General features: G+C 63.4%; 49 protein-coding genes. 19 read left to right on the top strand and 30 right to left on the bottom strand.

Going from position 1 to position 49,843, the window contains the following annotated elements; all coding sequences use genetic code 11:
* Window positions 1–80 precede the first annotated feature (80 nt).
* The 4 genes from NKI06_RS24830 to gcvA form a co-directional block, all read right to left on the bottom strand.
* A complete protein-coding gene (locus tag NKI06_RS24830) occupies window positions 81–1,385 on the bottom strand; it encodes an ABC transporter substrate-binding protein (RefSeq protein ID WP_023689191.1) in 1,305 nt (434 codons plus the stop codon).
* A 152-nt stretch (window positions 1,386–1,537) separates the two neighbouring features.
* The gene (locus NKI06_RS24835) at window positions 1,538–2,980 is read right to left on the bottom strand and encodes a hypothetical protein (protein ID WP_352987500.1); all 1,443 of its coding nucleotides are present in this window, start codon (window positions 2,978–2,980) and stop codon (window positions 1,538–1,540) included.
* Between the two features lie 191 nt (window positions 2,981–3,171).
* Entirely contained in the window at window positions 3,172–4,476 is a 1,305-nt protein-coding gene (gene pncB / locus NKI06_RS24840; protein WP_023683568.1) for a nicotinate phosphoribosyltransferase, read from the bottom strand.
* Between the two features lie 169 nt (window positions 4,477–4,645).
* Window positions 4,646–5,614, bottom strand: a complete 969-nt coding sequence (gene gcvA / locus NKI06_RS24845) for a transcriptional regulator GcvA (RefSeq protein ID WP_023671280.1) — start codon at window positions 5,612–5,614, stop codon at window positions 4,646–4,648.
* A gap of 213 nt (window positions 5,615–5,827) precedes the next feature.
* Between gcvA and speB the strand changes: the two genes are divergently transcribed.
* From speB to NKI06_RS24885, 8 genes are all read left to right on the top strand, one after another.
* Complete coding sequence (speB, locus tag NKI06_RS24850) at window positions 5,828–6,889, top strand: agmatinase (protein WP_023700439.1); 1,062 nt, start codon at window positions 5,828–5,830, stop codon at window positions 6,887–6,889.
* A gap of 83 nt (window positions 6,890–6,972) precedes the next feature.
* A complete protein-coding gene (locus NKI06_RS24855) occupies window positions 6,973–7,767 on the top strand; it encodes a transporter substrate-binding domain-containing protein (RefSeq protein WP_352987501.1) in 795 nt (264 codons plus the stop codon).
* 6 nt (window positions 7,768–7,773) lie between these two features.
* Window positions 7,774–8,430, top strand: a complete 657-nt coding sequence (locus NKI06_RS24860) for an amino acid ABC transporter permease (RefSeq protein WP_023683571.1) — start codon at window positions 7,774–7,776, stop codon at window positions 8,428–8,430.
* Window positions 8,427–9,074 carry an amino acid ABC transporter permease gene (locus NKI06_RS24865; protein WP_023683572.1) on the top strand — a complete coding sequence of 216 codons (648 nt, stop codon included), beginning with the start codon at window positions 8,427–8,429 and terminating at the stop codon, window positions 9,072–9,074. Before NKI06_RS24860 ends, NKI06_RS24865 begins: the two co-directional genes overlap by 4 nt.
* 68 nt (window positions 9,075–9,142) lie before the next feature.
* On the top strand, window positions 9,143–10,231 hold the full coding sequence (locus NKI06_RS24870) for an ABC transporter substrate-binding protein (RefSeq protein WP_023671275.1): 1,089 nt from the start codon (window positions 9,143–9,145) through the stop codon (window positions 10,229–10,231).
* Between the two features lie 77 nt (window positions 10,232–10,308).
* Window positions 10,309–11,346 (top strand): ABC transporter ATP-binding protein, encoded by a 1,038-nt coding sequence (locus NKI06_RS24875; RefSeq protein ID WP_023671274.1) that lies wholly within the window; start codon window positions 10,309–10,311, stop codon window positions 11,344–11,346.
* Window positions 11,343–12,197 (top strand): ABC transporter permease, encoded by an 855-nt coding sequence (locus tag NKI06_RS24880; protein ID WP_023683573.1) that lies wholly within the window; start codon window positions 11,343–11,345, stop codon window positions 12,195–12,197. The genes NKI06_RS24875 and NKI06_RS24880 overlap by 4 nt, the downstream gene beginning before the upstream one ends.
* Window positions 12,194–12,997, top strand: coding sequence for an ABC transporter permease (locus tag NKI06_RS24885; protein WP_352987503.1), 804 nt, complete (start codon window positions 12,194–12,196; stop codon window positions 12,995–12,997). Before NKI06_RS24880 ends, NKI06_RS24885 begins: the two co-directional genes overlap by 4 nt.
* Before the next feature lie 151 nt (window positions 12,998–13,148).
* On the opposite strand, the gene NKI06_RS24890 is transcribed toward NKI06_RS24885, so the two are convergent.
* Window positions 13,149–15,410: a heavy metal translocating P-type ATPase gene (locus NKI06_RS24890; RefSeq protein ID WP_023671271.1), complete on the bottom strand. Its 2,262-nt coding sequence runs from the start codon at window positions 15,408–15,410 to the stop codon at window positions 13,149–13,151.
* 69 nt (window positions 15,411–15,479) lie between these two features.
* Between NKI06_RS24890 and NKI06_RS24895 the strand changes: the two genes are divergently transcribed.
* Window positions 15,480–15,914, top strand: a complete 435-nt coding sequence (locus tag NKI06_RS24895; protein WP_155921645.1) for a MerR family transcriptional regulator — start codon at window positions 15,480–15,482, stop codon at window positions 15,912–15,914.
* Window positions 15,915–16,146: 232 nt separating this feature from the next.
* Here NKI06_RS24895 and NKI06_RS24900 read toward each other — a convergent pair whose 3' ends face one another.
* The 6 genes from NKI06_RS24900 to NKI06_RS24925 form a co-directional block, all read right to left on the bottom strand.
* Window positions 16,147–17,550: an MATE family efflux transporter gene (locus NKI06_RS24900; RefSeq protein WP_023693102.1), complete on the bottom strand. Its 1,404-nt coding sequence runs from the start codon at window positions 17,548–17,550 to the stop codon at window positions 16,147–16,149.
* A gap of 187 nt (window positions 17,551–17,737) precedes the next feature.
* Window positions 17,738–18,499, bottom strand: coding sequence for an SDR family NAD(P)-dependent oxidoreductase (locus NKI06_RS24905; protein WP_023736909.1), 762 nt, complete (start codon window positions 18,497–18,499; stop codon window positions 17,738–17,740).
* Window positions 18,500–18,527: 28 nt separating this feature from the next.
* Entirely contained in the window at window positions 18,528–19,340 is an 813-nt protein-coding gene (locus NKI06_RS24910; RefSeq protein WP_023683576.1) for an ABC transporter permease, read from the bottom strand.
* Complete coding sequence (locus NKI06_RS24915; protein WP_352987504.1) at window positions 19,340–20,203, bottom strand: ABC transporter permease; 864 nt, start codon at window positions 20,201–20,203, stop codon at window positions 19,340–19,342. The genes NKI06_RS24910 and NKI06_RS24915 overlap by 1 nt, the downstream gene beginning before the upstream one ends.
* Before the next feature lie 61 nt (window positions 20,204–20,264).
* On the bottom strand, window positions 20,265–21,428 hold the full coding sequence (locus NKI06_RS24920; RefSeq protein ID WP_352987505.1) for an ABC transporter substrate-binding protein: 1,164 nt from the start codon (window positions 21,426–21,428) through the stop codon (window positions 20,265–20,267).
* Window positions 21,409–22,545 carry an ABC transporter ATP-binding protein gene (locus NKI06_RS24925; protein ID WP_023700452.1) on the bottom strand — a complete coding sequence of 379 codons (1,137 nt, stop codon included), beginning with the start codon at window positions 22,543–22,545 and terminating at the stop codon, window positions 21,409–21,411. Before NKI06_RS24925 ends, NKI06_RS24920 begins: the two co-directional genes overlap by 20 nt.
* A gap of 113 nt (window positions 22,546–22,658) precedes the next feature.
* On the opposite strand from NKI06_RS24925, the gene NKI06_RS24930 reads away from it, so the two are divergent.
* From NKI06_RS24930 to NKI06_RS24960, 7 genes are all read left to right on the top strand, one after another.
* Window positions 22,659–23,468 (top strand): helix-turn-helix transcriptional regulator, encoded by an 810-nt coding sequence (locus tag NKI06_RS24930; protein WP_023693096.1) that lies wholly within the window; start codon window positions 22,659–22,661, stop codon window positions 23,466–23,468.
* A gap of 94 nt (window positions 23,469–23,562) precedes the next feature.
* A complete protein-coding gene (locus NKI06_RS24935; protein WP_352987506.1) occupies window positions 23,563–24,480 on the top strand; it encodes an AraC family transcriptional regulator in 918 nt (305 codons plus the stop codon).
* A gap of 229 nt (window positions 24,481–24,709) precedes the next feature.
* On the top strand, window positions 24,710–25,981 hold the full coding sequence (locus tag NKI06_RS24940) for an ABC transporter substrate-binding protein (protein WP_352987507.1): 1,272 nt from the start codon (window positions 24,710–24,712) through the stop codon (window positions 25,979–25,981).
* A 97-nt stretch (window positions 25,982–26,078) separates the two neighbouring features.
* Window positions 26,079–26,945, top strand: a complete 867-nt coding sequence (locus NKI06_RS24945; RefSeq protein WP_352987508.1) for a carbohydrate ABC transporter permease — start codon at window positions 26,079–26,081, stop codon at window positions 26,943–26,945.
* Between the two features lie 11 nt (window positions 26,946–26,956).
* Window positions 26,957–27,769, top strand: a complete 813-nt coding sequence (locus tag NKI06_RS24950; protein ID WP_023671259.1) for a carbohydrate ABC transporter permease — start codon at window positions 26,957–26,959, stop codon at window positions 27,767–27,769.
* A gap of 15 nt (window positions 27,770–27,784) precedes the next feature.
* Window positions 27,785–28,831 (top strand): NAD(P)-dependent alcohol dehydrogenase, encoded by a 1,047-nt coding sequence (locus tag NKI06_RS24955; protein WP_023683584.1) that lies wholly within the window; start codon window positions 27,785–27,787, stop codon window positions 28,829–28,831.
* Between the two features lie 2 nt (window positions 28,832–28,833).
* Window positions 28,834–29,925 (top strand): ABC transporter ATP-binding protein, encoded by a 1,092-nt coding sequence (locus tag NKI06_RS24960; RefSeq protein WP_352987509.1) that lies wholly within the window; start codon window positions 28,834–28,836, stop codon window positions 29,923–29,925.
* 53 nt (window positions 29,926–29,978) lie between these two features.
* Here NKI06_RS24960 and NKI06_RS24965 read toward each other — a convergent pair whose 3' ends face one another.
* The 10 genes from NKI06_RS24965 to NKI06_RS25010 all read right to left on the bottom strand — a co-directional run bounded on the left by NKI06_RS24965 (window position 29,979) and on the right by NKI06_RS25010 (window position 40,462).
* Window positions 29,979–31,565, bottom strand: coding sequence for an FGGY-family carbohydrate kinase (locus tag NKI06_RS24965; RefSeq protein ID WP_352987510.1), 1,587 nt, complete (start codon window positions 31,563–31,565; stop codon window positions 29,979–29,981).
* A 134-nt stretch (window positions 31,566–31,699) separates the two neighbouring features.
* Window positions 31,700–32,359 (bottom strand): HAD family hydrolase, encoded by a 660-nt coding sequence (locus NKI06_RS24970; RefSeq protein WP_352538035.1) that lies wholly within the window; start codon window positions 32,357–32,359, stop codon window positions 31,700–31,702.
* A gap of 11 nt (window positions 32,360–32,370) precedes the next feature.
* The gene (locus NKI06_RS24975) at window positions 32,371–33,849 is read right to left on the bottom strand and encodes a mannitol dehydrogenase family protein (RefSeq protein WP_352987511.1); all 1,479 of its coding nucleotides are present in this window, start codon (window positions 33,847–33,849) and stop codon (window positions 32,371–32,373) included.
* A 46-nt stretch (window positions 33,850–33,895) separates the two neighbouring features.
* Window positions 33,896–34,666 carry an L-iditol 2-dehydrogenase gene (locus NKI06_RS24980; protein ID WP_352987512.1) on the bottom strand — a complete coding sequence of 257 codons (771 nt, stop codon included), beginning with the start codon at window positions 34,664–34,666 and terminating at the stop codon, window positions 33,896–33,898.
* Window positions 34,663–35,667 carry an ABC transporter ATP-binding protein gene (locus tag NKI06_RS24985; protein WP_023689168.1) on the bottom strand — a complete coding sequence of 335 codons (1,005 nt, stop codon included), beginning with the start codon at window positions 35,665–35,667 and terminating at the stop codon, window positions 34,663–34,665. The genes NKI06_RS24980 and NKI06_RS24985 overlap by 4 nt, the downstream gene beginning before the upstream one ends.
* A gap of 51 nt (window positions 35,668–35,718) precedes the next feature.
* Window positions 35,719–36,543 carry a carbohydrate ABC transporter permease gene (locus tag NKI06_RS24990; RefSeq protein ID WP_023671250.1) on the bottom strand — a complete coding sequence of 275 codons (825 nt, stop codon included), beginning with the start codon at window positions 36,541–36,543 and terminating at the stop codon, window positions 35,719–35,721.
* An 11-nt stretch (window positions 36,544–36,554) separates the two neighbouring features.
* Window positions 36,555–37,427: a carbohydrate ABC transporter permease gene (locus NKI06_RS24995; protein ID WP_023826626.1), complete on the bottom strand. Its 873-nt coding sequence runs from the start codon at window positions 37,425–37,427 to the stop codon at window positions 36,555–36,557.
* A gap of 119 nt (window positions 37,428–37,546) precedes the next feature.
* Window positions 37,547–38,857 (bottom strand): ABC transporter substrate-binding protein, encoded by a 1,311-nt coding sequence (locus NKI06_RS25000; RefSeq protein WP_352987515.1) that lies wholly within the window; start codon window positions 38,855–38,857, stop codon window positions 37,547–37,549.
* 242 nt (window positions 38,858–39,099) lie between these two features.
* On the bottom strand, window positions 39,100–39,381 hold the full coding sequence (locus tag NKI06_RS25005) for a hypothetical protein (protein WP_023683593.1): 282 nt from the start codon (window positions 39,379–39,381) through the stop codon (window positions 39,100–39,102).
* A gap of 172 nt (window positions 39,382–39,553) precedes the next feature.
* Window positions 39,554–40,462: a LysR substrate-binding domain-containing protein gene (locus NKI06_RS25010; RefSeq protein WP_023671245.1), complete on the bottom strand. Its 909-nt coding sequence runs from the start codon at window positions 40,460–40,462 to the stop codon at window positions 39,554–39,556.
* Window positions 40,463–40,572: 110 nt separating this feature from the next.
* Here NKI06_RS25010 and NKI06_RS25015 point away from each other — a divergent pair, with 110 nt between their 5' ends.
* Window positions 40,573–40,758, top strand: coding sequence for a hypothetical protein (locus tag NKI06_RS25015; RefSeq protein WP_023671244.1), 186 nt, complete (start codon window positions 40,573–40,575; stop codon window positions 40,756–40,758).
* Between the two features lie 35 nt (window positions 40,759–40,793).
* On the opposite strand, the gene NKI06_RS25020 is transcribed toward NKI06_RS25015, so the two are convergent.
* Window positions 40,794–41,753 (bottom strand): sugar-binding transcriptional regulator, encoded by a 960-nt coding sequence (locus NKI06_RS25020; RefSeq protein WP_023671243.1) that lies wholly within the window; start codon window positions 41,751–41,753, stop codon window positions 40,794–40,796.
* Between the two features lie 220 nt (window positions 41,754–41,973).
* Between NKI06_RS25020 and NKI06_RS25025 the strand changes: the two genes are divergently transcribed.
* Entirely contained in the window at window positions 41,974–42,606 is a 633-nt protein-coding gene (locus tag NKI06_RS25025) for an HAD family hydrolase (RefSeq protein WP_352987516.1), read from the top strand.
* 362 nt (window positions 42,607–42,968) lie between these two features.
* Here NKI06_RS25025 and NKI06_RS25030 read toward each other — a convergent pair whose 3' ends face one another.
* From NKI06_RS25030 to ureC, 8 genes are all read right to left on the bottom strand, one after another.
* Window positions 42,969–43,736 (bottom strand): class II aldolase and adducin N-terminal domain-containing protein, encoded by a 768-nt coding sequence (locus NKI06_RS25030; RefSeq protein WP_023689162.1) that lies wholly within the window; start codon window positions 43,734–43,736, stop codon window positions 42,969–42,971.
* Window positions 43,737–43,802: 66 nt separating this feature from the next.
* A complete protein-coding gene (gene ureG, locus NKI06_RS25035) occupies window positions 43,803–44,435 on the bottom strand; it encodes an urease accessory protein UreG (RefSeq protein WP_023689161.1) in 633 nt (210 codons plus the stop codon).
* Complete coding sequence (locus NKI06_RS25040) at window positions 44,432–44,890, bottom strand: DUF3995 domain-containing protein (protein ID WP_023689160.1); 459 nt, start codon at window positions 44,888–44,890, stop codon at window positions 44,432–44,434. The genes ureG and NKI06_RS25040 overlap by 4 nt, the downstream gene beginning before the upstream one ends.
* Window positions 44,887–45,558 (bottom strand): urease accessory protein UreF, encoded by a 672-nt coding sequence (locus tag NKI06_RS25045; RefSeq protein WP_352987519.1) that lies wholly within the window; start codon window positions 45,556–45,558, stop codon window positions 44,887–44,889. Before NKI06_RS25045 ends, NKI06_RS25040 begins: the two co-directional genes overlap by 4 nt.
* Entirely contained in the window at window positions 45,551–46,123 is a 573-nt protein-coding gene (locus NKI06_RS25050; RefSeq protein WP_352987517.1) for an urease accessory protein UreE, read from the bottom strand. Before NKI06_RS25050 ends, NKI06_RS25045 begins: the two co-directional genes overlap by 8 nt.
* Window positions 46,120–46,725 carry a glutathione S-transferase family protein gene (locus NKI06_RS25055; RefSeq protein ID WP_023683600.1) on the bottom strand — a complete coding sequence of 202 codons (606 nt, stop codon included), beginning with the start codon at window positions 46,723–46,725 and terminating at the stop codon, window positions 46,120–46,122. The genes NKI06_RS25050 and NKI06_RS25055 overlap by 4 nt, the downstream gene beginning before the upstream one ends.
* A gap of 42 nt (window positions 46,726–46,767) precedes the next feature.
* On the bottom strand, window positions 46,768–47,361 hold the full coding sequence (locus NKI06_RS25060; RefSeq protein WP_352987518.1) for a hypothetical protein: 594 nt from the start codon (window positions 47,359–47,361) through the stop codon (window positions 46,768–46,770).
* Between the two features lie 92 nt (window positions 47,362–47,453).
* Window positions 47,454–49,166 (bottom strand): urease subunit alpha, encoded by a 1,713-nt coding sequence (gene ureC, locus NKI06_RS25065; protein ID WP_502900616.1) that lies wholly within the window; start codon window positions 49,164–49,166, stop codon window positions 47,454–47,456.
* 180 nt (window positions 49,167–49,346) lie between these two features.
* Here ureC and NKI06_RS25070 point away from each other — a divergent pair, with 180 nt between their 5' ends.
* Window positions 49,347–49,709 carry a hypothetical protein gene (locus NKI06_RS25070; protein WP_023671233.1) on the top strand — a complete coding sequence of 121 codons (363 nt, stop codon included), beginning with the start codon at window positions 49,347–49,349 and terminating at the stop codon, window positions 49,707–49,709.
* Window positions 49,710–49,843: the final 134 nt, after the last annotated feature.

A 49,843-nucleotide genomic window follows, 5' to 3' on the forward strand; every position in this document is an offset into this window, starting at 1 on the left:
CCCCCACCCCGTCTCGCAAGCTTCGCAAAAGTGCGAAGCTTGCGTGCCGACCCTCCCCACAAGGGGGAGGGTAAGGCGCCTCACAGCGCCTGCGTCGTATAATCCCCTTCGGCCTCGTAAAGCCCGTCCTCGATCTTGGTCTTGTGGACGACATTCAGCTTGCCACCTTCGACCTTGGAGATGTTCTGGATGCCAAAACACTGGTGGATCTTGCCGTTGAAGGTCTTCGGCCCCTGCGGATGCTCCGGCCCTTCGGCGAATTCGGTCAGCGCCTCGGTCGCCTCGACCAGCTTGGCGCGGTCTTCCGGGCCCTTGTAGCCGGCGTCTTCCATCGCCTTCTTGACGACATAGAGCGTCTCCCAGCAGCCGAACATGTGGGCGGCGGTGGAGACGTCCTTGGGGTCGCCAACGGCAGCGCCATTTTCGTCGATGCCAACGGCGGCGCGGTAGGCTTTCTGCGCGGCCGAGTCATTGGCCTGGGCATAGCGCGGCGAGCCTTCCCAGAAATGGCTGCCGTCCAGGAATTCGAGGCCGGGGCTGTTGATGTCGGTGGCTTCGAGCGAATCGATGAAGCCGAACAGCTGCGGCCGGTTGGAGCCGTAGAACTCGCCGAGTTCCTTGACGAAGGTGAGCACGGCCGGGCCGACCATCACGTGGTAGATGACTTCGGTCTCGGCGGGTATCTGCGGGAAGTATTTCGTGAAAGACGACTCTGTCGGCGGGATGGCGATCTGGGCGATGACCTCGGCGCCTTGCGCCTTCAGCGCCGGCGGCAGGTAGTCGCGATGGTCGTAGCCGAAGGCGAAATCCGGGAAGATCTGCGTCACCTTCTTGCCGGCATTGGCCGCGATCCACGGCGCCATCGACTGGATCTGGCTCTTCACATCGGTGATGCCAGGCTGGAAGACGTAGCGGTTGAGCTTGGTCGAAGCGACGTGGTGGCCTTCGCTGACGACGAAATACGGGATCTTGTTTTCGCCGGCGGCCGGCGCCGAGCCGATCACCACATGCGAGAACAGCGTGCCGAAGACGATGTCGGTCTTGTGCTGGGTGGCGAACTTGCCGACCACCTCGGCGCCACGGCCGGGATCGGTGCCGTCATCCTCGATCACCAGTTCGACAGGTCGGCCATTGATGCCGCCGGCGTCGTTGATCGCCTTGACCGCGGCGGCACTGGTCTTTTCATACCAGCGGCCATAGGCGGCGCCGATGCCGGTGCGGTGCGACTGGAAGCCGATCTTGATTGGCGCCGAACTCTGCGCCTGGCTGTAGCGGACGAAGCCGGGCGCGAGCGTCAGCCCGGCGCCGGCGGCGAGACCTTTCAGCGCGGTGCGGCGGCTAAGGGTGGATTTGGAGAGATCGAAAAACCCATTCTTGTCAGTCACGGCAGTTCCCCTGTTTTTGAGTTTTGACTGTCTGTAACGAGGCAAGGCCACTCCCTTGCAGGAGGGGCAGAAATTGCATGTGTACAAACTAAATCACCAAAGCACAGAGCTTGCAAGCGGGCTTTCCGCAAAGGCATGTTGATCAGCTTGTCTCATCCGGCCGTCGGCGTGGCAAGCAACCACAGGCCGAAGATCGTGTAGGCAATCATCAGCATGGTGAGCGGCAACTGGCTGAGGGCGGCGCGCGATGGCACCTGGTGCAGTCGCCAGGCCAGGCCATGGGCAACGAGCACCGCCAGCATATGGCCGGCGATGATGATGCCGGCCTGCAGGTTCCACAGCCACCAGGCGGAGTCGGCGCCGGCGACGATGCCGGCCTCGATCTGCATGTCGGCGGCGCCGAACAGGTTCCATCCCAGCGCGAACGGGTCGGACAGAGCGGCGATCGCATACTGGCCGTCGACCAGCAGCGCCGTCAGATAGTGCGCGACATGATAGGCAAGCGCGATCGGCACGATCGACCACACCAGCAGCCCGGCGGCCTCGCGGAGGGAATGTCGGCTGCCGGCGAGGCGCTGGCCGAGGATGACGGCCAGCAGGAATGCCGCCGCCAGCAGAACGAAGGTCAGCACTAGGCCGAAGCTGCTAACGCCGATGAGCGCCGTGCGGCCGGGATATTCCAGCGGGTTGATGCCGAACAGGCCGAGCCAGAAGAAGGTTTTCGACAGGCCGTCGAAGGACACCGATGACAGGCTGAGCAGCAGGAAAGCGATGCCGCTTGCCGGCAGGGGTGCCGCGCCGAGCAGTTTTGAGCCCGGCCAGCAGAGAGCGAGGCGACCGTGCTCATCGCGCTCGACGATGGCGAAACGAGCCACCATGGCGAAAAAGATCGTCAGGAATTCGCCGCGCCGGTTCCAATCGCGGTAGCCAAAGGCGAGCATGGCGATGAAGGTAAGCAACCAGTAGAGGCCGGCGGCATAGGCCAGCCGCGCCGGATCGTCGGGCGCCGGGTCGATCAGCTCGAACCAGGCGAAGGCGAAGAACAGGATAACGGCCGGCCAGCAGCCGAGCCATGAAGGCAAACGCGATTCCTGTCCCTCACCGCCACGAAGCTCGAACAGGCGGCTTACGATCCGCCACGGGCCATACCATGGGTTCAGCCACGACCAGAGATCGCCGAACAGGCCTTGGGCGATGGCAAGGCCGACCCAGAGCAGCGTCCAGATGGTTAGCGGCAGCGGATTGGAGAGCGGGTCGCGGCTGCCGAACAGGCCGGCGGCGATGAGGGTTGCGAAGCCGGCAAAGGAGATGAGGCCGATGATTATGCGGGCGGTGTCGGCGAATGGGAAGAGCGGCAGGCGGCGGCGCCAGAAGCGGTCGAGGGTTGCGGGTGGCAGCAGGGCGAGGACGAGGAAGCTGACGGCGACGGCGAGCGCGCCGCCGGCGATGTAGTAGCCCGTCGGGAGGAGGAGGACGTGGCCGCGGTCGGAGGCGTGGGCGAGGGCGGGGGTGGGGAGGAGTGTGAGGGTGGGGGAGCAGGCGACATATGTCAGCCTGACGCGATCCTTCACACCCCCCTCTGGCCTGCCGGCCATCTCCCCCGCAAGGGGGGAGATTGGATGTCGCCGGGGCTTTCGCCAACTTTCAAGGGTGAAGAAAGAGGCGCGGTACTCGACGCTGCCAATCTCCCCCCTTGCGGGGGAGATGTCCGGCAGGACAGAGGGGGGTGGGCGGGAACTCACGCTATCGCGATTTCCATTTCGTCCAGCAAGGCACCCGCCGACCCTCAAACCTTGACCAGCTGCTCCACGCGGTCCTTCGCCCCAAAAATCCGGAGATAGCGCTCGATCTCCTTCTTGTCGCCCGTCGCTTTCGCCGGATTGTCCGACAGCTTCACCGCCGGCCGGCCATTGGCCTCCGTTACCTTGCAGACCAGCGATATCGCATCCAGGCTGTTGGTTTCGGTCGGCGCGCAGCCTTCGAAATCGTTGGTGAGGTTGGTGCCCCAGCCGAAGGACATGCGCACCTTGCCCTTGAAGTGCCTGTAGGTCTCCTCGATGGTTTCGACCTCGAGACCGTCGGAGAAGATCAGCAGCTTCTGCCTGGGGTCCTTGCCCTTCTCGCGCCACCAGTCGATGATTTTTTCGCCGCCTTCGATCGGCGGCGCGCTGTCGGGGCGGAAGCCGGTCCAGTCGGCGACCCAGTCCGGGGCGTCGCGCAGGAAGGATGCGGTGCCGAAAGCGTCGGGCAGCACGATCAGCAGGTTGCCGCCGTAATAGCGCTGCCAGTCCTGCAGCACCTTGTAGGGCGATTCCTTCAATTCCTTTTCCGACTTGGCAAGGGCGGCAAAAACCATCGGCAATTCATGCGCGTTGGTGCCGAGCGCTTCGAGGTCGTTGTCCATCGCCAGCAGCACGTTCGAGGTGCCGGTGAAGGCTTCGCCAATGCCTTCCTTGAGCGCCTCGACGCACCAGCGCTGCCACAGGAAGGAATGGCGGCGGCGGGTGCCGAAATCGGAGATGCGGATGCCGGGCAGCGCCTTCAAGCGTTCGGTCTTGGCCCACATCTTCCCCTTGGCGCGTGCATAGAGCACGTCAAGCGCGAAGGGACCGAAGGCGCGCATGGCGGCGCGGGAACGAAGCTCATTGATGATCGCCAGCGCCGGGATTTCCCACAGCGTAGTGTACATCCAGGGGCCACTGAAGGAGAGCTCGTACTGTCCGTCGCGCTTGGAGAGCTCGTAGTCGGGCAGCCGAAAACCTTCCAGCCAGGCGAGGAATTCCGGCTCGAAGATCTGCTTGCGGCCATAGAAATTGTTACCGCCAAGCCAGATCATCTCCTTCTTGGAGAAGCGCAGCGTGCGGGCATGGTCGAGCTGGTCGCGCAATTCGCCTTCGTCGATGTCGTCGGCAAGCCGCACCGAGGTAGTGCGGTTGATCAGCGAAAAGGTGGCGTCGACCTTGGGGTACATGCCCCAGATCATCTGCAGCATCAGAAGCTTGTAGAAATCGGTGTCGAGCAGGCTGCGGACGATCGGGTCCAGCTTCCAGGTGTGGTTATAGACGCGCCGCGCTATATCGGTTCTTGCCATGTCCTGCCGTCGCCTTCGCTGCTCACGTCTTTCTTACGCAATTCCGGACGGGAAACCGCCGCACAGTTTTCCTGGAATTGCCCGGCAAGAGCTTATTAGCATTGAATTTTTGAAAGCGCCTCCCGCTTTCCGGGCTGGCCCGACAAAAAGCAGTCGCTCCGGTCCAGCCTCAACTCTTGGCGCCCACCACCCTCAGCGCCGGACGCTTCCGGCGGCTGCCGATGCGGCCGGCCACCGGCGCGTCGGCGCGGCTGTCGGCTTGTTCCTTTTCGGCGAACAGCCAGTCGACGAACAATTGCACGATCGGCGCCGAACGCATCTCGTTGCGGCAGACCACATAGAAATCGTCGACCGCCGGCACCGACAGGCTGAACGGCGCCACCAGCAGGCCCCTGGCGAGCAGCATGCTGGCGGTGACGGAATCGCCGAGCGCCACGCCATGTCCGTGCACCGCGGCTTCGATCGCCGTACGGGCGTCGCCGAGATGGTGGCGGCGGCCACGTTCGAGGTCGAGCCCATCGGCGGCGGCCAGCCAGGTGTGCCATTCGCGGCCATCATCGCCATGCAGGATGACATGGCCAGCAAGATCCCGGCAGATGCGGAGCGGCCGGTTGTTGATCAGCGTCGGGCTGACCACCGGGAACAGTTCGAGGCCCGACCATTTGCGCATCCAGCAATCGGTCCAGCTGCCGTCGCCATAGAGCACGCAGACATCGACCTGTGGGGCGCGGATGTCCTTGGGGTCGTTGGACGGGATCAGCGTCAACCTGATATCAGGATATTGCGCCATGAAGCTGCCGAGCCGCGGCGTCATCCACAGAAGCAGCAGCGCCGGCACGCAGGAGACCGACAGCGTACCGGCGCTGGCTGGCCTGGTCATGCGCTGGGTGGCGGCGGCGATGCCGTCGAAGGCGGTCGAGACCGCCGGCAGCAATTCGGCGCCGTGCGGGGTGAGCTTTACCCGCTGTCCGGTGCGTTCGAACAGTTTTACGCCGAGTGATTGCTCGAGCGCCTTGATCTGGTGGCTGATTGCGCCGTGGGTGACGTTGAGCTCACTCGCCGCCTTGGTCAGCGAGGCATGCCGCGCCGTCGCCTCGAAGGCGCGCAAGGGATTCAAGGGGGGCAGACGCTTGGCCATGAGCAACCGGATACTTTGTGAGATTTTCTCACAATCAGCACCGTAACAATATCAATTGATTTTTCAATGCGGCTGCCGGACACTTTGGCAGGTCAACAGCATCAATGATGTGAAATCTGCAGGCAGCCAGCGGGACAGCGACCCGGCCGGGTGACGGTCAGTTCGCAGATGTCGCCACGGCCGCATGCATCAGCCCGGCAGGAGGAGACCGACATGGGTTATGACAGAGGCAAGCTGGAAGCCTTGCGCCGCAAGTATGGCGAGAGCCATGGCGGCGAGATGTTCGACCCGAAGTTCCGCAAGGTCGCCGACAAGATCTTCTCCAAGAGCGGCACCCGACTCGCGCCCTATGCCGGCATCCCGACCTTCCTCGCCGCGCCCTATCGCGAAATCGCAGCCGACAATCCCGATTTCGGCGATTTGCAGGTGGCGATCATCGGCGTGCCGATGGATCTCGGCGTCACCAACCGGCCCGGCTCGCGCTTTGGACCCAGGGCGCTGCGCGCCATCGAGCGCATCGGACCCTACAACCACGTGCTGGAATGCGCCCCGACGCATGAGCTTCGCGTCGCCGACATCGGCGATACGCCGTTCCGCAGCCGCTACCGGCTGGAGATCAGCCACGAGGATATCGAGCGCCGCACCAACCAGATCGTCGATGCCGGCGTGCTGCCGCTCTCGGTCGGCGGCGACCACTCGATCAGCCATCCGATCCTGAAGGCGGTCGGCAAGAAGGCGCCGGTCGGCATGATCCATATCGATGCCCATTGCGACACAAGCGGGCTGTTCGACATGACCAAGTTCCACCATGGCGGCCCGTTCCGCAACGCGGTGCTGGACGGCGTCCTCGACCCCACCCGCACCATCCAGATCGGCATCCGCGGCTCGGCCGAATATCTGTGGGAGTTCACCTACGAATCCGGCATGACGGTCGTGCATGCCGAAGAGGTGACGGGTCTCGGCATTCCGGCCATCATCGAGAAGGCGCGCAGAATCGTCGGCGACGGCCCGACCTACATTTCCTTCGACGTCGACAGTGTCGATCCGGCCTTCGCGCCGGGTACCGGCACGCCGGAAATCGGCGGCCTGACGACGCGCGAGGTGCTCGAACTGCTGCGCGGCTTGAAAGGCCTCAACATTGTCGGCGGCGATGTCGTCGAGGTGGCGCCGCAATATGACGCGACCACCAACACCGCCCATGTCGGCGCCCAGGTCCTGTTCGAGATCCTGAGCCTGATGGTGTTCAGCCCGGCGATCACCGGCAAGGGGGCCTGACGGATTTCACATGCAAAGGCGGCCGCCGCGCTGGAGCCGGCGGCCGTTTCCAAAACAAACAAGCTTCCAGAAGGGGAATACCAATGACAATCCATATGAAATCAACCATCGCCGCTGCGCTGATGCTCGCCGGCCTCGGCTTCGCCTCCCTTGCCAATGCCGACGCCGTCGACGACATCACCAAGGCCGGCGCCATCAATGTCGGCATCTTCTCCGACTTTCCGCCCTTCTCCTCGGCCAGCGCCGATATGAGCATCAAGGGTTACGACGTCGACGTCGCGCAGGCGATCGCCGATTCACTTAAGGTGAAGCTCAATCTGGTCAGCGTCACCGGCCAGAACCGCATCCCGTATCTCACCGACAAGCGCGTCGATATCCTGATGAGCGTCGGCTATTCCAAGGAGCGCGAGGAGGTGATCGATTTCGCCGCCGCCTATGCGCCCTACTACATCGCCGTCATCGGTCCGGCGGCGCTTTCGGTCAAAGGCAAGGAAGATCTCGCCGACAAGTCGATCGCCGTCAATCGCGGCACGCTGGAGGATACGTCGCTGACCGAAGCGGCGCCGGCATCGGCCGACATCAAGCGCTTCGACAACTACAACTCCGTCATCCAGGCCTTCATCTCCGGCCAGACCCAGCTGATGGTGGTCGGCAATGATGTCGGCGCCCAGGTGCTGGCCAAGCAGGACGCGCTGAAGCCGGAGCAGAAGTTCCAGCTTTTGACCTCGCCTTCGCATATCGGCCTTAACAAGAAAGAGGACCGGCTGAAGACGGCGGTCAATGATGCGGTTGCCAAGATGCTGGCCGACGGCAAGCTCGATGAGAGCTCGAAGGCCTGGCTGAAGACGCCGCTCAATCCCGACAACCTCAAGGATTGAGTTCTCGTGGCCTTTGCCTGGCTCCCAGGTGCTGTGGGCGACATCGCGCGCGGCGCGGCCACGACGATCCTGTTGATCGTCGTGACCACGCTCGTGGGCACGCTGCTCAGCATCCTGGGCGCTGCCGGCCGGCGCAACGGCCCGGTATTCGTGAAGCGCGCCATCGCGGTCTATGTCGAGGTGATGCGCAACACGCCGTTCCTGGTGCAGCTGTTCTTCATCTTCTTCGGCCTGCCCAGCCTCGGCATAAGGCTCGATCCGATCCTGGCCGCCATGCTGGCAATGACGCTCAACATGGCGGCCTACACGATTGAAATCGTCGGCGCCGGTCTCGATGCCGTGCCCGGCGGACAGACGGAAGCCGCCTTGGCACTCGGGCTTCGGCCACGCCAGGTGTTTGTCAAGATCGTGCTGCCGCAGGCGCTCAAGGTGATCTATCCGGCGCTGACCAGCCAGATCGTCATCATGATGCTGGAATCGGCCGTGGTGTCGCAGATCGCCGTGCGCGAGCTGACCTATGAGGCCGACATGCTGCAAGCCCGCACCTTCCGGTCCTTCGAAACCTATTTCGTCGTGACCCTGGTCTACCTCGTCCTGTCCATGGCCTTGCGCCGGCTGCTGGTCACAGGCGGGCGCCGCGTGTTGGGGGCAGGTGTCACATGATCGAATTCACCTTCTGGGACATCGTTCGCAATCTGCTGCTCGCCGCCCGCTGGACGGTGCTGTTGTCGCTGGCGGCCTTTGTCGGCGGCGCGCTGGTCGGGCTGATCGTGCTGTTCTTCAGGATCGCAGAGAATAAATGGAGCCGGCGCATCGCTTCCGGCTACATCGCCCTGTTCCAGGGAACGCCGCTGTTGATGCAGCTGTTCCTGATGTTCTTCGGCCTGCCGATGCTCGGCCTGCGCATCGAACCATGGACGGCAGCGGTGCTCGGCCTGACCTTCTTCGCCAGCGCCTATCTGGCCGAGATCTGGCGCAGCGGCGTCGATGCGCTGCCGCGCGGGCAGTGGGACGCCGGTGCCAGCCTAGGCCTGCACCGTCTGCAGGAGCTCAGGCTGATCATCCTGCCGCAGGCGTTCTCGATCACTAGGGCGCCGATCGTCGGCTTCCTGGTGCAGTTGATCAAATCGACGGCGCTGACCTCGATCATCGGCTTCGAGGAGCTGGTCAGAACCTCCAACGCCATCAACAACGCCACCTTCGAACCGTTCAAGGTCTACGGGCTGGTGGCGCTGATCTTCTTCGTCATGTGCTTTCCACTGACGCAATACGCCCGTACGCTCGAACAACGAGCGGCGGCCCACTGACGCCAGGCGGCGACAGTGCGTGAAGGGAACCTGCCGGAATAGAACGGCATCAACTGAGGAGAAACCAGATGAACAGACTGATTGGAAAATCCCTGACACGGCGCGGCGTGCTTGGTGCGGGCCTCGCTACAGCCGGCGTGCTCGCCATGCCGTCGATCCTGCGCGCGCAGGACAAGTCGCTGAAGGTCGGCGTCTATGGCGGCTATTTCAAGAAATCCTTTGACGAGCACGTCTTCCCCGATTTTACCAAGGCCACCGGCATTGCAGTGGAATCGGTCGCCGAGCCGACCGGCGAAGCCTGGCTGGTGCAGCTCGAACAGGCGTCCAAGGCAGGCCAGGCGCCGGCCGACCTTTCGATGATGTCGCAGACCTCGACGCTGAAGGGCCAGTCGACCGAATTATGGACGCCGCTCGATACGTCGAAGTTCAAGCACTACAACGACCTCTTGCCGCGCTTCGTCAACAAATATCCGGATGGCCGGGTCGCCGGCATCGGCGCCGTCGCCTGGTGGATCACGCTGGTCTCCAACACCGACGTCTACAAGGATGCGCCGACCTCATGGGAGACGCTGTGGGACAAGGCCAATGAGGACAAGCTTGGCCTTCTGGCACTTGCCTCGAACTCGTTCCTGCTCGAAGTGACGGCAAAGACCTTCATGGGCGGCACCAATGCGCTCGACACCGAGGACGGACTGAACAAGGCATTCGAAAAGCTCGCCGAGCTCAAGCCGAATGTCCGGCTGTGGTATCGCGACGAGGCGCAGTTCGAGCAGGCGCTGAAGTCGGGCGAGATCCCGATGGGCCAGTATTATCACGACGTCACCGGCCTCGCGGTCGCCGACGGCTTCCATGTCCGCTCGACCTTCCCGAAGGAAGGCGGCATCCAGGATTCCGGCAATTGGGTGCTGTCGCGCGCCTCGACCAAGGTCGACGAGGCGCATGCATTCATCGACTATATGAGCCAGCCGTCGATGCAGGGTCTGATGTCGCGCAAGGTCGGCACCACGCCTACGCTGAAGAAGGAGGTGCTCGACCTCAAGCCGGAAGAGTTCGCCGCGGTGTCGTCGGATATCGATCCGATCATCCCGCGCTACGACCTCTATACATCGAAGGCCGACTGGATCAACCAGAAGTGGACCGAGCTGATCGTCGGCTGAGCCGTTCGATCCGTCTGAACCACAGCGGCCGCCGGCATAGTCCGGCGGCCCCTTAGCAAACCCTCCAAGGGATGAGCATGTCCGGACTAGACATCAACGCCGTCACCAAAAAATTCGGCAACTTCGCCGCCGTCGACAATGTCCAGCTCAACGTGCCGCATGGCACGTTCGTGTGTCTGCTCGGCCCGTCGGGCTGCGGCAAGACCACGCTGCTGCGCATGATTGCCGGACTGGAGGAGCCGACCAGCGGCGCCATCGTGCTCGACGGCGAGGACATCACGCCTTTGCCGACGCACAAGCGCAATCTCGGCATGGTGTTCCAGTCGCTGGCGCTGTTTCCGCATCTCTCCGTCGGCGACAACATCGCCTATGCGCTGCGCATTCGCGGCGCCTCGAAGGAGGAGCAGAAGAAACGCGTCGACGAGTTGCTGGGCCTCATCCATCTGACCGGCTTTGCCGACCGTCCGGTGGCCAAACTGTCGGGCGGTCAGCGCCAGCGCGTGGCAATTGCGCGGGCCTTGGCGCTGTCGCCGAAACTGTTCCTGCTCGACGAGCCGCTGTCGGCGCTCGACGCCAAATTGCGCGAGGCCATGCAGGTGGAACTGCGCCAGTTGCAGCAGCGGTTGGGCATCACCACCATCGTCGTCACCCACGACCAGCGCGAAGCCATGACCATGGCCGACCTGGTCGTCGTCATGGGCCACGGCAGAATCCTGCAGGCGGCGCCGCCGATCGAGATCTACCGCAAGCCGGCCGACGCCTTCGTCGCCGACTTCATCGGCATCACCAATCTGCTGCCGGCCGAGATCGACAGCACCGGGCGCACCACCATTCTGGGCACAGCCATTCCAGGTCTTGCCATGCCGGCGGGTCAGACCAAAGCGTCTGTTTCGGTCCGCCCGGAGGACGTGCATCTGGGCAGCCCCGGCGGCTCGGCCATTACCGGCGAGGTGAGTTTCGTTCGCGATCTCGGCGGCACCATCGAGACCTTCGTCGACGTCGGCGGCACCAGCATCATTGCGGTGACGACGCCGCGCGAGCGGCATGACGTGCCGGTCGGCGCCAAGGTCGGGGTCACGCTGCCACCGGCAAGCTGCGTGGTGCTCGGCGCATGAGACGCGAAGCCCCGAAGTCCATAGCCGACTACACGCCACTGTTCTTTCCGGCGCTGATGCTGATCGTCTTCTTCGTCGTGCCCTTCTCGACGATGATCGCGGTGAGCTTCTTCAAGCGCAACCCGTCCGGTTTCTACACGCCGGACTTCGTGTTCGACAATTACGCCCGCTTCCTGTCGGTGTTCTTCGGCGGCGTGCTCGGCTTTTCGCTGATGCTGGCGGTGCTGGTCGCCGTCTGCTGCGTGACCATCGCCTTCCCCTTCACCTACCTCCTGACCCGCCGGCCGCGCCGCGTGCAGACGCTGTGGCTGGTCGGCCTGTTGTCGGTGCTGTCGCTGTCGGAAGTCATTATCGGCTTTGCCTGGTCGACGCTGTTTTCGCGCACGGCGGGCATCACCAATCTGTTCGTGGCGATCGGGCTGATGGACAAGCCGGTGGCGCTGCTGCCGACCTTCGGCGCGGTGCTGACCGGCATGGTTTACCAGGCGCTGCCCTATACGATCCTGGTGCTTTACCCCGCTTTGGTCCGCCTCGATCCGACTCTGTTAGAGGCCGCGCGCACGCTCGGCGCCTCGCCTATCCGCGCCTTCTTCAACGTCGTCGCGCCGGCGCTGCGCAACACCATCGTGGCGACGCTGATCATGGTCTTCGTGTTTGCGCTCGGCTCCTACCTGCTGCCGCAGATTCTCGGACGGCCGCAACACTGGACGCTGTCCGTGCTGATCACCGACCAGGCGATCTACCAGTCCAACATGCCGTTCGCAGCCGCAATGGCGGTGTTCCTGGTGCTGATCTCGCTGGCGCTGGTCGGACTGACGCTGCTCGTCGGACGCCGCGAGAATGCACTATGACCGCGACCTTGCTGCGCCGTGTCTATTTCACCATCGTCGCTTTGTTCCTGGCGGCGCCGCTGATCGTGGTGGCCGGGGTTTCGGTCAACTCGCGGCAGGAACTCAGCTTCCCGCCGGTCGGTTTCTCGCTCGCCTGGTACGCCCAGATCTTCACCGATCCGGAATGGCGGCTGGCGCTGATCCATTCGGTGACGCTGGCCGTCTGTTCGGCGGCGATCGCTGTTGCGGTGGCGCTGCCGCTGGCCTGGTTCCTATGGCGGCGCATCGCGCCATGGGCAAACATCTTTCAGGTGCTGGGGCTTGCCCCCTTCATCCTGCCGCCGGTCATCACCGCGCTCGGCTTCCTCTCCTTCTGGGCGACGGTCGGGCTGTTCGGCCAGTTCTTCACCGCCATCATCAGCCACGCCATCTTCTTCGTGACGCTGCCGCTGGTGACGCTGTCGCTGGGCTTTGCCTCGATCGACCGCTCGCTGGTAGAGGCCGCCGCCACCATGGGCGCCGACGACCGCACGGTGCTGAAGGCCGTGGTGCTGCCGCTGATCCTGCCCTACCTCGTCTCGGGCTACGCCTTCGCCTTCGTCTTGTCGCTCAACGAATACATCGTCGCCTACATGACGATCGGCTTCACCACCGAGACGCTGCCCATCAAGATCTTCAACGCGCTGCGCTACGGCTACACGCCGACCATGGCTTCGGTCTCGGTGTTCTTCGTGGCGGTGGCGGCACTGGTGTTCGGCTCGATCGCCAGGTTCGGCGATATACGCCGGCTGCTCGGCGCGATGTCGTCGGACGGGAGCTGAGCGCAATCATTTGTAACAGCACCCCTCGATCGCGTCGCCTGTACGGGCCGTCCCGGCCCAGGCCTGCTTGATCTTCAGCGATATGGCTGGTGCGGCGAAGCCGGTGTGCACCAGCCATTTCGCAAGTCTAGCACATGGTGCGGCACCGCCGTCATGCTGCCCCTTTCCAACGCAGGAGGCGCATGGCATTGGCCGTCACCAGCACGGTCGCGCCGGTATCGGCCATGATCGCCGGCCACAGGCCGGTGATTCCCAAGACCGTGGTCACGAGGAAGACGGCCTTGAGGCCGAGGGCCATGGTTATGTTCTGTTTGATGTTGGCCATGGTCGCCTTCGACAGCGCAATCATCGCGGCAACGTCGCCGACACGGCCATGCAGCACCGCTGCATCAGCGGTTTCGAGAGCCACGTCAGTGCCGCCGCCCATCGCAATACCAACATCGGCGGCCGCAAGGGCTGGCGCGTCATTAATGCCATCGCCGACCTTGGCCACAATGAGGCCCTCTCCCTTCAGCTCTCCGACAATACGCTGCTTGTCTTCTGGCAGTAGCGCGGCGCGGACCTCGATGCCGAGTTGCTTGCCGATCGCGGCAGCTGTCCGCTTGTTGTCGCCCGTCAGCATGATGGTCTTAATGCCGGAATCCGTCAGCGCCTTGAGACCAGCGAAAGCGTCCGGGCGCGGTTCATCACGCATTGCAATGGCGCCCGCCACCTTGTTGTCGACGAGGACGACCGAAACGGTTTTGCCTTCGTCATTGAGCGCGGCGATTTGAGACTTTTGAACCTCAGTGAGCTTCGCCGTATCCTCGGCCGCCTGTGGCGATGCAAGGAAAACTTCGGTGCCTTCCACGTTCGCCTTGACCCCCTTGCCACCTAGAGCCTGCGCTTTGGACACGGCCGGAGCCTGAACCTTGTCTGCAGACGCCTTTGCGAGGATGGCGATGGCAAGCGGATGGCTTGAGCCGGTCTCCAAGGCGGCAGCAAGACGCAGCACTTCGGCCTCCGATTTTCCGAAAGAAACCACGTCGGTGACCTGGGGCTTGCCGAGCGTGAGCGTGCCGGTCTTGTCAAGCGCCACGGCGGTGACCTTGCCGAGAACCTCGAGGACCGCCCCGCCCTTCATCAGTAGGCCGCGCTTGGCGCCAGCCGAGAGCGACGCGGCGATTGCCGCCGGGACCGAGATGACCAGGGCACAGGGGCAGCCGATGAGCAACAGGGCGAGGCCTTTGTAGATCCATTCGTTCCAGTTGCCGCCGAAAACGAGAGGTGGAACCACGGCCACCATCGCGGCCACGCCGACCACAGCAGGCGTGTACCAGCGCGAGAAGCGGTCGACGAACCGCTCAGTTGGCGCCTTGCTCTCCTGGGCTTCCTCGACCAGCTTGACGACGCGCGCGATGGTGTTATCGGAGGCAACGGCGGTGACCTTGATGCGCAAAACAGCGTCGCCATTGATGGTGCCGGCGAAAACCTTGTCGCCGACGCATTTGCGCACCGGCACGCTCTCGCCTGACACCGGGGATTCGTCGATCGCGCTCTCACCCTCGGTGATCTCGCCATCGGCGGGAATCCGGTCACCCGGCCGCACCATGATCATGGCGCCTACTTCAAGGCTTTCGGCCGGCACCTCGCGCGTCTTGCCGCCCTTTTCAATGAAGGCCGTTTTCGGGACCAGCGTGGTCAGCGCTTGAATGCTCGAGCGCGCCTTTCCGGCGGCAACGCCCTCGAGAAGCTCACCGACAAGGAACAGGAAGACCACAGTGGCAGCTTCCTGGCCGGCGCCGATAATGACCGCACCGACGGCCGCTATGGTCATGAGCATTTCGATGGTGAAGGGAATGCCTGCGACGGCGGCCATGACGGCCCGTTTGGCGATAGGCACCAGGCCAACCAGCATGGCCGCGATAAAGACCCACACCCCGGACGCCGGCCACACATAGTGAATGGCAAACGCAAGGACCAGCGCGGCGCCGCTGGCGATCGTCAGGCGACCCTTGGGACTCTTCCACCACGGCCCCGAGGTTGGCGCGCGGTCGTGCCCGTGAAGGCCCTCTATTCCCTCCTCGCGGTCATCTTGACTTTCGCTGACCTGATCGTGGCTGGCGTGAGCATGGCCCGCATGGTAGTCGCCCGCATCGTCGTGGTCATTGTGATGGTGCTCTGCCCCGTCCAGCCCGACCTTTCCCTTTACCTTGAGTTCGGCAACCGTGTAGCCGAGGCCAGTCACCTTCTTTTCAAGTTCGGCGAGGTCACTCTCGGGCGTGTGCCTGACCGTCATGGTGCCGGCGGTGACGGACACGCTGACATCTTCGACGCCAGGGATGCGACGTACCGCCTTATCGATTTTGGTGGCGCAACCGGCACAATCCATGCCTTCGACGCGATAACGGGTTTGTGCTTGAAGCGCGGTCATAACATTCCTCTTGTATCGTTTGACTGCGACGCTACATCCTCTAGCGACTAGAGGAGCAAGCGAAATATGCTGAATGGAGTGACCATTGGCGAAGCCGCCCGCCAAAGCGGCGTGAAAGTACCGACCATTCGCTATTACGAGCAGATAGGGTTGCTTGCCGCGCCAGCGCGAAGTGACGGCAACCGCCGTCAATATGAAGGTGGCGACTTGCGCCGGTTAGCGTTTATTCGCCATTCCCGCGAACTGGGCTTCGATATCGAAGCGATCCGCACTCTACTTGATTTGCAGGATAACCCTTTACAGCCTTGTGCAACTGCTGACGCCATTGCCCAAGCACGGCTCGCCGACGTTGCGCAGCGTATCCGCAGCCTGAAAGCCTTGCAGGCCGAGCTCGAGCTGATGGTTGAAGGCTGCCGCCATGGTAGAGTCGGCGAATGCCGGGTGATCGAGGTTTTGGCCGACCATGATCAATGTCGACACGAGCACAAATGTTTGCGTATTTAAGTGCTCCATGTGGCCACCTTGGTCTCCATTTCCAACAATGGGAAGACCTCGATTGCGACTGACGCAATTTCAGGAGTTCCGCCGTTGAAGTACTCTGCCAGGGGCGTTTTCGCATGGTCCGCTATTTAACCTGCGCGTCGCAAGCCGACCGGCAGCTTTCGGCCCAAAGCGATACCAGACATCTGCTCTGCAGTGACTGCTTCGGGCAGTTGGCGGACCGCTTGGTTCGCCGTCAATGCCCAAAGACAAGCGGCGGTGCTATGCGGTCGCGCCGCAGCCAGCGCGCGAGGAGCAGCACCGCCACCACGGCCAGACCTGACGCCAGGCCGATCCAGATGCCGACGCCGTGCAGGCCGAAATGGAAGGCGAGCAGCACGCCGAGCGGCAGGCCGATGCCCCAATAGCCGATGGCGGCATAGATCATCGGCACCTTGGTGTCGTGCAGGCCGCGCAGCATGCCGGCGGCAACGGCCTGCGCGCCGTCGAAGATCTGGAACAGCGCCGCAAAGGCAAGGAACGACACGGCCAGCGCGATCACCCTGGCATTGGCCGGATCGGTCATGTCGATGAAGGCGCTGATCAACAGATGCGGCCACAGCACCATCACCAGCGCCATCAGCGCCATGGACGAGACGCCGATGACGAAGGCGGTCCAGCCGGCGCGCGAAACGCCTGCCGGATTGCCTGCGCCATGGGCCAGCCCGACGCGCACGGTGACGGCCTGGTTGAGGCCGAGCGGCACCATGAAGGAGATCGAGGCGATCTGGATTGCGATGGCGTGCGCGGCCAGCGAGTCCGCATCGATCAGGCCCATCAGCAGGGCTGCCGCGTTGAAGATCGTCACCTCGAAGGCGAGGATGCCGGCGATCGGCATGCCGAGCCGCAGCAGACCCTTGAAACGCGGCCAGTCGGAGCGCCAAAAGCGGCCGAACAGGCGGTAGCGGCGGAACTTCTTCTCCAGCATCACCACGGCTGCCAGGCCGCAGAACATCAGCGTGCTCGACAGCGTGGTCGCCAGCCCCGAACCGGCAATGCCCATCGAGGTGACGCCGAGATTGCCGAACATGAACACCCAGTTGAAGAAGGCGTTGCAGGCGACGGCGACGAAGACGATGATCAGCGCCCAGCCCGGCCGCTCCAGCGCCGAGATGAAGGAACGCAGCACGATATAGCCGTAGAAAGGCAGCACCGCCCATTCCAACCAGCGCAGATAGATGCCGGCCTGATGCGCCAATGCCGGCTCCTGGCCCATGGCAAGCAGAATGGCCTCGCCATGCCACAACACGACCCAGATCGGGATCGAGATCAGGATCGCCAGCCACAGGCCCTGGCGCACGGTGCGGCGCAAATCGCGCACCGAATAGCGCCGGCGGCCAAGCTCGGTGGCGATCATCGGCGAGGTCGCCAGCATCAGGCCGAGGCCGAAGATCAGCGGCATGAAATAGAGGTTGGCGCCGAGCGCGCCGCTGGCCAGCGTATCGGCGCCCAGACGACCCATCATCATGACGTCTGTGGCGGTCATCGCGGTCTGGCCGAGATTGGTGAGCACCATCGGCCAGGCCAGCGCCAGCGTCGCCCTGATTTCCTGACGCCAAAGATTTTCCGGCGCACGAGCGCCGGCTTCGATCGCAGACATTGTCCTGCTCTTTCCGGTTGCGGCGCGTCGGCAACGAGGCCGGAAGCCGCACTTCCAAACGGCAAAACCTTCGGTTTCGCGGCGTTTGCGTCGTTCTATTGGACGAAATGCGACATGAAGGCAAGGGACGACGGGCAGCCGGCGATTGAGCCAGAGGCGGGAACCATTCCTACCGACCGCCCTTGGATCAACCGATGCTTTCGCCGCCGTCGATCACCAGCGCCTGGCCGGTCATGAAGGATGAGCGGTCGGAGACGAGGAACAGGATCGCTTCGGCGATCTCTTCGGCGCTCGCCCAGCGCCCCATCGGGATCCTGGTGCGGACATAGGTCTCGATCGCCTCGCGGCCGCCCATTTGGGCGATGAACGGCTCGTTGAAGGGGGTGTCGACCCAGCCGGGGCAGAGCGCGTTGACGCGCACATTGTGCCGGGCATAGTCGAGCGACATCTGCCTGGTCATCGCCACCACGGCATGTTTGGACGTGGCATAGGCGATCATCTCGCGGTCGTAGAAGACGCCCGAATTCGAAGCCGTGTTGAGGATGACGCCGCCGCCTTGCGCGACCATTGCCGGCATGACCAGCCGCGCGGCCAGAAACTGCGCCCGTACATTGATGCGCCATGACGCATCCATACCATCGACCTCGACCTCGGTCAGCGTGCCGCCGACCTGGATGCCGGCGTGATTGTGCAGAATGTCGATGCGGCCATACTTGCCGAGAGTGCCTGTGATGAGCTGCCCTACCGCCGCGTCGTCAGAGACGTCGGTGACAATGGCCTCGGCCTGCCCGCCAGCCGCGCGGATACTCGCCGCTGTCGCCTCGCCGCTGGTCTTATCCCGGTCGGCGATGACCACCAGCGCGCCTTCCCTGGCCATGATCATGGCGCCGGCGCGGCCGATGCCGGAACCGGCGCCCGTCACCACGGCGATGCGGTCTTTGAGGAGCATGAATTTGTCTTTCAGCTGGATGGCTTGTTCAGTTTGACGGCTGGCGCTGGCGCAGCTGCCATTGGGCAAGCACCACCAGAAGAACCGAGGCGACGAGCACGATGGTGGCGATGGCGTTGATTTCCGGCGTCACGCCGCGCCGGATCGAGGCGAAGACATAGATCGGCAGCGTCGTCTGCGCGCCGGCGACGAAGAAGGCGACGATGAAATCGTCGAAGGAGAAGGTGAAGGCGAGCAGGAAGCCGGCGATCACCGCCGGCATGATCTGCGGCAGCACGATCGAGCGGAACGTCGTCAGCGGCGTGGCGTAGAGATCGCTCGAGGCCTCGACCAGGTTGCGGTCGAGGCTGGCGAGACGCGTGCCGACGATTATCGTCACCAACGCCATCGAAAACAGGCCGTGGGCGGCGATGATCGATCCATAGCCGAGCGACAGGCGCGGCGGCTGGTCGTTTGGCCAGATCGAGGCGAGGAACGGGTTGAGCACGCCAAACAACTGGACCAGCGCGACGAGCGTCGAGATGCCGATGACGACGCCGGGAACGACGATCGCGGCACCCATCAGCGCGTCGAAGACGGCGCGGGTTCTGAGCCCGACCCGCGCCAGGCCGAGTGCGGCTGCCGTGCCGCACACCGCCGCCAGAAGCGCGCTGGTGGTGGCGATGAACAGGCTGTTCTTCAATGCCTCGACCAGGAACGGGTTCGACAGCGCCGTGCCGTACCACTGCACCGAAAAGCCGGTGAACTCGCTGGCATGGCGGCCGGCGTTGAAGGAAAACAGCACGACCAACGCAATCGGCAGATAGAGGAAGGCGAAGACGGCTGTGACGAAGGCGCGCATCAGATCAGATCCACCCTGCGGGCGCCCGACACCCGCGTCGAGATGCGGTTGGCGGCAATCAGCACCACCACCGAAACCGCCACCAAGGTGATGGCGATGGCCGATCCGAACGGCCAGTTGCGCGACTGCAGGAACAGGTCGACCAGCGCGTTGCCGATGAAGAACACCTTGCCACCGCCAAGCAGCGTCGGGATCAGGTATTCGCCAAGCAGCAGGATCATGACCAGCGAGAAGCCGGTCATGACGCCCGGCAGCGACAGCTTCAGCGTCACGCCTAGGAAGGTCGAGAGCGGCGTCGCGCCGAGATCGGCAGAGGCTTCCAGCAGCCGTCGGTCGAGCCGCTCGAGACTGACATAGATCGGCAGGATCATCAGCGGCAAATAGCCATAGACGATGCCGAGCAGCACGGCGCCCGGCGTGTTGATCAGCCTGACATCCTCGATGCCGACAAAGGCCAGCAATGCGGGAATGCCGCGTCCGCCCAGAATGTACATCCAGGCATAGGTGCGCATCAAAAGGCTGGTCCAAAAGGGAATGACGACGAGCGCAAGCAGGATCAGTCGCCAGCGTTGCGGCGCCTTCAGGGCGAGGTAGTAGGCAACCGGGTAGGCGACGAGCAGGCAGGCAAGCGCGCCCACCGGCGCCAGCATCATCGTGTTCCAGAAAGCAGTCGCCCGCGCCGGAAGATTGGCATACTGCGCCAGCGTGAAGGCGGTCTGATAGCCGCCCTCCGGCGCCCGCTCGCCGACGCTGAACACGGCAATGGCGATGAACGGCAGCACAAGGAACACCACCAGCCACGCCGTGGCCGGTGCGAGCAGCAGCGCCGTCAGAAAATTGTGCCGAAATCTGTTGCCGTGCATTGAACCGCCCCGAGGCCGGCGGACCTAGGCCCGCCGGTTTTCCGTTTGCGTCAGGTCGGCATCAGGCCGACTTGAAGCGCGCCATCAGCTCGGCGCGGCCGGGATCGGTCAGCGTCGCCGCCGCACCGAATTCCAGCGGTGTCAACAGGTCGGCCGCCGGGTAAAGGATCGGATTGTCGAGCACTTCCTTGGGCAGCAGTTTGTTGACCCGCGCGTCGGTCGAGGGCGCGCCATTGGCGAGATGCTCCTTCACAGCAACCTCCGGGGTCATCAGATAATTGAGCAAGGCATAGCCGGCCGGCTTGTTCGGCGCGTCCTTCGGGATGGCGTAGAAATCGGTCCAGATTTCGCCGCCCTCCTTGCCCAAGACATAGGCGATCTCTGGAATATCGCGATGCAGCTGTGCGCCATCATTCGTCCAGCACATGGTCATCCAGGCGTCGCCCGCCCGCATGCCCGGCTGGTAGTCCGAAGAGACCGCGAACAGATGCGGCTTGACCTTGAGCAGCAGTTCCTCGGCCTTGGCGAGTTCGTCCTGCTTCAGCGAGTTGAAGGAATAGCCGTAATATTTCAGCGCGTTGCCGATGGTGGTCAGCTGGTAGTCATGCACCATGGTGCGGCCATCGCCCTCAGCCATGGCGACGTCCCAGAATTCCTTCCAGCTCGTCATCGGCTTGGCCAGCTTCTTGGTGTTGACGGCAAAGCCCGTGGTGCCCCAGTTCTTCGGCACCGCGTAGGTCGTGCCGTCGATCGTGCCTTCCGAGGTGAAGCGCGGGTCCTCCTGGGAGCCGTCGAAATTCGGCAGCTTGGCCATATCGAGCGGATCGATGATGCCGAGCTTCTTGTAGGTCGAGATCGTGTAGTTGGTCGGCACGAACAGGCTCCAGCCCGAGGCGCCGGCCTGCAGCTTGGCCAGCATCTCCTCATTGGAGCCGAACACGTTGACCTCGACGGCGACGCCGGTGTCCTTCTTGAAACTCTCGAAGGTCTGCGGGTCGTGATAGTTCGGCCAGGTGGCGATCGACATGCGGTCGCCGAGGTTTTCGGCGGCGAAGGCCGGCGTCGGCATGATGCCGAGCTCGCGCGCCATCACCGCGGTTGCGATGCCAAGGCCGGTGAGGCCGATGAAGTCGCGGCGGCCGATCGAGCCGCGCTTCAGGCGCATCAGCTGGTCGACGAAGTTCTCAGGGCTAATCGGCAGTCCGTCACGATATGATTTCGACATTTTTTGCTACCCTCTGGTTGGTCCCGTTGTTCTTGGTCTCCGGAAACGCCAGCGGCGTCCCGGAGGCAAAGCCGATGGCGACGGGTTCACCCGGCTTGAAGAGGTTGCCATGGCCGATCACATGGTCGGCCTTGGCCAGCAGCGTTCCGATGCCCTGCACCTCGATGGCGTATTCCGCCGTCGAGCCCAAGAAGATCCGGTTGCGCACGATGCCCTTGAAAGGGCTGCCTTTCGTGGCGCCGAGGCTTAGCGATTCAGGACGCAGGCTAACAGAAACGGTCTCGCCCTGCTGCAAGGCGGTTCGTTTGCGCGCGGCAATGACGGTTCCGTCCGCCAGCGCCACATTGACAAGATCGCCTGTATGCCCGGCAACCTTGCCGCTCAACAGATTGGTCTTTCCGACGAAGTCGGCGACGAACAGGTCGGCCGGCTCGTCATAGATCTCGCTCGGCTGGCCGAGTTGTACGATGCGGCCGCCATTCATGACGCAGACGAAGTCGCTCATCGACAGCGCTTCCTCCTGGTCGTGGGTCACCAGCACGAAGGTGATGCCGATCTCGCGCTGCAGGTTCTGCAGCTCGATCTGCATATCGGTGCGCAGTTTCTTGTCGAGCGCCGCCAGCGGCTCGTCGAGCAAAAGCACCGCCGGCTTGTTGACCAGTGCGCGCGCCAGCGCGACGCGCTGCTGCTGGCCGCCGGAGAGTTCGTGGATCTTGCGGCGGCCATAGCCGGCGAGCCGCACCATTTCGAGCGCCTCGCCGGCGCGCCGGCCGATTTCCTGCGACGACAGGCGTGGCCGTGCCTGGCGCAGCCCGTAGGACACATTGGCTTCCACATCGAGGTGCGGAAACAGCGCGTATTGCTGGAACACCATGTTGACCGGCCGGCGATAGGGCGGCGTTCCGGCCATGTCCCGGCCACGGATGAACACCTGGCCTTCGCTCGGCTGCTCGAAGCCGCCGATCATGCGCAGGCATGTGGTCTTGCCGCAGCCGGACGGTCCGAGAAGGGCGACAAAGGCGGAGGGCGGCACAGCCAGATCGATGCCGCTGACGGCGGTCACAGCGCCATAGCGCTTGGTGACGCCGCGAAACTCGATGTCGGGCACTGCGGTCAAAGTGCTGGCTCCAGCAACAGGGCTATTCCAGGACGCTACCAGAGCCAATGGCGTCTAGTATATACCTCGCTGGTGGTATATCTGATCTATTTTCTCGTTTAAGGGGGTATAGATTGAGTGCGTCCCGCAGCGACGAATACAGCCGGCTCGCAGCCCTTGTCGCGGCGACACGGGAGACGAGCGGCGACCTGTTCGGCAAGGCAATGGTCGGCTGGTTGAGCCAGCATGTCGGCTTCGACCACTGCGTGATCTTCGGTTACCGCGGCGCCTCGCGACCGCCGCTGCTGTTCGAAACCTTCTCGCCGGCCGAGAGCCATGTCTTCGTCACGCTCTATCAGGAAGGACCTTATCTGCTCGACCCATTTCATCACGCGGCGGTGGAGCGCAAGGAGGGGTTCTGGCGCATGCGCGAACTGGCGCCCGACCGCTTCTATGCCAGCGAGTATTTTCGCACCTACTATAGCCAGACAAGGCTGGCCGAGGAGGTCGGCTTCTTCGTGCCGCTGCCCGGCAAGGATGCGCTGGTGCTGTCGCTGATGCGATTGCACGCCTCGGGTCCCTTCGGCACCGCCGATGCCAGGCTGCTGCGCGACATGGCGCCGGCGGTCATCAACTTCGCCCGGTTGCGCTGGCCCGCACTTGCGGCCGAGGAGCAGGACGAAGCGGAGCAGGGCGAGACGATCGCCGCCGTCAACGAGTTCGACCGCGCCCACATTTGGGAAAGCCTGTCGCTGACCCCGCGCGAAAAGCATGTCGTCGATCTGGTGCTGCAGGGGCATTCCACCGAGTCGATCGCAAGAGCCATGCGCATCGTGCCGGGAACGGTGAAGGTCCATCGCCGCAACATCCATCGCAAACTCGGCATCAAATCCCAGGCCGGGCTGTTCGCCCGCTTCATCGAGATCATCGAGAGCCGGCGTTGAAATCGCTGAGGCAGACATCGTTCACTTGCGGGCGACAGACTGCTACGGATTACCCGAAACCAGTCGCTTCCTCATACGCCCCGGAGAGCAGACGATGGCATTCAGGCGCAGAAAGAACACGGCCGCGATCCCTCGCACGGTGCCGGCTTTCGAGCACATCGTCACCGAGGCGAGCGACAGTTTCCTGTGGCGGCTCGACGACTATCCCTGGGAGCGCAATGTCTGGAATTTTCATCCGGAATACGAGATCCATCTCCTGAGGAAGTCTTCCGGGGTCGCGCTGGTCGGCGATCACATCGGCGAATTCGGGCCGGGCTACCTGAGCATCGTCGGCGGCGGGCTGCCGCATGACTGGGTGACATCGGTGCAACCCGGCGAGCTGATCGAAGGACGCGACATCGTGCTGCAATTCGATCCGCAGCGGCTGCGCGGCTCGGCGGGATTCCTGCCGGAGCTGCGCGAACTGGAACCGTTCCTGGAGCGATCGCTGCGCGGCATGGTCTTCCATGGCCGCGCCGCGCTCGAAGGCGCCGCGCTGATGGAACGGATGGGCACGGTGCACGGGCTCGCCCGGTTTTGCCTCTTCCTCGAACTGGTCGATCTGCTGGCCAGGACAGACGAATACGAGCTTTTGTCCTCGCCGGATTTCTCACCCGCGCTCGACGCAACCTCGCTGGACATCATCCAGCGCACGCTGACCTATCTCTTCCAGCACTTCGCCGAGGACCTGAAGCTGCCGGAGGCGGCGGAGCTGGCGGGGATGAGCGAAAGCACGTTTTCGCGCTTCTTCCAGAAAAACACCGGCAACAGTTTCAGCGACCACATCGCCAAGCTCCGGCTCTGGCAAGCCTGCAAGCTGCTGGCGGACACCGATATTCCGATCACCGACATCTGCTTCCAGGTCGGCTACATGAACATCTCCAACTTCAACCGCGCCTTCCTGCGCAAGCACCGGATGACGCCGTCATCCTACCGCAAGCTGTCGAAGCAGCGGATGACGATGCGCGCCTGAAAACCGGCCTTCCTCACTCCATCGGTACTCATGTGACAGAGGCCGTGCAGGCGGGCCGGATTTTGCAGCGCACAATGCATAAAAGTACAGGTCTGCTGCAACGGGGCTTCTAGCGCGGCCTTTAGCAACTCCTCATTTTGGCGATGGGTGGCTTGTCGCTCGGGCGATGGCGAGGATCGCGCAACCGAAGACTTCCGCTTCCTGCGACTGTTCCTGGAGGAGTAAATCAATGAAACCAATTCGGCTCGCTGCGAGCATAAGCGCAGCTTTCATGCTTACCACGACCCTCTCGACCATGGCGCTGGCGGCGCCGGTCTGCTCGGCGCCGGTCAAGGTGCTGGCGCAACCGCGCGACGGGCTGACGCTGCTGGAAGCGTCCAAGGACGAGTTCCAGAAACTGGCCGGCGCCAGCTTCCAGATCGACTATCTCAACGAGAACGACCGCCGGGCAAAGTCGCGCGCCGATGCGTCCACGGTCGGCAACTACAACGTCTACTATGTCGACGAAGCCAATGTCGCGCTGTTCGCCTCGTCGAAATGGATCGTGCCGCTCACCGACTATTACCCGACTGACTACGATTACGCCGATTTCGACCCGGGCCGGCAGAAGGTCGCCACCTATGACGGCAAGGTGTGGTTCGCGCCGCTGACCGGCGGCGGCGACCTGATGGTCTACCGCAAGGACATCCTGGAAGCCGCCGGCATCCAGCCGCCGAAGACGCTGGACGAGTTGATCGCCGACGTGCCGAAGCTGACCGATCCCGACAAGGGCATGTACGGCATCGCGCTGCGCGGCGCGCGTGGCTCGGGCGCCAATGTCTGGCGCTGGATGCCGTTCTTCAAGGCCTATGGCGGAAAATGGTTCGACGGTGACAAGCCGGCTTTCAACTCCGAGGCCGCGGTCAAAGCGACCGAGACCTATCTTAAACTGTTCAAGGATTCAGCGCCCGGCACGCAGACCGGCAGCTGGGATGAATCGACCGGCGCCTTCCTGTCGGGCCAGGTTGCCATCTTGGTCGAATCGACGCCGCTGTCGGGCATGGCGGTCGACCCGAAGACCTCGCAAGTGGTCGGCAAGATCGGCTTCCTGCCGCCGCCCTCGCCACTGACCGGCGGCGGCTACGGCCACGGCCTCGCCATCGCCGCCAAGGCCAATGCCGATGACGCCGCGAAGCAATGCGCTGGCCTGTTCATCGCCTGGGCGACGTCGAAGGAGAACGAGAAGCGCCGGCTCGACGCGCACCAATTCGGCGAGCTCAACCGCACCAGCGTGCTGTCCAGCAAGGAGTTCGCCGACATTTACGGCGCCGATCTCGGCCAGGCGCTTGCCGATACCGGCAAGGTGACGGCGGTGAACTTCTGGCAGGATCCGCGCTGGCCGGATCTCGGCGACCGCTGGGGCATCATCCTGGAAGAGCTGGTCACCGGCACGCGCACCGACGTCAAGGGCGGCCTCGACGAACTCGAGGCCTACGCCAACGAGCTGGTGAAGAAGAAGTAATCCTCCCGCCCGCGGCGCGCGGTCCACGGCATTCGACCGGATGCCGGGACCTGTGCGCCGCGGGTCTCTCCAAAAAGGCACAGCCCGAGGATAGGCAATGCGCCGACGCTCTTCCCTGCCCGTGACGTTTCTGGTTCCGACGCTCGCCATTCTTCTGGTGCTGTCGATGGTGCCGACGCTCTACGCCGTCGTCATTGCGCTGCAGAACCGCGAGCTGAGCTCGTCGGACTATTCCTGGGTCTGGCTGTCGAACTTCATCGACCTGTTCGCCGACCGGCGTTTCCTCAACGCGGTCTGGGTTTCGGTGAAGTGGGAAATCGTCACCGTGGTGGCGACGATGATGGTGGCGATCGGGCTCGGCGTGCTGATGTTCGAAGTAGCGTCGCCGCGGCTGCGCAACATCTACTGCCTGCTGTTCATCATCCCGGTGCTGTTGCCGCGTGTCTCGGCGGCCTTCGTGTGGAAGTTTGCCTCTCATCCGCTCTATGGCATCGCCACCTATCCCTACAGGCTGATCACCGGCGGGCTGATCTTCGACCCGCTGTCGAAGCCGTCGACGGCCCTGTTTGCCGTCGCCTCGGTCGATGTCTGGCAGTGGGGACTGTTCTTCGCGGTCATCGTGCTGAAGCTTCTGGAGACCTTGCCGCCGCAGCCGATCGAAGCGGCGCGGCTCGACCACGCCAAACGCTGGCAGATCCATGCCTATGTGACCTTGCCTATGCTGAAGGCGCCGCTGATCAGCCTGATGTTCGTCAAGATGATCGAATCGCTGCGCTCCTTCGACCTGATTTATGTGATGACGCGCGGCGGGCCGGGCGTGGCGACCGAGACACTCGACATGTACGCCTTCTCGCAAGGCTTCATCGAGTCCGGCAAGGTGTCCTATGCCTCGGCCATGGCGGTGCTGATGATGATCGCGACCGTCATCACCTTCACCATGCTGTGGAAGCGGGTGCAGGCATGAGGCCGTATCGCATGAGACCGGGCCGCCTCATCGGCAAGATCATCCTGGCCTTCGCCGGCTTCATGGCGGTGTTTCCGCTCGCCTGGACGGCGGTCAATTCGCTGAAGAACAATGTCGACATCATCACCCGCGTGCCGCGCCTGGTGTTTACCCCGACCTTCGACAATATCAGCTACATCATCGGCCGCGACAGCGTAATGACCGGTCTCTATAACTCGGTCATTTCCTGCGGCGTCGCCGTGCTGATCGGCGTCATGCTCGGCCTTCCGGCAGCCTATGCGGTGGCGCGCTATCCCAATCGCTTCGCTGGCGACATCCAGTTCTTCGTGTTGTCGCTGCGCTTCCTGCCCCCGGTGGCAGTCGCCATTCCGCTGATGGTGATCTGGCTGCAGATCGGGCTCTACGACACCTTGCCGGCGCTGATCGTCACCTATTCGCTGCTCACCATCTCGGTGATTATGTGGCTCGCCATTCCCGCCTTCCAGGCCGTGCCGAAGGAAATCGAGGAAGCCGCTTTCGTCGACGGCTACGGCGCTTACTCGGTGTTCTGGCGCATTGCGCTGCCGGTAGCGGCGCGCTCGCTGATCGGCGCCGTCGCCTTCAGCTTCGTGCTGGTGTGGAACGAATTCCTGATCGCGCTGATGCTGTCCAGTTCCAACGCCAAGACATTGCCGATCGTCGCTTCCGAACTTTCACAGCAAGGCATGAACGTGCCGTGGGGAATCCTCAACGCCTCGGTCGTGCTGTTGTCGCTACCGCCGCTGCTGTTCCTCGGCGTGCTCAGCGGCTTCCTGAATTCCGTTTTCCGGCAAAAAAAGACTTGATGCGAGGACTTACCTATGCGGGCACTGGTGCTTGAGAAAAAAGGCGAACTGTCGCTGCGCGAGATCGCGCTGCCGCTCGACGTCGGACCGGGCGATGTCAAGATCGCCATCCACACGGTCGGCGTCTGCGGCAGCGACGTGCACTATTACACCCATGGCGCCATCGGCAGCTATGTCGTGCGGGCCCCGATGGTGCTCGGCCACGAAGCCGCGGGAACGATCGTCGAGATCGGCGCCAATGTCGGCACGCTGAAGGTCGGCGACCGCGTCTGCATGGAGCCGGGCGTGCCGAACCTGTCGTCGCGCGCGACGAGGCTCGGCATCTACAATGTCGACCCTGACGTCTCCTTCTGGGCGACGCCGCCTGTGCATGGCGTGCTGGCGCCCTATGCCGTGCACCCGGCCGCCTTCACCTACAGACTGCCGGACAATGTCACCTTCGCCGAAGGCGCGATGGTCGAACCCTTTGCCATTGGCATGCAGGCGGCGAGCCGCGCCCGCATCGTGCCTGGCGACGTCGCCGTCGTCGTCGGCTGCGGCCCGATCGGCATCATGATCGCGCTGGCGGCGCTGGCCGGCGGCTGTTCGAAGGTGCTGATCTCCGATTTTTCCGCACCCAAGCTCAAGATTGCCGCGCAATATCCCGGCATCGTGCCGGTCAATATAGGTGAGCAATCGCTGGTCGACGCAGTCTCCGCCGCGACCGACAATTGGGGCGCGGATATCGTGTTCGAGGCGAGCGGCAGCCCGAAGGCATTCGCCGACCTGTTCGATGTCGTGCGGCCGGGCGGCGCGGTGGTGCTGGTCGGACTGCCGGTCGAACCGGTCAGCCTCAACGTTCCGGCGGCGATCTCCAAGGAAGTGCGCATCGAGACGGTGTTCCGTTACGCCAACATCTTCGACCGCGCGCTGCAGCTGATCGCTTCCGGAAAAGTCGACCTCAAGCCGCTGATCACCGGCACTTATGATTTCTCGGACAGCATCGAGGCCTTCGAGCGGGCGGCGCAAGGCAAGCCGCAAGACGTCAAGCTGCAAATCCTTCTTACCGGCGAGAAGGGCTGACCATGTCCGCGATCGTTTGCTCCCATGTCGACAAGGCTTACGGCGCCACCACCGTCATCCGCGACCTCAATCTCTCGATCGAGGAGCACGAATTCGTCGTGTTCCTCGGCCCGTCCGGCTGCGGCAAGTCGACCTTGCTCAGGATGCTGGCCGGACTGGAGGATATCAGCGGCGGGGAAGTGTCGATCGGCGGCAAAGTGGTCAACGATCTCGAGCCCGGCGAGCGCGGCATTGCCATGGTTTTCCAGAACTATGCGCTCTACCCGCATATGACGATCTTCGACAACATCGCCTTTGGGCTCAAGCGACAGAAAGCTCCCCCGGCCGAGATCCGGAAGCGGGTCGAGGCGGTGGCAACGACGCTCGGCCTCGAACCTTACCTCGGCCGCAAGCCGACCGAACTTTCCGGCGGCCAGCAGCAGCGCGTGGCGATTGCGCGCGCCATGATCAAGACGCCGAAAGTGTTCCTGTTCGACGAGCCGCTGTCCAATCTCGATGCCAAGCTGCGCAACCACATGCGGGTCGAGATCGCCCGGCTGCATCAGTCGCTGAAGACCACCACCGTCTATGTCACCCACGATCAGTTGGAAGCGATGACGCTGGCCGACCGGATCGTGCTGCTCAGGGATGGCGTTATCGAACAGATCGGCTCGCCTGCGGAGATCTATCGCCAGCCGGGCAATCTGTTCGTCGCCGGCTTCATCGGGACGCCGAACATGAATTTCATCGACGTGGCCGTCGGGCGGAAGGACGAACGCTGGACGCTGACAGGCGGCGGCTCGAGCTTCTCCATAGAAGGCTCGGGCTTCGATCTACGCGGCGTCCAGCGCGCCGTGCTTGGAATTCGACCGCCGGACCTGAAGACCGCCGGCGCTCAGAGCATCAATCTTCTGCAAGGCACCGCCGACCTCATCGAGTTCCATGGCAATGACGCGCTGGTGACGTTCGCCTGCGGCGGCAAGGAGGTCGGCGCATTGGTATCGGCCCGCGAATGCCCGGCGTTGCGCGCGTCTGTGCGCTATACGTTCGAGGAGGAGAGCGTGCATCTGTTCGACGCGGCGACCGGCGCATCCTTGCGCCGGCGAGAAGCCTAAATCTGTACGCAATTTCGGACGGAACACCGTTTCACACTTTTCCTGGAATTGCTCTAGCCGATGGCGTCGAGCGCCTGCCGCTGGCGGTGCATTTCGAGGAAGATCCTGTAGTCGCGGTCGAAGCGGCCTGACGCGGCCGGGTTCGAGGTGCGCGCCCTGCCGCCTTGCTGCATGGCGACGCAAGCGGCATTCAGGTCCGGGAACAGACCGGCCGCGGTGGCGGCGACCATGCCGGTGCCGAGCAGAACGGCTTCGTCGGCCAGCGGCTCGATCACCGCGCAGCCGGTGGCGTCGGCATAAAGCTCCATCAGCAACGGGTTCTTGGTGTGGCCGCCGGTGACATGCAGCGTGTCGATGAGATAGCCGTTCTCGTTCAGCGCCTCCAGCACATGGCGCACGCCGAGTGCGATGCCGACGGCGGTGCGCCAATACAGCTTGCACAGACTGTCGAAAGAGGAATCCAGCGTCAGCCCGCTGACCACGCCGACGGCATGCGGGTCGGCAAGCGGCGAGCGGTTGCCGTGGAAATCCGGCAGCACATGCAACCTCGCCGCCAGCTTGTCGCCTTCGGTGCTGCGCAGTTCAGCGACGCGCCTGGCGATCTTGGCATGCATGGCCGCATCCGGCTCGCCGCCGGCGCCATGCCAGCGGATGATGTGGTCGAGCAAAGCCCCGGTAGCCGACTGGCCGCCTTCCGACAGCCAGAGCTTTGGCAGTGCGGCGCCATAGTATGGACCCCAGACGCCGGCGAAAGGCTGCGGATCGGGCGACATCGCCATGACGCAGGACGAGGTGCCGGCGATCAATGCCAGATGGCGGCCGATATTCTGCTCGTCGCCAGCAAAGCCGCCGAGCACGCCAAGCGCGCCGGCATAGGCATCGATGACGCCGGCGCCGACCCGACAGTTTTCGCTCAAGCCCAACTCCGCCGCCGCTTCAGGGGTGAGCGTGCCGATGTCGGCGCCGACAGCACTTGCCTTCTCCGGCAGGCTGCCGTGTTCGAACAGATCGCCAAGCCCGACCCTGTCGAAGAAGTCACGGCGCCAGCCGGTTTCCTCATGCGCCAGATAGGTCCATTTGGCGGTCAGCGTGCATTGCGAGCGCGCCAGCGAACCGGTCGCCTTCCAGGTAAGGAAATCCGTAAGGTCGAATAGGTAGCCGGCCTCATGCCATGTTCCCGGCAGATTGCGCTTCAGCCACATCAGCTTCGGCGTCGCCATTTCCGGCGACATGACGCCGCCGATATAGTCAAGTACGGCGTGGCCGCTATCGGTGCATTCATCTGCCTCGGCGATGGCGCGATGGTCGAGCCAGACGATGGTGTCCCAGCGCCGTTCGCCCGTCACCGAGACGCTGAGCTGGCCGGCATTCCTGTCCAGCACCACCAGCGAGCAGGTGGCGTCGAACGACATGCCGACAATATCGTCGGCTGACACACCGGCCTTTTCGCGCGCGGCACGCACCGCGATGCAGACCGCCGACCAGATATCCTGCGAATTGTGCTCGGCGTGATCGGCCTTCGGCTGGTTCATGACGATCGGATGCTCGGCGCGGCCGAGCAAGGTGCCTGACGTATCGAGAATGCCCGCGCGGGCGCTCCCGGTGCCGACATCGACCGCGCAAACGAAGCTTTTCGTCAAGATGCTTTTACTCTCGCTCCCTAGAGCCGTATGATTTCAGGTCTGTTCGACCTGAAATCTGAATCCGTCTCTAAATCAAAGAAGTAGAGCATGATGTCGTCCGAAAACCGCTTCACACTTTTCGGCATCATGCTCTAGCCTGCAATCAGATCGGGCAATTGCAGCATGTCCGCGAATATAAAGTCCGGTTCACTTGACGCAAGCCGCGCTTTCAAGGCCGGGTTGCCGGCGTGCGAACCGCCGGTGAAAGCAAAGACGCGCATGCCGGCGGCACGCGCCGCGGCGATGCCGGCCGGGCTGTCCTCGACGACAATGCAATTACCGGGATGCGCGCCCATGGCGGCGGCGGCATGGAGAAAAAGATCCGGCGCCGGCTTGCCGCGCGCGACCATGGCGGCGCTGAACAGATGCGGCTCGAGCAGGCCGAGCAGACCGGTGACGTCAAGCGCGTAGCGTATCCGGTCGAGCGTGCCGGAGGACGCGACGCAGCAGGGCACGCCCAGCCTCGGCAGGATGTCGCTGATGCCGGGAATCGGCTTCAGCTCCTCGCGGAATTTGCGCATCAGTTCGACGCGCATGTCGGTAAGATGCACGTCGGTGATGTCGATGGTGAAATCGCGAAGAAGTATCTCGCGCACGCTCTTCATGCTCTTGCCGAGGAAATGCTCGTAGGCGGCATCCTCGCTGACCGAGCCCCCGGCGGCAGAGATCATGCCGAGCAGAGCCGAAACCGACAGCGCCTCGCTGTCGACCAGCACGCCGTCACAGTCGAAGATGACCAGTTCGGGCGTCATTGCGGCTGGCGTCAGAGCTTGCCGGAGATATAGCGCGTCAGCGTCGCGCGCGTGCCATTCGCCCACAAGACGTTGAGCGCATGGACAAAGGCCTCGGCGAACGGCGCCGAGCGGCCGACACCGCCATAGATATCCTCCATCGCAAGCCAGGCACCGGGCTTGTCCTTCGCCGCCTTCGCGCTTGCCTGCAGCCGGCCCCAGCTCGGGTCGTTGGCCTCGATGACCGCGCCGCTGTCGGTGGTGCCGAAACAGTAGCGGCACCACAGCGCCGACTCGAGCGCCAGACCCGCGACGCCTTTGCCGGCCTTCAGCCGGTCGGCAATGGTCGGGATGATGAATTTCGGCTGCCGGTTGGAACCGTCGAGGCAAAGCCGACGGATGGTGTCGCCGATCTTGGGGTTGGAAAAGCGGTGCTCGATGAGCTGATAATAATCCTCCAGCACGGTGTCCGGCACCGGCGGCACGGTCGGGATGATCTCGTCATGCTCGAGCTTGGCGAGGAAGCCGCGCACCAGCGGCTCCTGCATCGCCTCATGGACGAAATGGATGTCCATCAACCCTGCGGGATAAGCGATCGTGGCATGACCGCCATTGAGGATGCGGATCTTCATCAATTCATAGGGCGCGACATCCCTCACGAATTGCACACCGACCTTTTCCAGCGGCGGGCGGCCGTCGGTGAAACGGTCTTCCAGCACCCATTGCTTGAACGGCTCGCAGAACACCGGCCAGTTGTCCTCGAGGCCGAACTCCGAGGCGAGAATACCGCGCTCGCGGTCGGAGGTGGCGGGCGTAATGCGGTCGACCATGCCGTTGGGAAAGGCGACATTGTCGCTGACCCAGTTCGCCAGATCCTCGTCGATCAGCCGGGCCAGCCCAATGACGCCATCCGAGGTGACATGGCCATTATGAGGGATGTTGTCGCAGGACATGACGGTGAACGGCACGATGCCGTCGGCCCGGCGGCGCATCAGGCCCGCAAGGATGAGGCCGAACACCGTCTTCGGCGTCGTGCCTGCCTGTGCGTCGGCGACGATGTCGGGGTGGGTCGGGTTGAACTTGCCGGAGGCCGGATCGATGAAATAACCGCCTTCCGTGATGGTCAGCGAGACGATCTTGATCGCCGGATCGGCGAGCTGGTCGATGATGGCATCGGCATCGCCGGGCGTCAGGAAGTCGATCATGACGCCGGTGACGCGGGCGCTCATATGGTCGGAATCCTGCTCGACCACGGTGGTCAGCCAGTCCTGCTCCTGGAGCTTGGAACGGCCGATTTTTTCGCCCTCGAAGACCCCGGCGCCGACCAGCGCCCAGTCATGGCCGATGCCTGCATTGAAGAGATCGTCGAGATAGACCGCCTGATGCGAGCGATGGAAATTGCCGACGCCGAAATGCACGATACCGGGTTTGAGCGCAGCGCGGTCGTATTTCGGACCGGCGACCTTGGCGGGGAGTTCCGAGAGGATCGAGGAGGAGAGTTTCACGGTCATTTTTCTACCCTCTTGGCCGGGCTGCGGCCTGCGTGATCCCGGCCCATCAACTCATCCATTGGCCGCCATCGACATTGTAGGTCTGGGCGACGATGTATTCGGCGTCGTCGCTGGCCAGGAACACCGCCATGCCGGTCAGGTCCTCCGGCTTGCCCATGCGGCCATAGGGCACGCCCTCGCCGACCAGCCGCTTCTTCTCGCCCTTCGGCCGGTTCTCATATTTGGCGAACAGCGCATCGACCTCATCCCACATATCGCTGTCGACGACGCCGGGCGCGATGCCATTGACGTTGATGCGGTGCTTGATCAGGTCGAGCCCGGCGGACTGGGTCAGCGAGATGACGGCGGCCTTGGTGGCGCAATAGACGGCGACCAGCGGCTCGCCGCGGCGTCCTGCCTGGCTGGCGATGTTGATGATCTTGCCGCCCTTGCCCCTTGCGATCATCGAACGCGCCGCTGCCTGCAGCATGAACAAGGTGCCGGCGACGTTGACGGAGAACAGGCTGTCGTAGCTTGCTCTGGTGATCTCGACGATCGGCGCCAGGTCGAACAAAGCAGCGTTGTTGATCAGTATGTCGAGGCCGCCGGTCTTTGTTTCGACCGCATTGACCGCCGCCTGGATCGAAGCGAGGTCGCTGACGTCGAGCCTGACCGGATAGGCGTTGGCGCCGATCTCGGAGGCTGTCTTTTCGGCAGCCGCCAGATTGATATCGGCAATGGCGACGGTCGCACCCTCACGCACATAAGCTTCGGCGAAGGCCTTGCCGATGCCGCGTGCTGATCCGGTGACCAGCGCCGATTTGCCTTTCAGCCTCACTGCGTCAGCGCCTTTCCGTCGGGGCCGAAGCGATGCATGCGGACCTTGTCCGGCGTCAAATAGATGGTGTCGCCATGGCGTACGGCCAGTTCGCCATCGGCGCGTACCGTCAGCGGACCGACGCCGTCGGCCTGGACATGCAGGAAGGTGTCGGAGCCCAGATGCTCGGCGACGCCGACAAGGGCTTTCCAGTCACCCGCCGTGGTCGATATCCCCATATGCTCGGGACGGATGCCGATGGTCTTGGCGTTGTATTTGGCCGCCGGCGCACCTTCGATCAGGTTCATTTTCGGCGAACCGATGAAGCCCGCCACGAACAGGTTCTTCGGCGACTTGTAGAGTTCCATCGGCGAGCCGACCTGTTCGATGTTGCCGGCGTTGAGCACGACGATCTTGTCGGCCATGGTCATGGCCTCGATCTGGTCGTGGGTGACGTAGACCATCGTCGTCTTGAGCTGGTGGTGCAGCTCGCTGATTTCGAGCCGCATGGTGCCGCGCAGTGCGGCATCGAGGTTGGACAGCGGCTCGTCGAACAGGAAGGCCGAGGGCTGGCGCACGATGGCGCGGCCGATGGCGACGCGTTGCCGCTGGCCGCCGGAGAGCTGGCCCGGCCGGCGTTCGAGATAGTTGGTGAGGTTGAGGACCCGGGCCGCGTCCTTCACCTTCTTGTCGATCGTCGCCACATCCTCGCCCGCCATCTTCAGCGGGAAGCCGATGTTCTTGGCCACCGTCATATGCGGATAGAGCGCATAGGACTGGAATACCATGGCCAGCTTGCGCTTGGCCGGCGCCTCGCCGGTGACGTCACGGCCATCGATGTTGATGGTGCCCCCGCTGGTGTCCTCGAGCCCGGCGATGAGGCGCAGCAACGTGGACTTGCCGCAACCCGACGGCCCGACGAAGACGACGAACTCGCCATTCTCGATGACGAGGTCGAGGCCTGGAATGATGACCGTCGATCCGAAATGCTTGGAGACGTTCTTGAGCGTGATGTTTCCCATGGTTTCCTCCCCCGAGGGGTTATTTGGCCGGATTGCTTCAGGCAACGTCCGTTATTTTACCGCACCGAATGTCAGGCCGCGCACCAGCTGCTTCTGGCTGAACCAGCCCATGATCAGGATGGGGGCGATGGCCAGCGTCGAGGCCGCCGAAAGCTTGGCCCAGAACAGGCCTTGCGGGCTCGAGAACGAACTGATGAAGGCCGTCAGCGGCGCTGCCTCGGTGGTGGTCAGGCGGATGGTCCAGAACGCTTCGTTCCACGCCAGGATGATGTTGAGCAGCATGGTCGATGCGATGCCCGGCACGGCCATGGGGGTCAGCACATAGACGATCTCGCCCCACAAGGTGGCGCCGTCCATGCGTGCCGCCTCCAGGATTTCGCCGGGGATTTCGCGGAAGTAGGTGTAGAGCATCCAGATCACGATCGGCAGGTTGATCAGCATCAGCATGATCATCAGGCCGATGCGGCTGTCGAGCAGTCCGGCATCGCGGAAGATGAGGTAGATCGGGAACAGCACGGCAACCGCCGGCATCATCTTGGTCGAGAGCATCCACATCAGGATGTCCTTGGTCCACTTGCCCGGCGAGAAGGCCATCGACCAGGCGGCCGGAACCGCGACTATCAGGGCCAGGATGGTCGAGCCGACCGAGAGCAGCACCGAGTTGAAGAAGAACTTGAAGTAGCCGCTCTGCGCCTGGACCTCGGTATAGCTCTCGAACGTCCCCGACGGGATCAGCGCGAAGCCCTGGATGGCCTCCTGCTCCGACTTGAACGAGGTGATGATCGTGTAGAGGATCGGGAAGAAGATCAGCAGCGCGACGATCCAGGCGGCGCCTGTCGCAATGACCTTGTGTTGGGTGGTGACTGCACGTGCCATCGTATCCTCCCTTACTTGTCCAGGTTCTTGCCGACCGCGCGCATGGCGAAGAAGGCGACGATGTTGGCGAGAATGACGGCGATGACACCGCCGGCCGATGCCTGGCCGATTTTGAACTCCAGCAATGCCTTCTGGTAGACGAGGAAGGGCAGGTTGGTGGAGGCATAGCCGGGTCCGCCATTGGTGGTGACCAGGATTTCGGCATAGACCGACAGCAGGAAGATGGTCTGGATCAGGATGACGACGGTGATGGCGCGCGACATGTGCGGCAGCGTCAGATAGATGAAGCGGCTGACGAAGCCGGCGCCGTCCATCTCGGCGGCTTCCTTCTGCTCGCCGTCGAGCGACTGCAGGGCGGTCAAAAGGATCAGCGTTGCGAAGGGCAGCCATTGCCAGGCGACGATGATGATGATGGCCAGCATCGGGTGCTGCCCGAACCAGTCGATTGGCTGGGCGCCGAAGAAGCGCGCAATGTCGGCAAAGACGCCGTATTGCGGGTGCATGATCATGTTCTTCCAGACAAGTGCAGCCACCGGCGGCATGACGAAGAACGGAGAGATGACGAGGATGCGCACGATCCCCTGTCCCCACATCGGCTGATCAATCAACAGCGCCAGCATGATGCCGCCGATCACGGTGATCAGCAGCACGCTGCCGACCAGGACGAGCGTGTTCAGGATCGATTGCAGGAATGCCGGGTTGGAATAGAACAGCGAGTAGTTCGAGAACCAGACGAAGCCGTCGCGGATCGGGTTCAGCGGATTGTATTGCTGGAAGGAGAACCAGAAGGTGATGACCAGCGGCACGATCATCCAGACGAACAGCAGCACCACGGATGGCGCCAACATAAAGCGGGCAAGCGAACGGGTCTGCTGAGTAGCCATGACGGTCACCCTTCAAGGTCAGCCAAATTTTCAGGTGTGTGAAAGGGGCCGCCCGAACTGGGATTCGGGCGGCCGTTGCCGGCCAAGGAGGCGACCGGCATTCGGCACCGGGAGGAGCCTTACTTGATATAACCGCCTTCGGTCATGGTCGCGGTGGCGGCGTCCTGCGCCTGCTTCAAGGCGTCTTCGACGCTCGACTGGCCAGCGAGTGCGGCCGAGAAGAGCTGGCCGACCGTGGTGCCAAGACCCTGGAACTCAGGAATGGCGACGAACTGCACACCGACATAGGGCACCGGCTTGACCGTCGGATGCGCCGGATCGGCGGCATTGATCGAGTCCAGCGTCATCTTGGCGAACGGGGCCGCCTTCTGGTACTCGGGATTGGCGTAGAGCGAGGAACGCGTTCCCGGAGGAACGTTGGCCCAGCCTTCCTTGGAAGCGACCAGTTCGGCATAGTGCTTGCTGGTCGCCCATGAGACGAACTTCTGGGCGGATTCCGCCTTCTGCGTGCCTGCGGGGATCGCCAGCGACCATGCCCAGAGCCAGTTGGCGCGCTTGCCGAGGCCATTGTCCGGCGCCAAAGCATAACCGACCTTGTCGGCCACCTTCGAGGCCTTCGGATCCGAGACGAAGGACGCCGCCACGGTGGCGTCGATCCACATGCCGCACTTGCCTTGCTGGAACAGAGCCAGATTCTCGTTGAAGCCGTTGGACGAAGCGCCTTCCGGACCGTCGGTCTTCATCAGGTCGACATAGAACTGCAGTGTGTTCTTCCATTCCGGTTGGTCGAACTGCGGCTTCCAGTTCTCGTCGAACCAGCGGGCGCCAAACGAGTTGGACATGGCCGTCAGGAACGCCGTGTTCTCGCCCCAGCCGGCCTTGCCGCGCAGGCATACGCCGTTCACGCCATTGGCGCGGTCGGTCATCTTGTCGGCGGCCTGCTTGATGAAGTCCCAGGTCGGGGCATCGGGCATGGTCAGCCCGGCCTTCTCGATCAGGTCCTTGCGGTACATGACGAAGGAGCTTTCGCCGTAGAAGGGCGCGGCATAGAGCTTGCCGTCGACCGAGAGGCCGCCGGCGATGGCCGGGATGATGTCCTTGGCGTCATAGTCGTCGCCGAGCTTGTCGAGCGGCAACAGCCAGCTCTGCTTGGCCCAGATCGGAACCTCGTAGGTGCCGATCGTCATCACGTCATACTGGCCGCCCTTGGTTGCGATGTCGGTGGTGACGCGCTCGCGCAGCACGTTCTCTTCGAGCGTGACCCAGTTCAGCTGGATGTCGGGGTTCGCCTTGGTGAAGTCGTCCGTCAGCTTTTGCATGCGGACCATGTCGCCATTGTTGACCGTGGCGATGGTGATGGATTCGGCGTGTGCGGCAAAAGCAAAAGCGCTGGCCGACAACAAGCCCAGGGTGAGCGTGCGCAGTTTCATCAAATTCCTCCCATGAACCAAGATGAGCATTTGCCTTGGTAATGGGCAATTACTCACTTGGCATAAATTATGTCAAGCCAGATTCGATGCTGCAGCGCAGCGCGCAAGGCGGAGCGCGGCGTTGCGCGCGTAGAGGATATTGAATGGATTTGGGAAGCTGTTTGCACGGGATGTGAGAGCGGGTAGATGCCGACCCATCGCAACCCAATCATGGCGCCAAGGGAGCGATAGGGCCCAGCCCGTCAGCCGTGGGACGGGTAGCTTCCGACGGAATATTCGAAAACCCTGCCGTCGCGTGTTTGCTTGGCTCTGGTCAGCACTTCCGTCACCTGGATCCAGCTGGGCTCGTCCTTGCGCAGCCTAACTTCCCGGCCGATTGCCTTCACGGCAGCTTGAAACGGCGTAAATGCTTCGATCACCTGCGTCGTGCGCACGGTGTTGTTTTCGATTTCTTCGACGCGATAGACTTTCATCAGCCGGCTGATCGACCCTGTTTCAATCTGCAGACGATTGATCCTGCTCAATTGGGTTCGTCACAAGCACAAGCCTATGCCGGGCGAGTGATATCGACAGCGTTTTTGTCAAGCTTGGTTAACCGGGTGGCCCGATCGCAGCTGTTTGTCCGCGAAAGCGAGCATTCGTCGCGGATCCATGGCTCGCTTTGCATCTCGGATTGAATCCGCGAGTCGCTCGCCCTCAGGCGCAGGCGATCTCGGCCAGGATCCAGTCCCGGAAGGCTTTTATCTTCGGCACGTTGCGACGCGCCGTCGGGTAGACCAGCCAATAGGCGTGGCCGTCGTCGCCGACCAGGTCGAAGGGCTGGATCAGGCGGCCGGCGGCGAGCTCGGTCTTGAACAATGCGGTGGTCAGGATCGCCACACCATGGCCGGCGATGGCCGCGTTCGCCTCATAGGCCTGCGCGCCCATGCTGGTGCCGGTGCGCCTGGCAAGTTCGTCCGCCGGAACGCCGGCAAGGGCGAACCATTCCCGCCACCAGATGTCGCCGGGATCGAGAATGGGCAGCTTGAACAGGTCGGCGGGTTCGTGGACGCCACCGATGGTGGCAGCGAGTGCCGGGCTCAGCACCGGGGTGAAATCGGCCTTGAACAAAAGATGGGTCTCCACTCCAGGCCACTTGCCGCTGCCGGAGCGGATAGCGATGTCCATGTCCTCGCGGGCAAAATCGATCACCCTGTTCGAGGTATCGACGCGCACCGCCAGCGACGGATGCGCGACCTGGAAGGAGCCGAGATGCTGCGCCAGCCAGTTCGAGGCAAAGGTCAGCAGCGTCGAGACACACAGCACACCATCGGCGCCCCCACGCGCGGCGGAATAGGCGCTTGAGAGCAGGCTGAACGCCTCGCTGACGGCGGGCGCCAGGCGCTGGCCGGGTTCGGTCAGCACAATCTGGCGCGGCTGGCGCAGGAACAGCGGCGAACCGATGCGCTCTTCCAGAAGCTTGATCTGATAGCTGGCGGCGGCCTGCGTCATGCCGAGTTCCTGCGCGGCCTTGGTGAAGGAGAGATGCCGCGCGACGGCTTCGAACACCCTGATGGCCTGCAGCGGCGGCAGCTGGGCGAGCTGCGGTGCCTTGAGATCGGGCATAAGCCCTCCTTATGGGTCTTGATCGACGTTTGATTGGAAGCCGGAGCCGATCAGACTGATATTTGGTGTCGAGGAACAATCAAGTTCAAGCATAGCGGAGGCTGAAGATCATGACCACGGTACAGCAAAAGCTCCATTCGACCCCGGCGCAGAGCTGGTTTTCCCTGCTGGTGCATGAATTTTCCCTACTTGTGCACCGCCGGCGCGGCTACGTCGACGTCCGGGAGTTGTCGCCGCATCTGCAGCGCGACATGGGTTTTCTCGACGGCAACGACCCGTCCGGGCGCTGCAAATAAACGTGTTGGATTTTATCGATGGGCCGCTTAATCTATCAGGAACCGTCGAGCAAGGCCGTGGCGGTCCGCTCGTCGGTGATGAGGCCATTGACCAGCCGGCGGTTCACAGCGGCCAGGATGCCCGGCAATTTACGCTCGCCCATGGCGAGCGCAATGACCAGCGACTTTTCGCGTGACGGCAAGGCTGCCGACGATACCCGGTCGTTGGTGATGCCCTCGATCATGCGGCCTTCCCGATCGAACACCCAGCCGACGATCTCGGCGACGCCGCCAGCCTTTTGCAACGCCTTCAGCTCGCTTTCCGAGATAAAACCGTCCTCGTAGAGCGGCGCCTTCGGGCCGAGATCGCCGATGCCGACAAAGGTCACGTCGGCTTCCGCGGCCAGCGCCAGCGTCGGTTGGATCATCGGCTGGGCAAGCAGCATCTCGCGCTCTTCCGGCGACGAGGCGATGACCGGCAGCGGCATCGGGAACGAGCGCGCCTTGACCCGGTCGGCCATGGTGAAGATGACGTTGTAGAAGGCGGCCGAACCGTCGGGCGAGATGTTGCCGGTCAAGGACACAACCTTGTGCTGCGAGCATTCCATCGGCGGCAATTGCTCGATCGCCGCCTTCAGCGTGCGGCCGGTGCCGATGGCCAAGACGATGGGCGTCGGTGACCGCAGCCGCCGCTCGATCTCGGCCGCAGCCGCCTCGGCAATGCCGATCGTGGTCGAGGATGAGGTTGGATCGCTCGGCACCACTTCGACGAGGTCGAGCGCGAAGCGTGACTTCAGTCTAGCTGCGAGATCAAGGCAATTGGCGATCGGGTGATCGACGCGAACCTTGATCAGCCCCTCCGACACCGCCAGCGACACCAGCCGCTGCGCCGTCTGCCGGGAAATGCCGAGCGTGGCGGCGATCTGGTCCTGGGTGTTGCCGGCAACATAATAAAGCCAGCCGGCGCGCGCTGCCTCGTCCAGCCTGCTGCTGCCGCCGTCTTGCCGCGAATTCAAAATGTGCCTCCAGCCCTGCCCCTTTGCCCGCCCTTAGGCGAAGCGTCATAGTCTTGCAGGGAATGTGTCGGCGCGCAATTGTCTATCGGCAGGGCAATTGCTTGCTGCTTCGATCCGGCCGCCGCGCGGCAACCAACCAAGCGAAAATCGCCAGCGGACGGGCTCGGCGGTTTATCTCCTGATACAAACGCTTTAAGGGGATCGGCAAAAGGAGCCTCGCATGACGCCGAAAGCGGTTTTCTGGGATATGGACGGCACGCTGGTCGACAGCGAGCCGCTGCATGAGGCGGCCTTGGTGGCGGCGCTGCGCAGCGTCGGTATCACGCCGCCGGCCGACCTGCATGAGCGGGTGCTGGGCGTCGCCGCCGCACCGGTCTACGAGATGCTGCGCAGCGAGTTCGGCCTCGACCTGCCCTTCGACGACTGGATCGTGCGCAAATACGTTCACTACATGCCGATGGCAGAGACGCTGAAGCCGCGCCCCGGCGCGATCGAAGTGTATAACGAATTGCGCGCGCTCGGTGTGCAGCAGGCGGTGGTGTCCAATTCCGACCGGGTGATCGTCGATGCAAATCTGAGCGCCGTCGGGCTGATCTATCCCGGCATGCGCACGATCAGCCGCAACGACGTGCGCGAAGGCAAGCCGCATCCCGAACCGTTCCTGCGCGCCGCATGGCTGGCCGGCGTCGATCCTTCAGACGCGGTGGCCGTCGACGACAGCGTTACCGGCGCCACATCAGGCCTGGCCGCGGGGATGCGGACGATCTTCTGGCCGGAAGCGCCGATGGCAGGACCGAAGGGCGCTGTCGTGATCAACAGTGCGGAAGACTTGCGGGCTCAGTTGGGACTCTGAGTGAGCCTATGAACGTCGGCGCTGCCCCTCATCCTCCCTTCAGCTTGGCCATGCATTGTCTAATGTTGCGCTGGTCGACCCCCGTCTCGGCTTCGCCGAGCCACCCTGCCGGGGCGAGCCACGGGTCTCGCCCGTCCTTCGGACCCCCCGATCGACGGGTAGAGGAAAGGCGCCAAGCTTTTTGCCGTCAAACGCTCGTCCAGAAAGGCTCCCTTCCTTTCCCTCCGGAGGGGGAAAGGTGGCGCTGCGAAGCAGCGACGGATTGGGGGAACCACCTGGCAATCAAGCCTTACGCCGATCAGTCATAACAAATCACAGAAAGTGAGTGCGTAGCGTAAACGGGAGAAGCACGGATGGTCCGCTTAGCTGCGGTACACCGGCTCCTCCTCGTCGAGGATCGCCTTCAGCTCGGCAAGGTGACGCTCCGCCTGGCCGGGATAGTCGTCCATTTCGCTGGCGGCCTTTTCGGCAATGGCGTCGGAGAGCGTGCGCAGCGGACGGCCGGTCCACAGCGCCTTGATGTAGGTCTCGGCGGCACGCTCGAAATAGAACATGCGGTTGAAGGCGTCGGCAACGGTGTCGCCGATGACCATGACGCCGTGATTGCCCATCACCATCACCTTGACCTTAGGGTCGGTGAGCAGTTGCGAGCAGCGCTCGCCCTCTTCCTCGAAGGCCAGCCCGCCATAATGGGCGTCGACGACGTGGCGGTTGAAGAACATGGCCGAGTTCTGGTCGATCGGCGGCAGAGTCGAGTCGGCCAGCGATGCAAGCACAGTGGCATGAATGGAATGCACATGCATGGCGCAGCGCGCATGCGGCACGTTGCGGTGAATGGCGCCGTGCAGACCCCAGGCAGTCGGGTCGGGCGCGTCGGGGCCGGTCAGCGTCTCGGGATCGTTGGCGTCGATCAGCAAAAGGTCGCTCGCCTTGATGCGCGAGAAATGCACCTGGTTGGGGTTCATCAGGAATTTGCTGCCGTCCTCGTTGACCGACAGCGAGAAGTGGTTGGCCACGGCTTCATGCATGTTGAGCCGCGCCGTCCAGCGGAAGGCGGCGGCGAGGTCGACGCGCTCCTCATAATAGGGCAGGTTGGTCAGCGGCTCTTTCTGCAAACGGGCGATGCTCATCAAAAAATCCTCCATTTCCCCAAGAATGCCGCGCCCAATGCCGACCAGCAACCGGTAAGTACTGGGTCAGGCCGCCGAGCGGGCCGACTGCAGCCCGCCATGTTCGACGATGAAGTCGATGACTTCCTGCAGTCCCTTGCCGCGCGACAGGTCGGTGAAGCCGAACGGGCGCTTGCCCCGCATTCGGGCGGCGTCGCTCTCCATGACATCGAGGTTGACGTTCACATAGGGCGCCAGATCGCTCTTGTTGATGACCAGGAAATCGGAACGGGTGATCGCCGGCCCGCCCTTCCTGGGGATTTCCTCGCCCTGGCAAACCGAGATGACATAGAGGGTCAGGTCGGCAAGGTCCGGCGAGAAGGTGGCGGCAAGATTGTCGCCGCCGGATTCGATGAAGACGATGTCGAGATCGGGGAATTTCCTGTTCAGCTCGGCGATCGCCTGCAAATTGATCGAGGCGTCCTCACGGATGGCGGTGTGCGGGCAGCCGCCGGTCTCCACGCCGACGATGCGGTCCTCAGGCAGCGCCTGCAGGCGAGCCAGCATCATGGCGTCTTCCTTGGTGTAGATGTCGTTGGTGACGACGGCGATGGAGAAATCGTCGCGCAGCGCCTTGCAGAGCTTTTCGGTTAGCGTCGTCTTGCCGGAGCCGACGGGACCGCCGATGCCGATGCGCAGGGGACCGTTGGCCTGAGTCATAGCGAAAAATCCGTCATGCCGAAAAACTCCGTGATGGCGAGGATGGCGAAGCTGAGCCCGATCAACAGGCAGAGCGGCGAATAGAAGCTGACATCGAGCCGCGCAAAAGGCTGTTCCGGCGCCAGACGGCGCCACCACGGCGTGAAGCCGGCAATGCCGCGGCCGAGGAAGACCAGCCCTATGAGCAGCGCTGTGGCGGCAAGGCCTTCCCTTGGAAAGGGGGTGGCGAAGACCCCGGTCAGCGCCAGCGGCCACAGGGTTGCGAGGCACAGGCACGCGGCAACGGCGAAACAGGCAAACGGCGTCGGCATCTCGTCGATGCCGCGAAAGCCGACGACGGCGTGGGCGCAGGAGACGCCGTCCCTGCCCGGCCAGATGCCGCCAAGGCCCCAATAGACATGCAGCGCGGTGATCAGCAGCAGGACGGCCGAGAGGGCGAAGGCGAGGACGATCATGAGCGGAACAGCCTGGAATACTGCGTCTCGTGCTTCATCGCCATGATGTCGGAGATGAAGGCGCAGCCGCCGAGATCGTCCAATGTCGAGCCGGCGGCGCGCGCGGCCGTCGACAGCGCCAACGGCTCGAAGCCGGCGAGCAAGGCCATGGCGTCCGTCTGGCCGACGATTCCGAGTCGGATCGCCGCCTGGACGAGGTTGGAGAAGAAGGCCTGCAGGAAGGCCGACATCGCGTCCGGAAGCGCGATGCCGTTGCCGCCCGCAACGGCGCCGACGGCGACACAGTAGGCGCATTCGGCCGGCAGGCGGCCCAACACCGGATTCGCCCACGCCGCTGCCGCTTTCAGGAAGGCGGCGCCTTGCAGCATGGTTTCGGTGTGGCGCTCACGCGAGCCGGCCAGCGCTTCGGCGAGATCGGCAATTTCATGGAGGTCGCCGCCGTCGCGGGCGCGGCGCCAGCTTTCCGCGAAGAGCACGGCGTCGTTCCAGCCCGAGCCCATCTCGACCAGCGTCTCCAGCCAGCCGGCGAGGCTGGCGGTATCGGCAACCAGCCCGTCTTGCACGGCACGCTCGAGTCCATGGCTGTAGGCAAAGCCGCCGACCGGAAAGGCCGGCGACAGCCACGCCATGAGCCGCAGCAAAGCGATGCCGGATGGCTGGTCAGTCATGATCGTGATGATGCCCGTCATGGGAATGGCTGTGCGAATGCGACTCGCTGTGTGCGTGGGAACGTCCATCATGGGAATGCGCTTCGGCGTGCGCACCTTGGGCGGAATAGGCGCCGCGCACCGGCTTGAACGGTTCGGAGACTTCGCGCACCGTGGCGCCCAGCCCTTCCAGCATAGCCTTGATGACATGGTCGCGCAAAATCAGGATGCGGCTGGGCTCGACCGCAGCCGCCAGATGGCGGTTGCCGATATGCCAGGCAAGCTCGGCCAGATGCACCGCGTCGCGGGCGCGGATATGATAGACCTCTTCGGGTGCCGCGGTGATCTCGACCTGGCCGCCATCCTCCAGCACCAGCCGGTCGCCATCGTTCAAGGTCACGGGTTCGGGCAGGTCGACCAGCACCTTGCTGCCGTCGGCAAGCTCGATGGCGCGGCGGCGCAAATGACGCTCGTCATGGGGCAGGACGGCACGGCCGGATGGCGGCGTAGTTCCGGCAGTGCCGGCAGGCACCACCGAGACGGCCCGGGGGAACTTGGTGAAGTCGGTGTTCAGGTTGAGTTTCATCGCATGGCTCCACCGTTAGCCTGGGCTCTCGCACGGGCAGGCCGCGCCAGGACGCGGTCAAAATACGCGTTCACGCGCTCGGACTCGATCGGGAATTTTCCGGCGCGGGCCCAGCCGCCCATGTCGCCCAACAGCACGTCGACGGCGGAAAACCGGTCGCCCAGCGCAAACTCCCGATCCCCCAGCCGGCCGTCGAGCGCCTTGGCCTCCGAGGCGAAATCGTAGGCGGCGGCGGGGCCGACATCGACCCGCACGTCCTTCGGCAACAGGAAGCGGTGGCGCAGCTTGTTCCACAGCGGCGCTTCGAACTCGGACTGGGCAAAATGCATCCAGGAATCCATCTCGGCGCGTCCGGCCACACCTGGATTGGCGCCCATGCCTTTGTCGGCGTGCTTGTCGGCGAGATAGACGCAGATTGCCGCCGAATCAGTCACCGTCAGTTCGCCATCGATCAGGATCGGCACCTTGCCCGACGGGTTGAGCGCATAGGCTTCGGGCGAACGCAATTTGACCTCGACGAATTCATAGGGCTGCCCGAGTTCCTCGAGCATCCACAGAACGCGGCTGACGCGGGATCCACGCGATCCGATGGCCTTGTACATGGTTGAACCCTCTTTCCTGCGACCCTAAACCATAGCCACTGTTCAGACGATGGTGTCGAAGAGCCGCAGGATGAACGATATCTGATAGATCAGCGTGCCGGCGACGAAGGCGATGTGGAAGCGGCGGTCACGCACCGGTATGGCGGCGATGCACAACACCACGAAAACCGGCGTTCGGAACAGATATTCATTGCCGTAGCGGGCGAAATGCTCGGGACCCTTCAGCAGCGTGTCGACGACGTCGAGCAGATAGGTCGTCGCCAGCAGGCCGAAGAACCAGCCACGGCGTGAATAGAAGAAATCCTCGTAGCTGGTGTAGTCGAGCATCGAATCCGGAAACAGCAGCGCGCACAGCAGGAACAGCGTGATGGCGTAGAAGATCAGGAACAGGTACTTGCCGAAAGTCCAGACCTCTATGGTGTAGAGGCCGAACTCCCACCACCAGAAATGCACCAGCAGCAACAGCATGGAGGCGACCCAGCCGAGGTGCACGGGATAGAGCCTGTACTGGCCGGGATGCTGGACGATTCGCGCCACCCCCGACAGCAGGCGAGCGACGCCAAGTCCGATCACCATGCCCATGACGATGCGGATATGCGGGAAGATGTCGTGGGCGGAGGCTATTTCGGTGACCATGACCTGCTACGCGGTTTCTTTGAGCCGCATATTGCGGTGGGACCGACCGGCTCGCAATGGAATTTGCCGGGTCGATCAAATCGCCCCTCGCCTCAAAACAGGAAATACCGCTGCGCCATCGGCAGCACGGTTGCCGGCTCGCAAGTCAAGAGTTCGCCATCGGCGCGAACCTCATAGGTTTCGGGATCGACCTCGATATGCGGCGTGGCGTCGTTGAGGATCATGGAGTGCTTGCCGATGCCGCCGCGGGTATTTTCCACCGCCACGAACTGCTTGTCGACGCCGAGCCTGCCATGCAGGCCGGACTCCAGCGCCGCCTTCGAAACGAAGGTCACCGACGAGTTGGTCCTGGCCTTGCCATAGGCGCCGAACATCGGGCGGTAGTGCATCGGCTGCGGTGTCGGGATAGAGGCGTTTGGGTCGCCCATCGGGGCTGCGGCTATCATGCCGCCGATCAGCACCATGTCCGGTTTGACGCCGAAGAAGGCTGGGTTCCACAGCACCAGATCGGCGCGCTTGCCGACCGCGATCGAACCGATGTCCCTGGACAGGCCATGCGCGATTGCCGGGTTGATGGTGTATTTGGCGATGTAGCGGCGGACGCGGAAATTGTCGTTGTTGCCGGTCTCCTGCGGCAATGACCCGCGCTGGCGCTTCATCTTGTCGGCGGTCTGCCAGGTGCGGATCGCCACCTCGCCGACGCGGCCCATTGCCTGCGAGTCCGACGAGATGATCGAGAAGGCGCCGATGTCATGCAGAATGTCTTCCGCCGCGATGGTCTCCTTGCGGATGCGGCTTTCGGCAAAGGCGATGTCTTCGGGGATCGACGGCGACAGATGATGGCAGACCATCAGCATGTCGAGATGCTCGGCCAGCGTGTTGACGGTGTAGGGCCGGGTCGGGTTGGTCGAGGACGGGATGACGTTGGGCAGGCCGCAAACCTTGATGATGTCAGGCGCATGGCCGCCGCCGGCACCCTCGGTGTGGAAGGCGTGGATGGTGCGGCCCTTGATGGCGGCGACGGTGTTCTCGACGAAGCCGGATTCGTTCAGCGTGTCGGTGTGGATCATCACCTGCACGTCGTAATCGTCGGCAACCGACAGGCAGCAGTCGATGGCCGCCGGCGTCGTGCCCCAGTCCTCGTGCAGCTTCAGCGAGCAGGCGCCGCCCAGGACCATTTCCTCGAGCGCCGCCGGCAGCGAGGCATTGCCCTTGCCGGACAGGCCGATGTTCATCGGGAAAGCGTCGAAGGACTGGATCATGCGCGCCATGTGCCAGGGTCCCGGCGTGCAGGTGGTGGCCAGCGTGCCATGCGCCGGGCCGGTGCCGCCGCCGAGCATGGTGGTGATGCCCGACATCAGCGCTTCGTCGATCTGCTGCGGGCAGATGAAGTGGATGTGCGCATCGAAGCCGCCGGAGGTCAGGATCTTGCCCTCGCCGGCGATGATCTCGGTACCGGGGCCGATGATGATGGTGACACCGTCCTGCGTGTCGGGATTGCCGGCCTTGCCGATCGCCGCGATGCGGCCGTCCCTGAGACCTATATCGGCCTTGAAGATGCCGGCAGTGGCATCGACCACCAGCGCGTTGGTGATGACCGTGTCGACCGCGCCGCCGGCGCGCGACACCTGGCTCTGGCCCATGCCGTCGCGGATGACCTTGCCGCCGCCGAATTTCACCTCCTCGCCATGGACGGTGAGGTCCTTTTCGACCTCGATAAACAGCTCGGTGTCGGCCAGGCGCACTCTGTCGCCGACCGTCGGGCCATACATCTGCGCGTAGGCGGCGCGGGTAATTCTAGCCATCAGTCAATGCTCCCCAAACGAGAGTCCGGCCGCAGCCGAACTCCACATCGTCGCCATCCAATGGTCATGCAATGACCCGCTTGGCGACACCTTCTGATCCCATTTGGCCGTTGAGGTGGACGTGCCACCCCAAACCGCCCGTTTGCCAAACCCTTGGCCAAATCGATGAAAGGAAAATACATGCGCAAAATCATCGTTCTTGCAGCCGCCGCCACGCTGGCCTCCGCAACCGTAGCCGGCGCCCAGCAACAGCCCACGCCGCAACCGAAGCCGGCGGCGCCCAGCGCTCAGCCGGCGGCGCCGGCGATCCAGAAGGTCAACATCGTCGATATCAGCGAATTGCCCAAGGCCACCCAGACGCAGGTCAATCAGGTGATCGCCCAGCGTGGCGATGCCGGGCTGCAGAAACTGCGCTCTTCGATCGACGCGACGCCGCAGATCAAGTCGGCGCTCGAAGCCAAGGGGCTCACCTCGGCACAGGTGGTCGCCGCCAGCATGACCACCGATGGCGCGCTGACCCTTGTCACCAAGAAGGCAAGCTGAAAGAAGCGCTTGGCGGGGCCGCACCCCGCCCCCCCGCCCCCACGGGACCATCTCCCGCCCGCGGGCGGGTTGGGTGTTTGTGGGCCACCCCCGCGGGACCGCAAAAAACCACCCCAGGGGGGCAAGGCAGTGTT

This window comes from Mesorhizobium sp. M0772 (genome assembly GCF_040320135.1).
GTDB lineage: Bacteria > Pseudomonadota > Alphaproteobacteria > Rhizobiales > Rhizobiaceae > Mesorhizobium.

Excerpts from the sequence above, each read along its gene's own strand:
- NKI06_RS24835 (WP_352987500.1), bottom strand. The coding sequence starts at position 2,980 with ATGGCCGGCAGGCCAGAGGGGGGTGTGAAGGATCGCGTCAGGCTGACA.
- pncB (WP_023683568.1), bottom strand. The coding sequence starts at position 4,476 with ATGGCAAGAACCGATATAGCGCGGCGCGTCTATAACCACACCTGGAAG.
- gcvA (WP_023671280.1), bottom strand. The coding sequence starts at position 5,614 with ATGGCCAAGCGTCTGCCCCCCTTGAATCCCTTGCGCGCCTTCGAGGCG.
- speB (WP_023700439.1), top strand. The coding sequence starts at position 5,828 with ATGGGTTATGACAGAGGCAAGCTGGAAGCCTTGCGCCGCAAGTATGGC.
- NKI06_RS24855 (WP_352987501.1), top strand. The coding sequence starts at position 6,973 with ATGACAATCCATATGAAATCAACCATCGCCGCTGCGCTGATGCTCGCC.
- NKI06_RS24865 (WP_023683572.1), top strand. The coding sequence starts at position 8,427 with ATGATCGAATTCACCTTCTGGGACATCGTTCGCAATCTGCTGCTCGCC.
- NKI06_RS24870 (WP_023671275.1), top strand. The coding sequence starts at position 9,143 with ATGAACAGACTGATTGGAAAATCCCTGACACGGCGCGGCGTGCTTGGT.
- NKI06_RS24875 (WP_023671274.1), top strand. The coding sequence starts at position 10,309 with ATGTCCGGACTAGACATCAACGCCGTCACCAAAAAATTCGGCAACTTC.
- NKI06_RS24880 (WP_023683573.1), top strand. The coding sequence starts at position 11,343 with ATGAGACGCGAAGCCCCGAAGTCCATAGCCGACTACACGCCACTGTTC.
- NKI06_RS24885 (WP_352987503.1), top strand. The coding sequence starts at position 12,194 with ATGACCGCGACCTTGCTGCGCCGTGTCTATTTCACCATCGTCGCTTTG.
- NKI06_RS24890 (WP_023671271.1), bottom strand. The coding sequence starts at position 15,410 with ATGACCGCGCTTCAAGCACAAACCCGTTATCGCGTCGAAGGCATGGAT.
- NKI06_RS24900 (WP_023693102.1), bottom strand. The coding sequence starts at position 17,550 with ATGTCTGCGATCGAAGCCGGCGCTCGTGCGCCGGAAAATCTTTGGCGT.
- NKI06_RS24905 (WP_023736909.1), bottom strand. The coding sequence starts at position 18,499 with ATGCTCCTCAAAGACCGCATCGCCGTGGTGACGGGCGCCGGTTCCGGC.
- NKI06_RS24910 (WP_023683576.1), bottom strand. The coding sequence starts at position 19,340 with ATGCGCGCCTTCGTCACAGCCGTCTTCGCCTTCCTCTATCTGCCGATT.
- NKI06_RS24915 (WP_352987504.1), bottom strand. The coding sequence starts at position 20,203 with ATGCACGGCAACAGATTTCGGCACAATTTTCTGACGGCGCTGCTGCTC.
- NKI06_RS24920 (WP_352987505.1), bottom strand. The coding sequence starts at position 21,428 with ATGTCGAAATCATATCGTGACGGACTGCCGATTAGCCCTGAGAACTTC.
- NKI06_RS24935 (WP_352987506.1), top strand. The coding sequence starts at position 23,563 with ATGGCATTCAGGCGCAGAAAGAACACGGCCGCGATCCCTCGCACGGTG.
- NKI06_RS24940 (WP_352987507.1), top strand. The coding sequence starts at position 24,710 with ATGAAACCAATTCGGCTCGCTGCGAGCATAAGCGCAGCTTTCATGCTT.
- NKI06_RS24945 (WP_352987508.1), top strand. The coding sequence starts at position 26,079 with ATGCGCCGACGCTCTTCCCTGCCCGTGACGTTTCTGGTTCCGACGCTC.
- NKI06_RS24950 (WP_023671259.1), top strand. The coding sequence starts at position 26,957 with ATGAGACCGGGCCGCCTCATCGGCAAGATCATCCTGGCCTTCGCCGGC.
- NKI06_RS24955 (WP_023683584.1), top strand. The coding sequence starts at position 27,785 with ATGCGGGCACTGGTGCTTGAGAAAAAAGGCGAACTGTCGCTGCGCGAG.
- NKI06_RS24960 (WP_352987509.1), top strand. The coding sequence starts at position 28,834 with ATGTCCGCGATCGTTTGCTCCCATGTCGACAAGGCTTACGGCGCCACC.
- NKI06_RS24970 (WP_352538035.1), bottom strand. The coding sequence starts at position 32,359 with ATGACGCCCGAACTGGTCATCTTCGACTGTGACGGCGTGCTGGTCGAC.
- NKI06_RS24975 (WP_352987511.1), bottom strand. The coding sequence starts at position 33,849 with ATGACCGTGAAACTCTCCTCCTCGATCCTCTCGGAACTCCCCGCCAAG.
- NKI06_RS24985 (WP_023689168.1), bottom strand. The coding sequence starts at position 35,667 with ATGGGAAACATCACGCTCAAGAACGTCTCCAAGCATTTCGGATCGACG.
- NKI06_RS24990 (WP_023671250.1), bottom strand. The coding sequence starts at position 36,543 with ATGGCACGTGCAGTCACCACCCAACACAAGGTCATTGCGACAGGCGCC.
- NKI06_RS24995 (WP_023826626.1), bottom strand. The coding sequence starts at position 37,427 with ATGGCTACTCAGCAGACCCGTTCGCTTGCCCGCTTTATGTTGGCGCCA.
- NKI06_RS25000 (WP_352987515.1), bottom strand. The coding sequence starts at position 38,857 with ATGAAACTGCGCACGCTCACCCTGGGCTTGTTGTCGGCCAGCGCTTTT.
- NKI06_RS25010 (WP_023671245.1), bottom strand. The coding sequence starts at position 40,462 with ATGCCCGATCTCAAGGCACCGCAGCTCGCCCAGCTGCCGCCGCTGCAG.
- NKI06_RS25015 (WP_023671244.1), top strand. The coding sequence starts at position 40,573 with ATGACCACGGTACAGCAAAAGCTCCATTCGACCCCGGCGCAGAGCTGG.
- NKI06_RS25025 (WP_352987516.1), top strand. The coding sequence starts at position 41,974 with ATGACGCCGAAAGCGGTTTTCTGGGATATGGACGGCACGCTGGTCGAC.
- NKI06_RS25030 (WP_023689162.1), bottom strand. The coding sequence starts at position 43,736 with ATGAGCATCGCCCGTTTGCAGAAAGAGCCGCTGACCAACCTGCCCTAT.
- ureG (WP_023689161.1), bottom strand. The coding sequence starts at position 44,435 with ATGACTCAGGCCAACGGTCCCCTGCGCATCGGCATCGGCGGTCCCGTC.
- NKI06_RS25040 (WP_023689160.1), bottom strand. The coding sequence starts at position 44,890 with ATGATCGTCCTCGCCTTCGCCCTCTCGGCCGTCCTGCTGCTGATCACC.
- NKI06_RS25045 (WP_352987519.1), bottom strand. The coding sequence starts at position 45,558 with ATGACTGACCAGCCATCCGGCATCGCTTTGCTGCGGCTCATGGCGTGG.
- NKI06_RS25050 (WP_352987517.1), bottom strand. The coding sequence starts at position 46,123 with ATGAAACTCAACCTGAACACCGACTTCACCAAGTTCCCCCGGGCCGTC.
- NKI06_RS25055 (WP_023683600.1), bottom strand. The coding sequence starts at position 46,725 with ATGTACAAGGCCATCGGATCGCGTGGATCCCGCGTCAGCCGCGTTCTG.
- NKI06_RS25060 (WP_352987518.1), bottom strand. The coding sequence starts at position 47,361 with ATGGTCACCGAAATAGCCTCCGCCCACGACATCTTCCCGCATATCCGC.
- ureC (WP_502900616.1), bottom strand. The coding sequence starts at position 49,166 with ATGGCTAGAATTACCCGCGCCGCCTACGCGCAGATGTATGGCCCGACG.
- NKI06_RS25070 (WP_023671233.1), top strand. The coding sequence starts at position 49,347 with ATGCGCAAAATCATCGTTCTTGCAGCCGCCGCCACGCTGGCCTCCGCA.